At 39.0% G+C, this 51,194-nt stretch carries 41 protein-coding genes and 2 pseudogenes; 41 read left to right on the plus strand and 2 right to left on the minus strand.

The window, feature by feature from the left end; translation table 11 throughout:
• Positions 1-127: 127 nt before the first annotated feature.
• The 10 genes and pseudogenes from ACYQ21_RS03100 to ACYQ21_RS03145 form a co-directional block, all read left to right on the plus strand.
• A pseudogene (locus ACYQ21_RS03100) lies at positions 128-310 on the plus strand (oligo-beta-mannoside permease IIC protein); the annotation flags it as partial.
• A gap of 89 nt (positions 311-399) precedes the next feature.
• A complete protein-coding gene (locus ACYQ21_RS03105; protein WP_460055037.1) occupies positions 400-1,116 on the plus strand; it encodes a GntR family transcriptional regulator in 717 nt (238 codons plus the stop codon).
• Positions 1,117-1,396: 280 nt separating this feature from the next.
• Positions 1,397-2,392: an aldo/keto reductase gene (locus tag ACYQ21_RS03110; RefSeq protein ID WP_460055039.1), complete on the plus strand. Its 996-nt coding sequence runs from the start codon at positions 1,397-1,399 to the stop codon at positions 2,390-2,392.
• A 24-nt stretch (positions 2,393-2,416) separates the two neighbouring features.
• Positions 2,417-3,841, plus strand: coding sequence for a glycoside hydrolase family 1 protein (locus tag ACYQ21_RS03115; RefSeq protein WP_460055042.1), 1,425 nt, complete (start codon positions 2,417-2,419; stop codon positions 3,839-3,841).
• 4 nt (positions 3,842-3,845) lie between these two features.
• Complete coding sequence (locus tag ACYQ21_RS03120) at positions 3,846-4,709, plus strand: ROK family protein (RefSeq protein WP_460055044.1); 864 nt, start codon at positions 3,846-3,848, stop codon at positions 4,707-4,709.
• Between the two features lie 298 nt (positions 4,710-5,007).
• The gene (locus ACYQ21_RS03125; RefSeq protein WP_460055047.1) at positions 5,008-5,709 is read left to right on the plus strand and encodes a methylase; all 702 of its coding nucleotides are present in this window, start codon (positions 5,008-5,010) and stop codon (positions 5,707-5,709) included.
• A gap of 29 nt (positions 5,710-5,738) precedes the next feature.
• On the plus strand, positions 5,739-6,797 hold the full coding sequence (locus ACYQ21_RS03130) for an Eco57I restriction-modification methylase domain-containing protein (protein WP_460055049.1): 1,059 nt from the start codon (positions 5,739-5,741) through the stop codon (positions 6,795-6,797).
• Positions 6,798-7,259, plus strand: coding sequence for a TIR domain-containing protein (locus ACYQ21_RS03135; protein WP_460055051.1), 462 nt, complete (start codon positions 6,798-6,800; stop codon positions 7,257-7,259).
• Positions 7,260-7,263: 4 nt separating this feature from the next.
• The gene (locus ACYQ21_RS03140; RefSeq protein WP_460055053.1) at positions 7,264-7,656 is read left to right on the plus strand and encodes a TIR domain-containing protein; all 393 of its coding nucleotides are present in this window, start codon (positions 7,264-7,266) and stop codon (positions 7,654-7,656) included.
• The gene (locus ACYQ21_RS03145) at positions 7,634-8,131 is read left to right on the plus strand and encodes a RipA family octameric membrane protein (RefSeq protein ID WP_460055056.1); all 498 of its coding nucleotides are present in this window, start codon (positions 7,634-7,636) and stop codon (positions 8,129-8,131) included. The genes ACYQ21_RS03140 and ACYQ21_RS03145 overlap by 23 nt, the downstream gene beginning before the upstream one ends.
• Before the next feature lie 201 nt (positions 8,132-8,332).
• Here ACYQ21_RS03145 and ACYQ21_RS03150 read toward each other — a convergent pair whose 3' ends face one another.
• Complete coding sequence (locus ACYQ21_RS03150) at positions 8,333-8,599, minus strand: type II toxin-antitoxin system RelE family toxin (protein ID WP_460055059.1); 267 nt, start codon at positions 8,597-8,599, stop codon at positions 8,333-8,335.
• Entirely contained in the window at positions 8,589-8,834 is a 246-nt protein-coding gene (relB, locus tag ACYQ21_RS03155) for a type II toxin-antitoxin system RelB family antitoxin (protein ID WP_460055062.1), read from the minus strand. The genes ACYQ21_RS03150 and relB overlap by 11 nt, the downstream gene beginning before the upstream one ends.
• 172 nt (positions 8,835-9,006) lie before the next feature.
• Here relB and ACYQ21_RS03160 point away from each other — a divergent pair, with 172 nt between their 5' ends.
• The 31 genes and pseudogenes from ACYQ21_RS03160 (at position 9,007) to ACYQ21_RS03310 (ending at position 51,174) form a co-directional block, all read left to right on the plus strand.
• Positions 9,007-12,309: a DEAD/DEAH box helicase family protein gene (locus ACYQ21_RS03160; protein ID WP_460055065.1), complete on the plus strand. Its 3,303-nt coding sequence runs from the start codon at positions 9,007-9,009 to the stop codon at positions 12,307-12,309.
• 167 nt (positions 12,310-12,476) lie between these two features.
• Positions 12,477-14,630 (plus strand): type I DNA topoisomerase, encoded by a 2,154-nt coding sequence (topA, locus tag ACYQ21_RS03165; RefSeq protein ID WP_460055068.1) that lies wholly within the window; start codon positions 12,477-12,479, stop codon positions 14,628-14,630.
• Between the two features lie 266 nt (positions 14,631-14,896).
• Positions 14,897-15,214 carry a phospholipase D-like domain-containing protein gene (locus ACYQ21_RS03170; protein ID WP_460055071.1) on the plus strand — a complete coding sequence of 106 codons (318 nt, stop codon included), beginning with the start codon at positions 14,897-14,899 and terminating at the stop codon, positions 15,212-15,214.
• Entirely contained in the window at positions 15,207-15,719 is a 513-nt protein-coding gene (locus tag ACYQ21_RS03175; RefSeq protein WP_460055073.1) for a DUF4391 domain-containing protein, read from the plus strand. Before ACYQ21_RS03170 ends, ACYQ21_RS03175 begins: the two co-directional genes overlap by 8 nt.
• 32 nt (positions 15,720-15,751) lie before the next feature.
• A pseudogene (locus ACYQ21_RS03180) lies at positions 15,752-16,228 on the plus strand (site-specific DNA-methyltransferase); the annotation flags it as partial.
• Positions 16,229-16,455: 227 nt separating this feature from the next.
• Positions 16,456-16,983, plus strand: a complete 528-nt coding sequence (locus tag ACYQ21_RS03185; RefSeq protein ID WP_460055074.1) for a DNA methyltransferase — start codon at positions 16,456-16,458, stop codon at positions 16,981-16,983.
• Positions 16,938-17,819 (plus strand): DNA methyltransferase, encoded by an 882-nt coding sequence (locus ACYQ21_RS03190; protein WP_460055077.1) that lies wholly within the window; start codon positions 16,938-16,940, stop codon positions 17,817-17,819. The genes ACYQ21_RS03185 and ACYQ21_RS03190 overlap by 46 nt, the downstream gene beginning before the upstream one ends.
• Positions 17,816-19,300 carry an ATP-dependent nuclease gene (locus ACYQ21_RS03195; protein ID WP_460055078.1) on the plus strand — a complete coding sequence of 495 codons (1,485 nt, stop codon included), beginning with the start codon at positions 17,816-17,818 and terminating at the stop codon, positions 19,298-19,300. Before ACYQ21_RS03190 ends, ACYQ21_RS03195 begins: the two co-directional genes overlap by 4 nt.
• 248 nt (positions 19,301-19,548) lie before the next feature.
• Positions 19,549-20,754 carry an ATP-binding protein gene (locus ACYQ21_RS03200; protein WP_460055079.1) on the plus strand — a complete coding sequence of 402 codons (1,206 nt, stop codon included), beginning with the start codon at positions 19,549-19,551 and terminating at the stop codon, positions 20,752-20,754.
• A gap of 47 nt (positions 20,755-20,801) precedes the next feature.
• Positions 20,802-20,993, plus strand: a complete 192-nt coding sequence (locus ACYQ21_RS03205) for a hypothetical protein (protein WP_460055081.1) — start codon at positions 20,802-20,804, stop codon at positions 20,991-20,993.
• A gap of 59 nt (positions 20,994-21,052) precedes the next feature.
• Positions 21,053-21,931, plus strand: a complete 879-nt coding sequence (locus tag ACYQ21_RS03210; RefSeq protein ID WP_460055083.1) for a DEAD/DEAH box helicase family protein — start codon at positions 21,053-21,055, stop codon at positions 21,929-21,931.
• Positions 21,932-22,048: 117 nt separating this feature from the next.
• The gene (locus ACYQ21_RS03215) at positions 22,049-22,453 is read left to right on the plus strand and encodes a hypothetical protein (protein WP_460055085.1); all 405 of its coding nucleotides are present in this window, start codon (positions 22,049-22,051) and stop codon (positions 22,451-22,453) included.
• Between the two features lie 259 nt (positions 22,454-22,712).
• On the plus strand, positions 22,713-23,045 hold the full coding sequence (locus tag ACYQ21_RS03220) for a hypothetical protein (RefSeq protein WP_460055088.1): 333 nt from the start codon (positions 22,713-22,715) through the stop codon (positions 23,043-23,045).
• A gap of 446 nt (positions 23,046-23,491) precedes the next feature.
• The gene (gene parE, locus ACYQ21_RS03225) at positions 23,492-25,447 is read left to right on the plus strand and encodes a DNA topoisomerase IV subunit B (protein WP_460055091.1); all 1,956 of its coding nucleotides are present in this window, start codon (positions 23,492-23,494) and stop codon (positions 25,445-25,447) included.
• A 28-nt stretch (positions 25,448-25,475) separates the two neighbouring features.
• Positions 25,476-26,789, plus strand: coding sequence for a TrkH family potassium uptake protein (locus ACYQ21_RS03230; protein WP_460055093.1), 1,314 nt, complete (start codon positions 25,476-25,478; stop codon positions 26,787-26,789).
• A gap of 42 nt (positions 26,790-26,831) precedes the next feature.
• Positions 26,832-27,485: a potassium channel family protein gene (locus ACYQ21_RS03235; RefSeq protein WP_460055096.1), complete on the plus strand. Its 654-nt coding sequence runs from the start codon at positions 26,832-26,834 to the stop codon at positions 27,483-27,485.
• Positions 27,486-27,503: 18 nt separating this feature from the next.
• Entirely contained in the window at positions 27,504-29,951 is a 2,448-nt protein-coding gene (parC, locus tag ACYQ21_RS03240; protein WP_460055098.1) for a DNA topoisomerase IV subunit A, read from the plus strand.
• A 68-nt stretch (positions 29,952-30,019) separates the two neighbouring features.
• Complete coding sequence (gene lspA, locus ACYQ21_RS03245; RefSeq protein WP_460055099.1) at positions 30,020-30,478, plus strand: signal peptidase II; 459 nt, start codon at positions 30,020-30,022, stop codon at positions 30,476-30,478.
• A 6-nt stretch (positions 30,479-30,484) separates the two neighbouring features.
• On the plus strand, positions 30,485-31,384 hold the full coding sequence (locus ACYQ21_RS03250) for an RluA family pseudouridine synthase (RefSeq protein ID WP_460055101.1): 900 nt from the start codon (positions 30,485-30,487) through the stop codon (positions 31,382-31,384).
• A gap of 61 nt (positions 31,385-31,445) precedes the next feature.
• On the plus strand, positions 31,446-31,775 hold the full coding sequence (locus tag ACYQ21_RS03255) for a putative DNA-binding protein (protein ID WP_460055102.1): 330 nt from the start codon (positions 31,446-31,448) through the stop codon (positions 31,773-31,775).
• A 386-nt stretch (positions 31,776-32,161) separates the two neighbouring features.
• Positions 32,162-33,682 carry a signal recognition particle protein gene (gene ffh, locus ACYQ21_RS03260; RefSeq protein WP_460055104.1) on the plus strand — a complete coding sequence of 507 codons (1,521 nt, stop codon included), beginning with the start codon at positions 32,162-32,164 and terminating at the stop codon, positions 33,680-33,682.
• A gap of 77 nt (positions 33,683-33,759) precedes the next feature.
• Positions 33,760-34,242, plus strand: coding sequence for a shikimate kinase (locus ACYQ21_RS03265; RefSeq protein WP_460055107.1), 483 nt, complete (start codon positions 33,760-33,762; stop codon positions 34,240-34,242).
• Positions 34,239-35,069 (plus strand): prephenate dehydratase, encoded by an 831-nt coding sequence (pheA, locus tag ACYQ21_RS03270; RefSeq protein WP_460055110.1) that lies wholly within the window; start codon positions 34,239-34,241, stop codon positions 35,067-35,069. The genes ACYQ21_RS03265 and pheA overlap by 4 nt, the downstream gene beginning before the upstream one ends.
• A gap of 191 nt (positions 35,070-35,260) precedes the next feature.
• Entirely contained in the window at positions 35,261-35,608 is a 348-nt protein-coding gene (locus tag ACYQ21_RS03275; protein WP_460055113.1) for a YxeA family protein, read from the plus strand.
• The gene (locus tag ACYQ21_RS03280) at positions 35,608-36,360 is read left to right on the plus strand and encodes an ABC transporter ATP-binding protein (RefSeq protein ID WP_460055116.1); all 753 of its coding nucleotides are present in this window, start codon (positions 35,608-35,610) and stop codon (positions 36,358-36,360) included. Before ACYQ21_RS03275 ends, ACYQ21_RS03280 begins: the two co-directional genes overlap by 1 nt.
• The gene (locus tag ACYQ21_RS03285) at positions 36,360-38,345 is read left to right on the plus strand and encodes an FtsX-like permease family protein (RefSeq protein WP_460055118.1); all 1,986 of its coding nucleotides are present in this window, start codon (positions 36,360-36,362) and stop codon (positions 38,343-38,345) included. Before ACYQ21_RS03280 ends, ACYQ21_RS03285 begins: the two co-directional genes overlap by 1 nt.
• Before the next feature lie 93 nt (positions 38,346-38,438).
• Positions 38,439-39,095, plus strand: a complete 657-nt coding sequence (locus tag ACYQ21_RS03290) for a response regulator transcription factor (protein ID WP_460055120.1) — start codon at positions 38,439-38,441, stop codon at positions 39,093-39,095.
• Positions 39,092-40,048 carry a sensor histidine kinase gene (locus ACYQ21_RS03295; RefSeq protein ID WP_460055122.1) on the plus strand — a complete coding sequence of 319 codons (957 nt, stop codon included), beginning with the start codon at positions 39,092-39,094 and terminating at the stop codon, positions 40,046-40,048. Before ACYQ21_RS03290 ends, ACYQ21_RS03295 begins: the two co-directional genes overlap by 4 nt.
• A 216-nt stretch (positions 40,049-40,264) precedes the next feature.
• Positions 40,265-50,203: a beta strand repeat-containing protein gene (locus ACYQ21_RS03300; protein WP_460055125.1), complete on the plus strand. Its 9,939-nt coding sequence runs from the start codon at positions 40,265-40,267 to the stop codon at positions 50,201-50,203.
• 348 nt (positions 50,204-50,551) lie between these two features.
• Positions 50,552-50,818, plus strand: a complete 267-nt coding sequence (locus ACYQ21_RS03305; protein WP_460055127.1) for a TIGR04197 family type VII secretion effector — start codon at positions 50,552-50,554, stop codon at positions 50,816-50,818.
• On the plus strand, positions 50,812-51,174 hold the full coding sequence (locus tag ACYQ21_RS03310; protein ID WP_460055129.1) for a hypothetical protein: 363 nt from the start codon (positions 50,812-50,814) through the stop codon (positions 51,172-51,174). The genes ACYQ21_RS03305 and ACYQ21_RS03310 overlap by 7 nt, the downstream gene beginning before the upstream one ends.
• Positions 51,175-51,194 lie beyond the last annotated feature (20 nt).

A 51,194-nucleotide genomic window follows, 5' to 3' on the forward strand; every position in this document is an offset into this window, starting at 1 on the left:
ACGTTTTTCGTTATCAATGACTTTTTCAGATTATTTGGCACAGTTGTTTTCAATGTGAGAGCTGTTATTTTTAAAAACACGCTTCCTATTTTGAGATTGGGAGAGAGAGAGTCATGCGTTTGTCGTGGCTAGTGGTCTTGTCCCATTGACAACGGGTGCACAAGTCCCATGGACAATGCCAGTTCTGATTTCAGGTTTCCTAGCCACCAACTCAATCATGGGCTCTGTATTACAGCTCGTTCAAATGGTTGCTATCGGTATTATCTATTTACCATTCCTTAAAATGCTAGATAATACAGACGACATTTAAAGGCAGAAGAATCTCTAAATCAGGTTTTAGAGATTCTTTTTAAATGTTTTGTGCTGATATAAATAAGGGATTTTTGATATAATGGGATTATGAATAAATATCAAGTGATTTACAATGACTTCCGAAATAAAATCGTAAAGGGTACTTATAAAGCAGGGCAACTTTTACCCAAAGAAACAGAAGTTGGTGAAATTTTTACTGCCAGTAAAATGACAGTCAAGAAGGCTTTTGATATGCTCGTCAATGATGGTTTTATCATCAAGCAACGAGGAAAAGGAACATTTGTTCAGGATATTTCTCCGTCAGAGATGGAAATTTTGGCCGAGGCTAATCAATTTTTGGGAACAAGCGCCCTCAATCCTAAAAAGGATGTCACATCTGAAGTCTATGAATTTGCAACGATTGATGTTCCGAATAAAGTATCTGACAAGCTCAATATGAAACCCGATGGAAAAGTTTATAAAATTGTTCGTGTGCGTCAAATTGATGGTGCACCGACTGTTTTAGAGTATACGTATATGCCGATAGCGGTAATTCCTGATTTGAAACTCAAAAATGTGCAAAGATCTATCTATTACTATATTGAGCATAAACTTGGCTTGAAAATCGCCACAGCACGTCGGACGATTTCTGCTCGAAAAGCAACAGATGATGAAGCTGAAAAATTACAGCTCATAAAAAATGATCCTGTTGTTGAAGTTAAGCAGATTGGTTATTTAGCAGATGGTATTGCTTTTGAGAGTTCAACTAGTATCCATCGTTATGATGCCTATGAATTTGAAGTGATTTTACATCGGAAAAATTGAGAAGTCAAAGAGGCTGGGACAAAAGTCTCAGAAATACGAAAACCGCATGAAATTCGTTTCTAGAAACGTTGATTTCATGCGGTTTTTCAGTTTTAAAATTTGTCAAAAATAAGCAATTTCTGACTTTTGTCCCAGACTCTTTGACTTATTTTTCCAAGTAGCTATCAACGCTTGTTTGTGACCGCTAGAAAATAATACGCATAAATTTGACAAATGTATGTGATTTGTATAAACTAGAGACAATTAAGTATATACTTAATTGTTAATAAAAGGAGACTAAATGCGTAGCCAATACATTCCCAATGAGAAACGTTATGACAAAATGATTTATAACAAAATTCCCAAATCTGGTCTGAAATTACCCGCTATTTCACTTGGATTTTGGCATAATTTTGGCACAGGAACACCGCTTGAAAAACAGCAAGAAATCGTTCGTGGTGCTTTTGACATGGGGATTACCCACTTTGATTTGGCCAATAATTATGGTCCAACTTACGGTGCTGCCGAAGAAAACTTCGGGCGAATTTTTGCTGAAGATTTGAAAGCCTATCGCGATGAGCTTATCATTTCTTCCAAAGCTGGTTATGATATGTGGCAGGGACCTTATGGTGATGGCGGCAGTCTTAAATATTTGGTGTCAAGTTGTGACCAATCTCTACAACGTCTGGGACTTGATTATGTCGATATTTTCTATTCACATCGTCGTGATATGGAAACACCGCTTGAAGAAACAGCCACGGCACTTGATAAGATTTATCGTGATGGAAAAACGCTTTATGTTGGCGTGTCTAATTATTCAGCGCAAGACACTGAAAAAATGGCAGAACTTTTAGCCGATTTAAAAACACCTTTCATCATTCATCAGCCTAATTACAGTATGCTCAATCGTGAAATCGAAGCAGAATTAAAACCAAGTTTGACCAAACTTGGGCTTGGCGGCATTGCCTTTTCACCTTTGGCACAGGGTATTTTGACAAATCGTTATTTGACTGATATTCCTGAGGATTCTCGTGCTAACTCATCAAGTCAATTTTTGAATGAAGAACGTGTGCAACAGAACATTATAAAAGTTCGTAAGCTCAATGAAATTGCAGTACGCCGAGGGCAAACCATAGCTGAATTGGCCATCGCTTGGCTCTTACGTGATGGTGTCATTACCTCAGTTTTGGTCGGCGCAAGTCGCTTATCCCAGCTTCAAGATAACGTTAAGGCACTTGATAATCTCACTTTTTCGACAGCGGAACTTGCAGAAATCGATGCAATTTTGCTAAAATAAAACTATATAGAAAGTATATCAAACATGACAACTTTAAATTTTCCTCAAAACTTCTGGTGGGGTGCCGCAACATCTGGTCCTCAAACTGAAGGGCGTTTTAATAAACCCCACGCTAATATTTTTGACTATGACTTTGAAATCAAGCCTGACAATTATTGGCATGGTATCGGACCTGACACAGCATCAAATTTCTACAATGATTACAAAAATGATATTGCCTTGATGAAAGCAGCGGGTCTAAATTCTGTCAGAACATCCATTCAATGGACACGCTTGATTGACGACTTGGAAACGGGTACACTCAATCCTGATGCAGTCAGATTTTACAACGATGTGATTGATGAATTCATCAAACAAGGCATTCGACCAATCATGAATTTACACCATTTTGATGTGCCTGTTGATTTGATTCACAGATATGGTGGATGGGAATCGAAACATGTTGTTGACTTATTTGTCCAATTTGCTGAAAAATGCTTCGAGCTTTTCAGTGATCGTGTGACGGATTGGTTCACGCATAATGAGCCAATGGTCGTTGTTGAAGGTGGCTATCTTTATCAATTCCATTATCCAGATTTGGTTGATGGTAAAAAAGCGGTACAAGTGGCCTATAATTTGCAGTTGGCATCAGCAAAAGTAATTGCTACCTTTCGCAAACTCAATCAAAATCCTGATGGTAAAATCGGTGTCATTCTGAATTTGACCCCCAACTATCCAGCCAGTGAGTCTGAAGCGGATCAAGCCGCAGCACACTTTGCTGATTTGTGGCAAAATAGTTTGTTCATGGATGCTTCTGTCAAAGGAGAATTTCCAGCCGAACTCGTTGAAGTATTGACCAAAGATGGTGTCATTTGGAACAGTACGCCTGAGGAACTTGACATCATTCGGCAAAACACCATTGACTATCTAGGAGTGAATTTCTATCATCCCAATCGTGCACAAGCACCGAAATATTCGTCAGATTCCCTTGCTGTGGACTGGATGCCTAACAAATACTTTGAAGAATACGAGAAGCGTGGTGTTCGGATGAATGTTGATAAAGGCTGGGAAATCTACCCACGATCGCTCTACGATATTGCTAAAAATATCCAAGAAAACTATGATAATATCCCTTGGTTTGTTTCAGAAAATGGCATAGGTGTAAGCCGTGAAGACCGCTATTATGACCCAGAAACCAATCAAATCAACGATGATTATCGGATTCAATTTATCAAAGAACATCTATATTACGTTCATAAAGGGATTGCGGAAGGCAGTAATTGCTTTGGCTATCACTTGTGGACACCTATCGACTGTTTCAGCTGGCGCAATTCCTATCGTAATCGCTACGGTTTGATTTCAGTCGATATCCATAGACAAGTCAAAACCTTGAAAAAATCAGCTTATTTCTTTAAAGAATTGGCAGAGACTTCAAGTGTTGACCTGAAAGCATCAGAAACGGAGAAGTAACCTAATGGCACTTTTAACAATTGACGTCGGTGGTACAAGCATCAAGTATGCCAGTTTTGATAATGGCGAATTAGCACATAAAGGCACAAAGGACACACCTGCAACCTTAGAGGCGTTTTACCAGACCTTTACAGCGATAAAAGATGAAATCGCTGAACAAGTCGAGCTGACAGGCATTGCCATCAGCTGTCCGGGTGCAGTGAGCAAGGCAGACGGCGAGATTTATGGCGCCTCAGCATTGCCCTATATCCATAATTTTCCAATCAAAGCAGCCTTTGAAGAACTTTTTGGTTTACCAGTTTCAGTGGAAAACGACGCCAATTGTGCAGCGCTTGCAGAAGTTTCTTACGGCGCTGGAAAAGACTATCAAGATTTACTTTTCTTTGTCATCGGGACTGGTATTGGTGGTGCGGTCGTCCTAGATAAAAAAATCCGCCACGGGGCGCATCTCATGGGTGGTGAATTTGGTTTCATGTTGATGAAGGAAAAAACCTTGTCAACGGACTCTAGCCCCGTCCGCATGGCTAAAGATTATAATGAATCGCATGGCACAGACTTTAATGGACAAGAAGTCTTTGCTCTGGCGGAGAAGGGGGATAAAGACGCACAAGAACGCGTTGGCACCTTATTTGATAGCCTAGCTCGTGCTATCTTTAATTTGCAGTATGCCCTAGACCCAGAAATTATCCTTTTGGGTGGCGGTATTTCTCAAGCAGATTTTCTCATTCCAAAACTTCAGGCAGCCTTGCAAGTCGTTTATGACAAAGTCGAAATCTCAACCATCATGCCGAAAATCGCAGTCTGTGAATTTCAAAATGATGCCAATTTGATTGGCGCGGCTGCTGATTTTTTATCTAGTCATCAATGAGGCTGATTTAATTTAAAAAACTCCTGTTTTCTTCGTTGTTGAAAATGGGAATTTTTGTTATGGTCATATCAAAAAACATTTATCAGAAAAATTATGGTTTTTCTGATAAATGTTCTTTTTTTATTCTATTTTAAAGCGTTTTCTAAAGCTAATTATACCATAAATCTAGTTCATTTTTATCCTTTAGTCGTATTAACGCTATGTTTCCCCCTATATATTTCCGGAAAACCATAAATTTCTTGACAAATGTGTGAGGGCAAAATGTTAAAAGTATCTGGAAAGTTGTTTAGGACTGGGCATGACTAAGCAACTTATCAAATCAAAAGAGCGTGTTCAGAAACATGGTGAGGTTTTCACACCTGTTTGGATGGTTGACTTGATGTTAAATCAAGCGGGCATTAAGGAAAAGCTGAGTGATCCATTTGCAACGTTTCTGGAACCAGCGGCTGGTGATGGTAATTTCCTGACGGCCATTTTACAGAAAAAACTGACACATATCAACCAAATGTCTAAAGGGGCTCGATATGATAATCTTAGCCTTTGGGCATTGAGTAGTATCTATGGTATCGAGCTTTTGACGGATAATCTGCTTGATGCGCGTGAAAATATGATGACGGTGTTTTTAGAGCATTATCAAAAAAATCATGACAAAGTGCTCGGGAAAAAGACCAATCTTTACAAGAGTGCGCGCCTGATGATAGAGAAAAATATCCGTCAAGGAAATGCACTGACCCGACAAAATGAGAGTGGGCAGCCGATTACCTTTAGTCATTGGTGGCGGGTCAAAGGCACGAGTAACGACGTGCAGCGTGAACTTTTTACCTACGCCTCACTTTTTGGTGCAGAAAATGTGCCAAGTGATGAGATTGCGGGACAGATGGATTTATTTGATGACTTTGATTTTGGTGTGGATATAGACAAAGGTGTACAGTCAACTGAGTTAATAGCGCCTTATAAAATTGTCAGCATTCAGCAGGTTTGGAAAGAAGAAAAAATCTAAAAAGGATAGGCCTAAAAATGGAGAAGAAAATGAACAAAGAAAATTTTAAGTTTGATGTGGTGATTGGCAATCCCCCTTATCAGGAGGAAAGTGTGGGAGATAGTACACAAGCACCGCCGATTTATCATAAATTTATGGATTCAGCATATCAAGTTGCTGACAAAGTAGAACTGATAACACCTGCTAGATTTTTGTTTAATGCTGGAGCAACAGGTAAGGCATGGAACGAAAAAATGTTGGCAGATGAGCATTTAAAAGTAGTCTATTTCAATCAAAATGCGAATGAAGTTTTTAATAATACGGATATAAAAGGTGGTATAGCAGTTACTTATCGAGACAAAGATAAAAAATTTGGTGCTATCAATACATTCACATCTTTTGAAGAATTAAATACAATTTTACATAAAGTTGCACCTAATATAAAAAATTCATTTAGTGAGATTATTTATGGTCAAAATGCTTATCAATACACTTTTAAACTACATGAAGTATATCCCAAGGCAGTTGAGCTATTGAGTAAAGGGCATGAAAAAGATATTACGACTAATGCTTTTGAAAGATTACCATTTATATACCATGATGATAAACCAAATGATGAATTTGACTATATACAAATTTACGGGCGATTTGAAAATGATAGGGTGTATAAATATGTTAGAAAAGATTTTATAAGTGAACATGAAAATTTGAATAAATACAAAGTTTTTCTTCCAAAGGCGAACGGGAGTGGTGCAATTGGAGAAGTATTAAGCACGCCGTTAATTGGCACGCCGTTAATTGGCACGCCGTTAATTGGAGCTACACAAACGTTTATATCTATTGGCGCTTTTGATACGGAATTTGAAGCTCAAGCAACTTTGAAATACATAAAATCAAAATTCGCTAGAACTATGTTAGGAATTTTGAAATTAACACAAGATAATCCTGCCCCTAAATGGAAATTTGTTCCACTACAAGACTTCACAGCAAACTCAGATATAGACTGGTCACAAAGCATTCCAAATATTGATAAACAACTTTATAAAAAATACGGACTTGATGACAATGAAATTGAATTTATTGAAACGAAAGTTAAGGAGATGAATTAAATGGATTTTTATACAGAATATTTCAAAGGAAAAAATGATAAGATTTACAATGTTTTTATTAGCCATTCTTGGACTTATAACGATTCAGAGTATGAAAAAATTGTAGAGTGGTTAGATGATAGTGATATAGCGTGGAAGGATTATTCAGTACCCCAAAATGACCCTATTCATACAAATGGCTCAGATAAAGAACTTTACGAGGCAATCAAGAATAAAATTAGTCCGAGTACAATTATTTTGATGATGGGAAATGTTGCAAGTTCTTATAGTAAGTGGATTGATAAAGAGATTGAAATTTCAAAAGAAGTTTTTGACAAGAAAATTTTGGGAATTAATTCAAATGGTACACACACAACAGATAAACAGACTTCAAAGAAAGTAGCAGATGCTGCAGATAAAATTGTAGGTTGGACATCAAAGTCAATTATCGACGCAATCAAAGAATTGTGCGAGGAGGAGTAATATTATGGCAAAAAATATTTTTATTAGTCACTCATGGAAATACAGTGACGACTACAACAAGTTAAAACAATTATTAGAAAATAGAGGGAATTTTAATTTTAGTGATTATTCAGTATCTGAGGAAAACCCTTTGCCGACAACTAATGATACGCAATTAAGAACACAGTTAGATAATCGTATTAGAAACGCTAGTATTGTCATTATCTCTGCAGGTGTCTATGCAACAAGTAGCAAATGGATTAACGAAGAAATTAAGATAGCTAAAAAATATGGCAAACCCATTTTAGCAATAAAGCCATATGGAAATATCAATACTTCTCGATTGACAGATGATGCCAATGAAACGGTAAATTGGAATACTGAAAGCATTGTGAATGCGATTAGAAGACTTTGGTAACAATATGGAAGATAAAAAGATAGAAGATAGAAAATTTGAATTGTATAAAATATACTTGAATAGTATAGAAAAAATATCAGATAGACGAGATAATGCGAATAAATATTTTTTACAAATTCAATCTGTGATATTTGTATTATGTGGTTTAATCATTCAACATGGTGGTTCAGAAAAAGAAATGTTTTTATGTGGTATTTCTATATTTGGAATAATCATGTCAATTATATTTTACTTTCTAATCAATTCATACAAGCAGATGAACAGCGGAAAATTTAAAGTACTGCATGAAATGGAAAATGAATTAGATATTGATATGTATAAAAAAGAATGGATTTTTTTAGAAGAAGGGGAAAATCGTAAAGTATATTTTCCATTTTCTCACATTGAAAGATGTATTCCAATTATCTTTGGAATTGCTTATTTATTAGTTATCTTCTTTATTACTCAAAATCATTTAGCTGTTTTATGGAAATAGTTTCAAAATTTGTAGAATATCAGTCTACAAATTTTGAAAATTACATCAAGCAACCAAAATTTAGTCATATATACATTGGAGGATTTGCCATTTTGATTTTTGGTTTGTTGATAAGACTAGCAATTACTTTTTAGGTACAATATAAAAAACGCCTCACAGCGTTTTATCAATCTCCAAATGCAGTTGTTAGTCTTTAATCTTCTAACGATAAACCTCTCGTCTATGGCTAATCTGTACGGCAAGGATAATCAGTTCTTTGTCTTGAATGACAACAACTAACCGATAATCGCCAATGCGATAGCGCCAAAGTCCAACTAAATTTCCGATAAGCTGTGTGCCGTGGTCATGCGGATCATCAGCTTTTAAAATGACATTGTTGATATAGCTCTGGATACGTTTTTGAGTAAATTTATCGAGCTTTCGAAATTGTCGATTGAACTTTGGTGATGGCACAAATTTATAAGCCATCATCAAGCCCCAATTCTGCTTGTAAGTCTTCCCATGATTGGACTGATTTATCTGTCATGATGTACTCTTGGTATTCAGCGATTGAGGTTTCAGCAACTTTCAAGTCATAGTCATTTTCATATTTTTGCAGCATTGTCCGCTTGATACTTTCTGATAGAGAAAGCCCCTCAAATTTTGCCATTGCTTGAAAAAATTGTTTTTCACTATCTTGTACTTTAATCGTAATTGTTGCCATATGAATCTCTCCTTTCTTGGTAACACCATTGTAACACCTTAATAACGAAAAATCAAGAAGTAATACCTAGGTGTTACCTTTTGATGAAGGACAAACTTAAAGATATTCAAATCGCTTTAAATATAATGCAGTCATACTACAACATATCAAAACTTTAAAAGGAATATTTCCCATGACGGATCATACAAAAGTCAACACGCTAACCCCAGTCCATCCTAAAATCTATGCTTGGTCAACGCCAGACGTGCCAAAATATAAAGGCTGGCTAAAAATCGGCTATACTGAAAAACAAACCGTAGAAAAACGAATTAGCCAGCAAGCCAGTCAGATGAAAATTGACAAGAAAATCGAGTGGCATTATGATGCGCGGTTTCAAAATGGCGGCTGGTTTACGGATAAGGCTTTTCATCGTTATCTCAAGAAAAATCAAATTCCAGAAGAAAACGGAACAGAATGGTTTGATTTCCGACCTGAAAAAGCCAAGGAAAAATCAAAGGATTTGTTCCAAAAGTTTGTTTTTCAAGATTATGCTACCGTGCAAAAACTTGAAAAGACTTTAGATTATACCCTGCGTGCCGAGCAAGTCGTAGCAGTCGACAAAACACTTGCTTATCTAAATTCAGGTGTGCCAGACCGTAAATTTCTCTGGAATGCTAAGCCACGTTTTGGCAAAACATTGACTACTTATGACTTTATCCGCAAATCAGACGCTATCAATGTGCTTATCGTGACCAATCGACCAGCCATTGCGAATGCTTGGTATGATGACTTTGAGAAGTTCATCGCTTGGCAGACGGATTATCTCTTTGTGTCAAGTAGCGAAAGCCTCAAAGATAGACCTGCTTTGTCTCGTGAGGAGTATCTAAAAGCAATGTTCGACAATGAAAACACGCGTCAACTTGCCTTCCTTAGCTTACAGGATTTGAAAGGCTCTCAGTATTTTGGCGGTGCTTATGATAAACTGAAGTGGGTCAAAGATACCGACTGGGATTTATTAGTCATAGATGAGGCACATGAAGGTGTAGATACTTCTAAAACAGACACCGCCTTTCGTCAGCTAAAGCGCAATTTTACCTTACACTTATCGGGAACGCCTTTCAAAGCGATTGCAGGTGGCGACTTTTCTGATGCGCAGATTTATAACTGGTCTTACGAGGACGAACAGCGGGCTAAAGCTGATTGGTCAGATGTCGAGACCAACAATCCCTATGAAAATCGACCCAAACTCAACCTTTTTACTTATCAGATGTCGCAGATGATGACGGATGAGATTAACAAGGGCGCAGCGATTTCTGATGATGGTGGAAATGCTGACTATGCTTTTGATTTGAACTTATTTTTTGAAACGAAAGATGATGGTAACTTTGTTCATCAAGACGAAGTGGTCAAATGGCTAGACACTTTAACCAAGGGGGAAAAGTATCCTTTTTCGACACCAGAACTTCGTGAAGAACTCAAACACACTTTTTGGCTTCTCAACCGAGTTGCCTCAGCCAAAGCGCTTGAAAAATTACTGAAAAAACATCCTGTATTTGAAAACTATGAAATTATCTTAGCAGCGGGAGACGGCAAAACGCCCGATGATACAGCTGCAAATTTATCTAGTTTCAATAAAGTGAAACAGGCGGTGAAAAGTCATGATAAGACCATCACTTTATCCGTCGGACAGCTGACAACAGGTGTGACGATTCCAGAATGGACAGCGGTCATGATGTTATCTAACATGAAAAGTCCGTCTCTATACATGCAAGCAGCCTTTCGAGCGCAAAATCCATGGTCTCAGGAAGTAAATGGACAACTTTATCAAAAAGAAAATGCTTATATTTTTGACTTTGCACCAGAAAGAACGCTGATTATTTTTGACGAATTTGCGAATAACTTATCTCGTTCGACAGCAAATGGCGCTGGTACTCATGACAGCCGAGCAGAAAATATCAAAAATCTGCTGAATTTCTTTCCCGTGATTGCCGAAGATTCAGACGGTAAAATGGTTGAACTGGATAGTACGCAAGTCTTAACCATTCCCAAAGCGCTTAAAGCCCAAGAAGTCGTTAAACGTGGTTTTATGAGTAATCTACTTTTTGCTAATATCTCAAATATTTTCCAAAATTTAGCGCCAGTGCGCGATATTCTGGATAAGATGAATACGGCGAAAGATGACTTGAAACCAGTACGCAAAGTCAAAGTTGCTGTTGATGAAAGTGGTGAAATTGCGATTCCCGAAGACATTGTCATCAGTAAAACGGACGCTGTTTTTGGTACTGCGATTTATGAGCAAGCTGATTATCAAGTTGAGCTGGCGGATGATACGCAAACAAGAGACAGTGTCAAAGTTGCTGAAAGTTTTTCTAAACCTGTCATCGAAAATATTTTTACGCCAGAAACTTTAAATACTTTGACCGCTGACCATGATCAGAAAACTATCTCAAAAGCTTTTACGACAAATCTCGTGAAAGAGGCCGAAAAAACGCTGACTAAGGTTCTTGCTGTGGAAATTGAGGATAATCAGATTGAGCAGAAACGTGTTGTCAGCGAGTTCGATGAAAAAATTCAGCAAGCAGTGACATCAGATGAAAAGCATGAGATTGAGCAAACAAAAACTCAGAAATTAACAGATTTAACAACACAGTTACAAGAAACAATCAAAGAAGTTTTGACGGAAAAAGTGCCTGAGCTTGCTCAAAAGGCGGTTGAAAAAGTTGAGACTAAGGTCGAAGAGAAGAAAAAATCTTCTGTTGAAGATGATGTGCGTGACCATTTACGTGGCTTTGCACGGACGATTCCTAGCTTTATCATGGCATATGGAGATGACCATTTAACCCTAGAAAATTTTGAGAACTATACGCCAGATGATGTTTTTCTGGCAGTGACTTCTATTACAGAAACCGAATTTCGCTTTCTACGAGATGGTGGCGATTATACAGATGAAGATGGCGAAACGCAACACTATGCGGGAGGTTTATTTGATGCACAAGTTTTCAATACAGCCATTCAGGAATTTTTGAATAAAAAACGGGAACTCGCTAATTATTTTGATGACAGTTTGACAGAGGATATTTTTGACTATATTCCGCCACAAAAAACGAATCAGATTTTTACACCGAAAGCTGTAGTTAAGCTAATGGTGGATAAACTCGAAGTGGAAAATCCTGACATTTTCAAAGATAGCACTAAAACTTTTGCAGACTTGTATATGAAATCAGGTCTTTATATGACAGAGATTGTGACACGTTTGTATGCTGGTTTGGCAGAAGAAATCCCTGATGATGCTGAGCGTTTGAGACATATTCTTGAAAAACAAGTGTACGGTTTTGCACCAAGCGAAATTATTTACAATATCGCTGTCAATTATATTTTTGGTTTTGCTGGCGATGAGATTTCTAAAACTCATTTTGTTAATTGTGATACGATTCCCTATGTTAAAGCAGGGAAATTAGAAGGATTGCTATTGGATACGTTTGACTTTAATAACTAAAAAGATAACTCATCTATCAGATTTTGGTGGATGAGTTATTAATCTATTTAAATGAAATTTATTCAAAAAAACGTGTTTCTCCTATAAGAAAAACAGTTTTGTCTTGACAATCAGAAAAAAAGCCGTTATGATAGGTGGAGTAATCTGATAGAAAGTTGGCTAACCTCATGGTAACAGCGACAACAAAGCAAGCAGCCGTTAAAAAAACGACGACTAAAAAAGCAACAACGAAGAAAACAACTAAGAAAAAAGCAGCAACAAAAATTAAGAAAAATTTGGTCATTGTCGAATCCCCCGCTAAGGCAAAGACGATTGAAAAATATCTCGGTCGCAATTATAAAGTCGTTGCGTCTGTCGGGCATATTCGTGACTTGAAAAAGTCAACCATGTCTGTCGATATTGAACACGACTATGAGCCGCAATACATTAACATTCGAGGCAAAGGACCATTAATTAACTCCCTTAAAAAAGAGGCTAAGAATGCCAAAGCCGTCTATCTCGCAAGTGACCCGGATAGAGAGGGAGAAGCGATTGCTTGGCATTTGGCGCATATTTTAGGGCTTGATGTTAAGGATAAGAATCGTGTTGTCTTTAATGAAATCACTAAAGATGCCGTTAAAGATGCTTTTAAAGAACCACGTTCAATTGATTTAGACTTGGTAGATGCCCAACAAGCACGTCGTATTTTAGACCGCTTAGTCGGCTATTCCATCTCGCCAATTCTTTGGAAGAAGATTAAAAAAGGCTTGTCCGCTGGTCGTGTGCAATCCATCGCGCTCAAAATTATCATTGACCGTGAAAATGAAATTAATGCCTTTATCCCAGAAGAATACTGGTCAATCGAAGGTAATTTTAAAAAAGGGACTAAGAAATTTCCGGGTAGCTTTTACGGTCTTGACGGCAAGAAGAAGAAGTTGCACAAAAATTCGGATGTTTTAGAAGTCATGGAACGCCTGACATCAGACGAATTTACAGTCGATAAGGTTGATAAAAAGGAACGCCGTCGCAATGCACCACTGCCTTATACAACGTCTTCTCTCCAACAAGATTCGGCCAATAAAATTAACTTTAGAGCGCGTAAGACTATGTCTGTTGCCCAACAATTATATGAAGGGATCACGCTAGGACCAAATGGTCATCAAGGGTTGATTACTTATATGCGTACTGATTCGACACGTATCTCGCCAGTTGCCCAAGCGGCAGCGGCTAGCTATATCGTCGATACTTTTGGCGAAAAATATAGTAAACACGGCAGTAAAGTTAAAAATGTCGCGGGTGCTCAGGATGCCCATGAGGCCATCAGGCCGTCTAACGTTCTCAATACGCCTGAGGCCATTGCCAAGTATCTCGATAAAGACCAGCTCAAACTCTATCGTCTGATTTGGAATCGTTTCGTTGCCAGCCAAATGACGCCTGCTGTTTTTGATACAGTTAAGGTCAATCTCTCGCAAAATGGTGTCATGTTTACGGCAAACGGTTCACAAGTCAAATTTGACGGCTATATGGCGGTTTACAATGATGCGGATAAGAACAAGATGCTACCGGAAATGGCTGAGGGGGATGTTGTCAAGAAAGACAATATCAAGCCAGAACAGCATTTCACGCAGCCGCCTGCGCGTTTTAGTGAAGCCACGCTGATTAAAACGTTAGAAGAAATCGGTGTTGGTCGCCCGTCCACCTATGCACCAACGCTTGAAACAATTCAGCGTCGTTACTACGTCAAACTATCAGCTAAGCGATTTGAGCCGACAGAACTCGGTGAAATCGTTAATAACATGGTCGTCGAGTTCTTCCCGAATATCGTTAATACCGAGTTTACAGCAGATATGGAACACTCTCTTGATAATGTTGAACACGGCTTGCGCCAATGGGTTCAGGTCGTCGATGAGTTCTATCAACCTTTCGCCGTTGAGCTTGAAAAAGCTGAAACGGAGATTGAAAAAATCCAGATAAAAGATGAGTCTGCCGGTTTCGACTGTGAGGTCTGCGGCCATCCGATGGTGATTAAACTTGGCAAATACGGCAAGTTTTACGCTTGTAGTAATTTCCCAGACTGCCGCAATACTATGGCGATTGTCAAGGAAATTGGTGTCGTCTGCCCGACTTGTCATGAAGGTCAAGTCATCGAACGTAAGTCTAAACGCAATCGGATTTTCTACGGTTGTGCCCGCTATCCAGACTGTGAATTCACTTCATGGGATAAACCCATCGGTCGAGAGTGTCCAAAATGTGGTCAATTCTTGGTTGAGAAGAAAGTCCGTGGCGGCGGCAAACAGGTTGTTTGTAGCAATGGGGATTATGAGGAAGAAAAAGTTAAATAATCTAGACCAAATCAAAAAACGCTGTCTCTTGATAGCGTTTTTTGATATGTTTTTGGAAAATTCCATATAACTATATTCAGAAAAATGCTAACATATTAAATAATACTTACTAAATAGTCTATATTTTTGGTAAAATAGATGTATATTTATTTAGCACAGTTAAAGCATTAAAGTAACCTCGCCATATAAAAGACATTAAGTTAGACATTTTTTCGGCGGGTACTTAAATCTAGGAGGAATTTTTATGTTAGAAAGTGGTTGCTTATATGACTATTAATAGTTTTAATAATACGACACAGCGTGTCATTGATGACTTAAAGCAAGAAATTCGTCGTGGTGCCAAACTTAAAATCGCAGCAGCTAGTTTCTCAATATATGCTTACGAGGCTCTAAAAAAAGAACTTGAAAAAATAGATGAATTGCAATTTTTATTCACTAGTAATGTTTTTACCAAAGAAAAAATTTCAAAAGAAGCTCGTGAATTCTATATTCCATGTGCAAATCGCGAACGTAGATACCAAAGATGGGCGACATATGGCAAAATATTCGGACTTATTGACTTTTTGGTGGCTAGTCATGAGTAAACTGTTAAACTTTTTGCCTAAAACAACATACGTCAATCGTGTGGTCGCAAAAGATAGGATTAGTACTCAACTTGCGAAAAATACACAAGTTAAACAAATTCGTTGGTATGCTAAATTAGCTCCTACGACAATTAACTTGCCGAGTAAAAACTTGATTGAAATCGAAATTTTTACGATTGAGATGGCAATACTAGATACAAAAGTCTTAAGTGATATACAAGCAAAAATACCACATAAGATTATTTTCATTGTTAATGATGACTGGATTGGTAGTTTTTACTATAAGCGATTATATGGTCGAAAAATGCTTGAAGCATTGGAGATACGAGGGTTGAGTATTGATGAGATACAAGAAAATTTTCTCAGACAAATTTTAGAGCTAAAACAATCAGGGCAACCATTGGCGGAACAAATCAAGCACTATAATCAAAAACAAGAGATTAAGAAACAAATTGAAACACTAAGCAAGCAAATCAGACGCACCCCCATAGGCGTCACCAGCTAGAGCTAGAATTAGAAAAATTAGGAGATTAAACGATGAGTCAAACACCAGAAAAGGTTCATATTCCAAAGCAAACTGTCGATATAGAATTGTTGAACGAATTACGTGACCTTTTTGCCAGAGCAGAAGATCAAAAAGAACGATATGATTTTACGTGGAATGGTAAAGCTAAGGCTTATTTTGAAGCTGCTACACCGTCAACAAAAACATTGCGCCCACAACCAGAAGAAAGTGTTGATTTTGAAAACAGTGAAAACCTCTTTATCACTGGAGATAATCTTGAAGCCTTGAAACTCTTGCAAGAATCTTATCAAGGCAAGATAGATATGATTTATATTGATCCACCTTACAACACAGGAAAAGATTTTGTTTATCATGATAATTTCAAAAAATCTATCAAAGATGCAGATGAAGCTGAGGGCAATGTCGATGAAGAAGGCACACGTTTAGTTAAAAATGACAAGTCAGCTGGACGATTCCACTCAGATTGGTTGTCAATGATGCACGGCCGTTTCATGAGTTTAATTTTTCTGAAAAATACATAAAAATTAGTGATTTAAATTTTTACGAAAATATTCAAAAAAGGGACAATATTACTGAATATATTGTTTGAATTTTCAAACAATAATTAATCTTATATGCTATTCTTTTTAAAAACTCGATATTCTTTTAAAATATTCAGAAAAATATATTTTAAATTGAATTTATGAAACGGCCGTGGTCAATGATGTATCCACGGTTGAAGTTAGCACGTAATCTACTTTCGGATACTGAGGTAATTTTTGTTTCGATTGATGATAATGAACAGGCTAATTTGAAATTGTTGATGGATGAGGTGTTTGGGGAGGATAATTTTGTAGGGGAATTTATAATAAAATCTACACCTAATGCAAGAGATTATGGAGATATCGGAAAAATGCATGAATTTGTACTCTTTTATTCAAAAGATAATTGTTTGACAGAGACAAATCTATTGCCTGATTTGGAGAAGAAGTTCTCTTATAGTGATGATAAAGGTGGCTTTAATATTCATCCATTATATAATAGTAACGAAGCTTTTCACAAAGGAAATCGTCCGAATTTATACTACCCATTTTACTTAAATCCTAGCTTGATTTCCGACAATGGTTTTTATCAAATATCGTTGGAAAAGAGCGATGATTTTTCTATAGAAATTTTCCCTCCTAAATCTCAGAAGAATCAAATTCCTTTTGTTTGGAGATGGGGAAAGAAAAATCTAATAAATTTATCAATGATGAGATTGTAGGTTATTCAGCAAATGGTGAATATAGAATTGTTCAAAAAATGAGACATAGTGAGAAATTGATTCGTTCGATTATTGACGGGAAAGATTTTACAAGTCGTCGAGGAACTTCAGAAATAGAAGAATTGATGGAAGGGAAAATTTTTAGTTTTCCAAAACCAATAAAGCTAATTGAAAATTTTCTAAAAGTAGCTACAACTAATAATTCTATTATCCTTGACTTCTTTGCAGGCTCTGCCACGACTGCTGACGCCGTTATGCAACTTAATGCTGAGGACGGCGGAAATCGAAAGTATATTTTAGCTACTCTTGATGAAAAAACACCAGAAAACTCTGAAGCCCAAAAAGCAGGTTATAAAACCATTGATCAAATATCCCGAGAACGTATCCGTCGAGCTGCAAAGAAACTTGATGATACATCTGGTTTCCGCGCCTTAAAAGTAGATAATTTAGGTATTCGTGAAGATATTTACAAGACGGCTGATGAAACTGGTCAAGGGGATTTATTAGAATTATCAAATTATCAAAAAGAAGGGCGTACGGATTACGATTTGTTATATGATATTTTGATTGATGGCGCTTTGGAGTATAATCGAAAAGTTTCAAAAGAAACGCTAGAAAACGTTGAAATCATCAAATACGACTATTTCGGTGAATTATCCGGTGTCATTTGTTATTTTGGTGAACAACTTACCGATGAATTAACTCGGTCAATTGCCACCTTAAAACCTCTAAGTGCTGTCTTTAAAGAATCAACATTTAATAAATCATCTGAGAAAGTGAACGTACTAGAACAATTCCGCGTGATTTCTCCAGATACGAAAGTGAAGGTGGTTTGATGTATATTTCTAAAATGAAACTTCATAATTTTAAAAGTTTTGAGGGAGACCATGAGCTGAATTTTAAATCAGGTATTAATTTTTTTGTAGGGGATAATAATTCTGGAAAAACAACTATTTTTAAAGCTATCGAGTTTATACAGGGAGGAAAAATTAAGTCTGATTGGATTACAAAAGGTAAAAAAGATGAAGAAGTTTCGGTAGAGATTTTATTTTCAGGAAATGATATTGAACAGTTAGTTGAGCAAGATTCTTTGAAAAAATATGCGGATTTTGTGTTTGAAGAAAATGGTATAAAGAATCTAAGAATATTACGAGATAGTAAAAAACATGTGTGGATATCTAAGAATGGGAATAAAAATACACCTAAAACAACAAAACAAAAAAATGTTTTAGTGTGGCATCCAACGGAAAAAGAATGGCAGAATCCAACTGGAATTGATTCAACAATTTCAGCGCTGTTTGATGCACAATTTGTTTATTCTGATTTGAAAAATGAAGAATATCAAGATTTTGGAAAAGCAAAAATTGTTGGAAAACTTATTAATGCAGTTACTGCCGATTTTCAGCAATCAAGTGTATATAAAGAGTTACGAGTAGCACATGAAACTGCTTTTGGTGATCAAGGTCTAACAGCAATTCTAAAAGATACTCAAGATAAAATCGAAGAAATTATTTCGGAACAATACGGAAAAACTGGTGTGAAATTTAATTTTGGATTGCCAGAGTTGGATAATTTCTTTAAAACTGGTCAAATTTTACTATCAGATAATGGCATTGAAACTGATGCTAGTGAAAAGGGAACAGGGATGCAACGGGTATTGGCACTTGCATTAATTCAACTCTATGCGGATGTTATAAAATCAGATGCTACAAATGACAAACCAATTTTTTTCTTTATTGATGAACCAGAGACATTTTTACATCCTAAAGCTCAAGATAAGTTGATTAATTCTTTAAAGAAAATCTCAAATTTTTCACAAATCTTTATTACAACACATTCACCATATTTACTTAAACACTTTGAGGAATCAGTGAACCAAATAAATGTTTTTTCTCGAGAGAGGGATAGAATTTCTAATAATAAGGATTTAAACTTGTTTCCTTCCTTCAGTCCTACTTGGGGAGAGATAAATTATGTAGCATTTGATGTTGTGAGTATTGAATTTCATAATGAATTGTATGGTTATTTAGAAAATCACTTCAAAAAAAATAGGGAGGATGTAGATTTTATTACTTGGAAAAATTCCCAGCAACCAACACCGAAGGTTAACTTTGAAACGTGGTTGAACTATAAAGGTTTTTCGAATGATGTAGATTATTTTGATGATAGAAAAGAAAACGGTGACACACCTAAAAAATCATTACCAACATTTGTTAGACATATTATTCATCATCCAGAAAACAACAAAAACTATTATACTCTTCAGCAGTTATCGGACAGTATTTCAAAAATGATTGAGCTCGTTAAAAAAATTTAGTTAACTGATTTTGACAAAGGATAATTAAATAAATAGCATCAATGAAACTCAAATACAAGTAATAAAAACTATTTTCAATAAAACCATATATTAAATATTTTTTATAAAGAGACTCAAAATCTCTTTTTAGATCTGCTCTAGTATCTTTACAGAAACAGGAACTATATTTATACTTTTTACGTTTATTGTAAAAAATGGAACTATACTTCCGTTTATAGTCTAATAAATAAAAGAAAGGGACTACAAGTATGATAATTAGAGAAAAGTATTTAAATTGGATTGTAGAAGCAAAAGGTTCTGAGTTTATTAAGGTTATTAGCGGTGTTCGGCGTTCGGGTAAGTCCTTTTTACTAAAAATGTTTAAAGAACATCTTGAAAATGAAGGAGTAGTACCAGAAAATATCGTCTATCTAAATTTTGAGGATATGACATATGATGATTTGCTGACTGCGACATCATTTTTTGCCTATCTAAAAGAAAACGTTATTGATGGCAACGTCACTTATTTTCTATTTGATGAAATACAACTAGTAGATGGCTGGGAAAAAGTGGTTAATAGTATTCGAGTTTCGTTTAATAGTGACATTTATGTGACGGGCTCAAATAGTAAAATGCTCTCAGGTGAGCTAGCGACATTACTATCAGGAAGAACCATTACAATTGAGATGATGCCATTATCCTTCAACGAATATCTAACCTTTATGTATCAAAATAATGAGTTAACGAGTCAGCGTGAGCGCTATGATGATTATCTTGAATTCGGAGGATTTCCAGCAGTGATTCAGCAAAATACTGATTCGCTTAAAATCAGTGCCCTTCAAGGCATATTTGATACGATTTTGTTAAATGACGTTGCCCAAAGAGGAAATATTAGGGAAATTGATGTCCTAAAACGAATTGTGAAATTTTTGCTGGATAATATTGGGCAGCTAGTGTCAGTCAAAAAAATAGCTGATACATTGATGTCTGCTAACGTACGTATTTCAACTAAAAGTGTAGCTAAGTATCTTGAATTACTCGAAGAAGCTTTTCTGTTTTATAAAGTGGATCGTTATGATATCCGTGGCAAAGAACGTTTGAGAAATGGTGCTAAATATTTTGTCTGTGACCTTGGCTTACGTAATAAAATTTTAGGACAATTTGCTGGTAATCTAGGTGGTCAAATTGAAAATTTGGTTTATCTTGAGCTGCATCGTCTCGGCTATGAAGTATTTGTAGGACGTCTAGGAGATAAAGAAGTTGATTTTGTCATCGCTAAAAATGGCATCACTAAATATGTTCAAGTGGCACTAGAGCTGCCGAAAACAAGTCGTGAGACTGATAATCTAGGGGAAATACCTGATTCATTCCAAAAAATCGTTGTGACTGGAAATCCACTTGATGTTGGAATGGTAGATGGTATTCCGATCATCCATATCATTGATTTAGTGATGAATGGCTTGCCGAAATATTAAGACTTTGAAATACGAACACTATTTATTAAATTTTGAAAGGTGTGACAATGAAGCTCCAATATAAACATCAAAAATTTCAAGAAAACGCAGTTAATGCTGTAACACAAGTCTTCCAAGGACAACCCAAACAAAGTCCTTTTCAATATCTAGTGGATACGGGAAACAGTCAGAAAATTAGTTTATTAGCTGAAACGGGTTTCAAAAACGCCAGATTGCTTTATCTGAAGCAGATATACTAGGGAATATTAAGTCAATTCAAAAAGAAAACGGCATCTTAACGGATACTCAGCTCAACAAAATGTCTATTGGTGGTAAAGATACTAAAACTAAAATTGACAATAAAAGCGAAGCATTAACATTGACCATTGAGATGGAAACTGGGACTGGTAAAACATATACCTACATCAAAACGATGTTTGAGCTTAATAAGCTTTATGGTTGGACAAAGTTTATCGTAGTTGTGCCAAGCATAGCTATTCATGAAGGTGTCGCGAAGACTTTTGATTCAACAGCTGAACATTTTAAACAAGAATACGGTATAAATATTAGATCCTTTATCTATAATTCTAGTCAGTTAGATAAGATTGAAGCGTTTGCAAGCGATGCAGGAATCAATGTTATGATTGTCAATACGCAAGCCTTTAATGCCTCTGGACAAGATGTGCGTCGCATAGATATGGTATTGAATCAATTTCGTGGTCGACGACTGATTGATGTGATTAGCGCTACTAATTCAATTATGATGATTGATGAGTCACAGTCTGTTTTGGGTGTGACAGGTGCCGCATTGAATAAAACGCGTATTGGTTTAGCTAAATTTAATCCTTTGTTTTTCATCAACTACTCTGCGACTCACCGTGAAAATTATAATATGGTCTATCGTTTGGATGCGATTGACGCATATCTAAAGCAGTTAGTTAAGAAAATTAGTGTCAAAGGGATTGAAATTTCTGGTTCAAACGCATCAAGTGGTTATCTTTATATCGAACGTATCCAAGAAAAGCCAGAGTTAAAAGTTCGGATTCAATTTGAAAAAATCACGGCAAAGAGAAAAGTTATCAAAGCATCGAAACTTTTTGAACGTAGCGATAATATTTATACGTATTCTGGCGAAGTCGAAAGTTATCGAAGTGGCTATGTTATTTCTGAAATAAATAGCGTGGATCAATTTGTCTAATTTACCAATGGCATCAGACTCCATGTTGGTGAAGTTATTGGGAACGATAATGATGACGATTTACGTCGGATTCAGATTCGCGAGACAATTTATTCACATCTGGAAAAAGAAGTTCAATTGTATAAACGTGGTATTAAAACTTTATCTCTATTTGTCATTGATGAAGTTGCAAAATATAAAGACTACTCACGCGAGGATACTAAAGGCATATTTGTTCAGATGTTTGAAGAAGAATATGAAACAATCGTACGTGATTATCTAGAAAATACGCTAGATCTTGATTCAGACTATAAAAATTATCTTAGACGAGATATTCAAACACCCGAAAAAGTACATGCAGGCTATTTCTCAGTTGATAAAAAAGGTAAGTCAATCGATAGTAAAATCAAGCGTGGTAGTGAAGCGAGTGATGATATTTCAGCTTATGACCTAATTATGAAAAATAAGGAGCGTTTACTTTCCTTTGTTGAACCCAGTCCGTTTTATTTTTTCACATTCAGCATTAAAAGAGGGCTGGGATAATCCAAACGTTTTTTAAATTGCAACGTTACGACAAAGTTCATCCGACATTAAAAAGCGTCAAGAAATTGGTCGAGGGTTACGTTTATCTGTTGAACAACATGGCGATAGACAGGATGCACAAGTTTTAGGTGAGCAGGAAGTACAACAAATTAATACACTCACAGTCATTGCAAACGAAAGTTATGAAACTTTTGCGCGTGATTTACAATCAGAACTTGCAGAAGCGATTAAAAATCGACCTAAGGCAGTTGAACCGAAGTTGTTTGAAGGTCGTGAGCTAGTAGCCAAGGATACTGCAGGTCAAGTACTTTCAACAATGGTAGTAGATAACGCAGAGGCGGCTGAAATTTGGCTAAGTCTTAAAGCTGCAAAAATTATTACTAAAGAAAAACAAGCCTCTAACGACTTTAAGGAATTGTCTGAAGACGAAAAAAATCAGGCAATTTTTGATGCATTGGATGAAGAGTTTAAGGCTTACAATGAATCAATTAAAATATTGATTGAAAGTGTTTATGATCCAAATGTTCCTTTAATTGATGATGGGCGTAAGCGCATCTCATTGAAGCTTGATAAAGAAAAGTTGATTAGGTAATCACATCAAAACGACCAGTTTTCTTTTCTCTTTTTTCGTACAGTTTCGCAGAAAGAGTACGAGTTGCTCAAGAAATCAACGTTTTTTACCAAATTCGTATTGTTTTGACAAAACAATACGAATTTCACACAGAATCAGCGGTTTTCTTACCAATTCGCTATTGTTTCTAACGATCAAACCTGCTACTTAACCACGCAGTCAAAGTAACACAAAAATAGGGCGATGAACAATTCCGATTAACTTCGAAAATGGTGCATCACCTATTTTTTTAGAGGACTTTTGTCCCAGTCTCTTTGAAAGACTGTCTCCCCACGCAAATTTATACAGAATTTTTTTTGCCAAAATCAAGAAAATAAGGTATTCTATAATATAGAGCATTTTTAAAATCATCTGAACGCCAGTTTGATTAAAAAAAATCTAGACTGTATGTCCAAAGGAAAAGTAAATTGACAATAGATATTAATAATTACAATGATGATGCCATTCAGGTTTTGGAAGGCCTAGATGCGGTCCGTAAACGTCCAGGGATGTATATCGGGTCAACGGATGGGATTGGTCTCCACCATCTGGTCTGGGAGATTGTCGACAATGCTGTTGATGAGGCCTTGTCAGGGTTCGGTGACCAAATCAATGTGACAATCCATCAAGATGGGTCACTAACTGTTTCAGATAGCGGACGTGGCATGCCTGTCGGTACTCACGCAACTGGTATTCCAACAGTTGAAGTTATCTTCACGGTACTTCACGCGGGTGGTAAGTTTGGTCAAGGTGGCTATAAGACCTCAGGTGGTCTTCATGGTGTTGGTTCATCTGTCGTGAATGCTCTTTCAAGTTATCTTGAAGTTGAAATCACGCGTGATGGTGTTGTCTACCGCCAACGTTTTGAAAATGGTGGCAAACCAGTCACAACGCTTGAAAAAATTGGTAAAGCACCAAAGTCTAAAACAGGGACAAAAGTCCACTTTATGCCAGATGCAACGATTTTCTCAACAATAGACTTTAAATATAGCACCATTTTTGACCGTCTTAATGAATCAGCTTTTCTTTTACCTAATGTCACATTGACACTGACAGATGAGCGCAATGAAATTGATGGTCAACCTGAATCAGCAAGTTTCCACTATGAAAATGGTGTGCAGGACTTTGTCGCTTATCTCAATGAAGATAAGGATACCTTAACACCTGTCATGTATTTTGCAGGGGAAGCTGAGAATTTCCAAGTTGAAGTAGCCATTCAGTACAATGACGGCTACTCTGACAATATTCTTAGTTTCGTTAATAATGTCAAAACAAAAGATGGTGGCACACACGAAGCGGGGCTTAAACAAGCTATTACCAAATCCATGAATGAGTATGCTAGAAAAGTTGGCTTGCTCAAGGAGAAGGATAAGAACCTAGAAGGCTCTGACTACCGTGAAGGTCTGACAGCTCTTCTGTCTGTCCTTGTACCAGAAGAGCATCTCCAGTTTGAAGGTCAAACCAAGGATAAATTGGGAAGTCCAAAAGCCCGTCCAATCGTTGATAATATTGTTAGCGATAAATTAGCCTTCTTCCTGATGGAGAATGCAGAATTATCACAAAACTTGATTCGTAAAGCGATTAAAGCGCGTGATGCGCGTGAGGCAGCTCGAAAAGCGCGTGATGATGCGAGAACGGGTAAAAAAGGTAAGAAAGATAAAGGTCTCTTATCGGGGAAACTCACACCTGCTCAGGGTAAAAATCCTGCTAAAAATGAATTGTATCTAGTCGAAGGAGATTCAGCCGGTGGTTCTGCTAAACAAGGCCGTGACCGTAAATTTCAAGCGATTTTACCGCTTAGAGGTAAGGTCATCAATACTGAGAAAGCCAAGATGGCAGATATTCTCAAAAATGAAGAAATCAATACCATGATTTATACCATTGGTGCAGGCGTTGGCGCAGATTTTGATATTTCGGATATTAATTACGATAAAGTCATCATCATGACCGATGCCGATACCGATGGCGCCCATATTCAAACCTTGTTACTGACCTTCTTTTATCGCTACATGAGACCACTCGTTGAAAATGGTCATGTCTACATTGCCCTACCACCGCTTTATAAGATGAGCCAAGGTAAAGGAAAATCTGAAAAACTCGAGTATGCTTGGACTGATGGTGAATTGAACGCTGTGCGCAAGAACTTTGGTAAAGGCGCGATTTTACAGCGTTACAAAGGACTGGGCGAGATGAATGCGGATCAGCTTTGGGAAACGACCATGAATCCTGAGTCGCGAACTTTGATTCAGGTGACCTTGGATGATGTGGCGCAAGCTGAAAAGCGTGTGTCGGTTCTCATGGGTGATAAAGTCGAACCGCGTCGTAAATGGATTGAAAATAATGTCGAATTTACGCTTGAAGAGAAAAGTGAAGTGATGCAATAAGATGCACATACCCCAATTGATAAAACAAATGAAACCGCCACAGATGATTATTTTTGGATTTTTATCTGTCATTCTGATTGGCTCAATTTTTCTAGCCTTACCCATTTCGGATCAAAATGGCCAAGCGACTTCTTACTTGGACAGTCTTTTTATGGCTGTTTCAGCGACTTGTGTGACGGGTCTAGCTGTTGTGAATACTGCCGACCACTGGAATACTTTTGGCCAGGTGATTATTCTCATCATGGTTGAAGTGGGTGGTCTAGGCTTTATGAGTTTCTTAGTGCTCTTGTTAAATATGACAGGGCAACATCCTTCATTCAAATCTAAAATGCTGATTCGTGATGCCTATAATTTTACAAGTTTTGATGGTGGGGATAAGTTGGTTAAGGCCATTGTCAAATTATCCTTAGTGACACAACTCATTGGTGCGATGTTGCTGAGTGTGGATTTTATCCCTAAATTTGGTTGGGGGAAAGGCATTTGGTTTAGTATATTCCATGCGGTTTCGGCTCATTCTAATGCTGGGTTCGATTTATTTGAGACATCCTTGTTTCAATTTAAGGATAATCCTTACGTTCTGATGATTATGAGTCTTCTGATTCTATCGGGGTCCTTTGGCTTTATCGTTTGGTTTGACTTGATTAGTTTTCGGGAAGTGAAGAAAATTACGCTACATTCGAGATTGGCTTTGACGATGACGGCTATTTTAGTCGTCGTTGGTACGATTTTATATAGTTTACTTAATATTAAAAGCTTTGATGGTCATCCGATAACTTATTTAGTTCAAAACTTTTTCCTGAGTATCACACCGCGTTCTGGTGGCTTTACCTTTAGCAATTATAATGCAACAAGCTATGCCAGTCTCTTATTGACTATGGTGTTGATGTTTATCGGAGGGACATCAGGTTCCACAGCAGGTGGGGTCAAGACGACAACTTTTGGTGTTCTGGTGATGAATATTCGCTATATTTTTAGTAATCGTTTCAAAACGATTTACCAAGAAAGACAGATTCCGCGTCGGACGATTCGTCGTGTCTATGAAATCATCTTTATTTATCTAGCGATTATCTTTACTTTTTCTTTTGTCTTATTGATAACGGAAAATTTACCACTAAATAATGGGATTGAATATGTCTTTTTTGAAGTCATTTCAGCACTTGCGACGGTTGGTCTATCATTGGGGTTGACACCAGATTTGACTGCAATTGGTAAACTCTTAATTATGGTACTAATGTTTATTGGGCGAATTGGGATTATGACAGTCATTTACGCCCTCAGTAGTCATGCTAAGATAGATGAAGAATTGATTCAATATCCAGAAGAAGAAATTGTTGTGGGTTAGGGATTGACTTACCTTTCCTAAGACTTAAAGAAAGAATATGAGATGAAAAGTTTTTGTGTGATTGGTTTAGGGCGATTTGGCTCTAGTGTGGTGAGAAGTTTAGTCAAAAATGGTCATGAAGTGGTGGCGATTGATACCGATGCCAAGAAAATTGATGATTACAAGGATATTGCCACGCACGTGATGATTGCGGATGCCACAGATGAACGTGTACTAAAGAATGTCGAAATTGATAAATTCGATGGTGTGGTTGTTGCTATTGGCAAAAATGTGCAAGCTAGTATTTTGACGACGATGATTGTGATTGAGGCAGGCGCTAAAAACGTGGTCACGAAAGCAACGACAGATGTGCAAATCAAAGTTTTGACGAAAATTGGTGCTGATAAAATTATTCAGCCTGAAAGAGATGCGGGCTACCGAGTTGCCGATAATTTAGCACATCCAGATGTCTCTGAATATCTAGATTTGTCGGATGATTATTCCTTTGCTAAGATTGTCGTGAAGAACAGTAAATTTAATGGTCTGACTCTATTTCAAGCTAACCTAACCCAAGATTATCATGTTAATGTCGCTTTCATTAAAAAAGCAGACGGTTCAGCCAATATCGGAAAGCATGACACGAGAATCGCTTTAGGCGATATCCTTTATGTTGTCGGTACCAAAACTGATATCGAAAAATTCTCTGAAATCATATAAAAAGAAAAAGAAGAAACTATGAGCAATGTACAAAAACTCTCTCTAGAAGAGATTATGGGCGACCGCTTTGGTCGTTATTCTAAATATATCATTCAGGAGCGAGCGCTGCCTGATATTCGCGATGGTCTAAAACCCGTTCAACGGCGAATTCTCTATTCAATGAATAAAGATGGTAATACCTTTGACAAAGGCTACCGGAAGTCCGCTAAGTCAGTCGGCAATATCATGGGTAATTATCACCCGCATGGCGATAGTTCGATTTATGATGCCATGGTTCGCCTTTCGCAGGATTGGAAAATGGGGCAAGTCCTCGTCGAAATGCACGGTAATAACGGCTCCATGGATGGGGACCCACCCGCAGCCATGCGTTATACCGAAGCACGCCTATCTGAAATTTCGGCCTACCTCTTGCAAGATATTGACAAAGATACCGTGCCTTTCGCATGGAACTTTGATGATACCGAAAAAGAGCCGACCGTTTTACCCGCCAGTTTTCCAAATCTCTTGGTCAATGGGTCAACAGGGATTTCAGCAGGGTATGCGACGGACATTCCGACGCATAATTTAAGTGAAGTTATTGATGCCACAGTTTATATGATTGACCATCCGAACGCGGGCGTTGATAAACTGATGGAGTTTCTACCTGGTCCAGACTTTCCAACGGGTGCGATTATTCAAGGCAAGTCTGAGATTAAAAAAGCTTATGAAACCGGTAAAGGTAAAGTAGTCGTTCGTTCTCAAACTAAAATAGAAGAACTCAAGGGCGGTAAAAAGGAAATTGTCGTCACTGAAATTCCTTACGAGCTTAACAAAGCTAGCCTAGTTAAAAAAATTGATGATGTTCGTGTGAATGCCAAAGTAGCTGGCATTGCTGAGGTTCGCGATGAATCTGACCGCGACGGCTTACGGATTGCCATTGAGTTGAGAAAAGATGCAGATGCTGAGTTGATTTTAAATTATCTGCTCAAATATACTGATCTACAGGTCAATTATAACTTCAATATGGTTGCGATTGACAATGCAACACCACGTCAAGTCGGGATTGTTCCAATTTTATCAAGCTATATCAGCCATAAACGTGATATTATTCGTTCTCGCTCAATCTTTGACCGAGACAAGGCTGAAAAACGTCTGCATATCGTCGAAGGACTGATTCGTGTCCTGAGCATTTTGGATGAAGTTATTGCCCTTATCCGTGCCAGTGATAATAAAGCGGATGCCAGAGAGAACTTGATGGCATCTTACGACTTTAGCGAACCGCAAGCTGAAGCAATCGTGACTTTACAACTGTATCGTTTGACAAATACGGATGTGGTCACTTTGCAAAGTGAAGAAGCGGAGCTCAAAGAGCGCATCACAACATTGTCAGCCATCATCAATGATGAAAAAACAATGTTTAACGTGATGAAACGTGAGCTTCGAGAAGTTAAGAAGAAATTCGGTCAACCTCGTAAAAGTATTTTGGTTGATGAAGTGGTCGCAGTTGAAGTTGAAGCTGCCTCACTCATCGTTAAAGAAGAAACGATTGTCAGCGTGACGCGTTCTGGCTATGTCAAGCGCACAACGCCACGTAGTTTTTCAGCCTCTAAACTGGAAGAAATTGGCAAACGTGAAGATGATCGTCTCATTTTCCATCAACCGGCCTTAACGACACAGCATCTTCTGATGTTCACGACCTTTGGTAATGTCATCTATCGACCAATTCATGAATTGGATGACGTTAAATGGAAAGATATTGGCACGCACAGCTCTTCTTTGGTCAATAACTTTTCTCAAGAGGAAGAGATACTATTCGTCCAAATATTAGACGATTTTGATACAGAGACTCGTGAGCTGATGGTCGCAACGAAATTTGGTTTAATCAAAAAAGTAGCACTCGCTGACTTTAAGCCTTGGCGGACTTACCGCTCTAAATCTGCGCAATATGCGAAATTTAAACAAGCTGATGACCGTGTTGTTTCAGTTGCCTTCGATAAAAATGCCGACATGATGCTAGTGACACACAATGGTTATGCCTTGAGATTTCCATCTCAGGATGTGCCAGTTGTAGGTGCAAAAGCAGCAGGTGTTAAATCTATTAACTTAAAAGACGATGATTTTGTCGTTGCAAGTTATTTTGCTGATACCGATTCATTCTATATTTTGACGCAGCGTGGGTCTCTGAAACGTGTGAATTTCAATGAAATTCCAGCTAAAAGCCGTGCAGGTCGTGGCTTACAAATACTTCGTGACCTCAAAAAAGCACCACATCAAGTCTTTGCCTCAGGTACAGTGAAAAACGTCTACGGAGGCGATTTATTCTCTGAAACTGACCAAGAATTACAAATGCTACAAGTCCTATCACAAACTGGTAAATTATTTGAAATCAATTTACCAGACTTAAATCTGCTCGACCGGACATCAAACGGTTCCTTTATCTTTGATGAAGCCGTCGAGGGTGGTGTGAAATCGGCAGACTTGAAATAAATGAGGACAGCAATGTATTTTGGCAAATTTAGCAAGCATAGGCTTGCTTTTTTTGTTATAATAGAACGATGAAGTTGAAAAAAATAAGTTTACCGATTGTGATTGTGTTAGGCATTATCCTTGACCAAGTGGTCAAGCTGGCAATCGTCAAAAATATCAAATTATCTGAACAAAAATCAGTGATTAAAGGGCTTTTGTCATTGACCCATCTGCAAAATGACGGTGCAGCTTGGTCGATTTTAGAAGGTCAGCAGTGGTTCTTTGTTTTGACAACAGTGCTTGTCTTGGCAGTGGCTATCTGGTTTTGGCTCAAAAATCTGTCAAAAAATTGGTATGCGATTGGGTTAACCTTGATTATTTCAGGTGCCTTGGGTAACTTTATTGACCGAGTGCGGCAAGGTTATGTTGTTGATATGTTTCAGCTCGACTTTATCAACTTTCCTATTTTTAACGTAGCAGATATCTTGCTATCGATAGGATTCGTGGTACTCTTTATAGGTATTTTGATAGAAAAAGATGAAGGTTAAGATAAATTGGAAATAAAAATTAAAGCCCAGTCCGCAGGATTGCGCCTAGACAAGGCTATCTCAGATAACTCAGAGGTCTCACGAACTCAGGCCAACGACCTGATTAAAGCAGACGCTGTCTTGGTTAATGGGCAAGTCAAAAAAGCCAAGTATAAAGTGCTAGAAAATGACATCGTGTCATTTGACATTCCTGAGCCAGAAGTGCTGTCCTATGAGGCTGAAAATATACCACTAGAAATTGTCTATGAAGATGATGATGTCGCCGTGATTAATAAACCTCAGGGGATGGTTGTTCATCCGTCAGCTGGTCATCAAACAGGGACACTTGTTAATGCTTTGATGTATCACATGACGAATTTGTCTGGCATCAATGGTGTGATTAGACCGGGTATTGTGCACCGTATCGATAAGGATACCAGTGGCTTATTAATGGTCGCAAAAAATGATCAAGCGCATGAATTTCTAGCCGCGCAACTCAAAGAACATACCTCGAAACGTCGTTATCTTGCCATTATCCATGGGAATTTACTGAATGACCGTGGTGTGATTGAGGCGCCGATAGGTCGCAATGCCAAGGAACGGAAAAAGCAAGCTGTGATTTCGGGTGGTAAGCCTGCTTTGACCCATTTTGAAGTGCTAGAGCGCTTCGGCGATTTTACCTTGGTCAGTTTGACGCTTGAGACAGGTCGTACCCATCAAATCCGTGTGCATATGGCCTATATCGGTCATCCTGTGGCAGGTGACCCTTTGTATGGGCCAAAAAATGCACTGAAACCTAATCATGGCCAATTTTTACATGCGCAGATGCTAGGATTTGAGCATCCTATTTCGCATCAGTGGTTAGAGTTCGAACTCGACCCACCGAAACTTTTCCAAGCGACACTAGACAAATTAAGAAAAGACTAACAACTGATACCTTCTGCAATCTAAGCTGAATTTATCTCATTTTTTTTGGTATAATAGAAGAATGGAAATTGAAAAAACCAATCGGATGAATGCATTGTTTGAATTTTATGCGACCTTGCTAACAGAAAAGCAGATGAACTATGTCGAGCTTTATTATGCGGATGATTATTCTCTGGCAGAAATTGCAGAAGAGTATAAAATCAGCCGCCAAGCCGTCTATGATAATATTAAGCGGACAGAGAAGGTCTTGGAAACTTACGAGACCAAGCTGCATATGTATTCAGACTACATTGTTCGCGAGCAAATCTTTGCGGAAATTTTAGCAAAATATGCGGATGATACTTATCTGGTTGAGAAAATCACGATTTTACAAAGTTTAGAAAATGAATAGGAGATAGGGTGTTTTACACTCATTTAAGTAAAGAAAGTGTACAATATTTTTGAGATATTTTTTTGTCAATTTGGTCGACGGCTAAGCGGTAAAACCGCTTAGCCACGTTGCCCATAGCTTTTTCCGTAAGTCGCTAAAGTGACAACTTCAATGCCAGAGGCGACGAGGCGTAGGCATACAGGTGTACGTTAAGACTTTTGTCCCACGCCTAAGTGGTACATAGCTACTTATCTAAGCGCTAAAGCGCAAAGATAGTTGAAAGCAATGCTTTCAATTGACCAATAGAGGCAACCTTAGTTGCCATCAGCCAAACGAAGAAGTGACAGAAAATAGCCAAAAATGTTCGCTTTATTTGCTTAATTGAGTATAATTCATCACAAAAAATTATGGCATTTGAAAATTTAACAGAACGATTACAAGGCGTTTTTAAAAATTTACGCGGTAAGAAAAAAATCACTGAAAATGATGTTTTAGAAATTACCAAAGAAATCCGTGTGGCATTGCTAGAGGCCGATGTCGCACTACCAGTTGTCAAAAAATTCATCAGAAATATCCGAACGCGTGCCATTGGTGTTGAAGTTTCTGAAGCCTTGCAACCGGCGCAACAAGTCATCAAAATCGTTGATGAAGAATTGACAGCGATTTTGGGTGGTGGGGAAGCTGAGCTTGCGAAATCACCCAAAATTCCAACCATCATCATGATGGCGGGGCTCCAAGGGGCTGGTAAAACAACCTTTGTCGGGAAATTAGCCAAACGCCTAAAAGAAACTGAAAACGCACGACCTTTAATGATTGCGGCCGATGTTTACCGGCCTGCGGCAATAGAGCAGTTGAAAACAGTGGGTGCTCAAGTTGATGTGCCGGTTTATGACGAAGGCACTGATGTCAACCCAGTAGAGATTGTGCGTCATGGTTTGACTTTGGCAGCTGAAAAGCGCAATGACTATGTCTTAATTGATACGGCTGGTCGACTTGAAATCGATGAAAAATTGATGAACGAGTTGGTGCAAATTAAAGATTTGGCGCAGCCGACTGAAATTCTATTGGTTGTTGATGCCATGACTGGGCAAGTCGCAGCTGATGTCGCTAAGAAATTCAATGAAACATTGGAAATTACTGGTGTTATCATTACCAAATTGGATGGTGACACGCGTGGCGGTGCTGCATTATCTATCCGAGAAATCACTGGTAAACCAATTAAGTTTGTCGGGACGGGCGAGAAGTTAACCGACTTAGAAGTTTTCTACCCTGAACGGATGAGCTCACGCATTCTCGGCATGGGCGATATGCTGACTTTAATCGAAAAGGCGCAAAGCCAATACGATGAAGCGCAATCTGCTAAAATGGCAGAAAAAATGCGTGAAAACACCTTTGATTTTAACGACTTTATCGAACAGTTAGACCAAGTTCAATCCATGGGACCATTAGACGAAATCATGAAAATGATTCCGGGAATGTCTGAAATTCCGGGCGCTGCCAATATCAAGGTGGATGAAAAGGAGATTGCCAGAAAACGTGCGGCAGTCTTATCTATGACACCTGAAGAACGTGCCAATCCTGATATTTTAACACCATCACGCCGCCGTCGTATCGCTGCAGGTTCGGGCAATACTTTTATTGAAGTGAATAAACTCATCAAGCAATTTAACGAGTCCAAAAAGATGATGAGTGGCCTGATGAATGGCGATATGGGCGCCATGCTCGGTGGCATGGGCAGTCAAATGTCCAATATGCCCGGCGGAATGCCAGATATGAGTGCGCTCGGTGATATGGGCGGTGCAGGCATGCCGGATATGAGCGCCATGTTTGGTGGCGGTCTCAAAGGTAAAGTTGGGAAAATGGCCATGACTGCTGCTATGAAACGTGCTCAGAAGAAAATGAAAAAAGGCAAGAAGAAGAAAAAATAGGTGACTCCTAAAATGATGCTATGATATACATGGTAGAAAATAGGAGGATCGCCAGAACAGAACGGAAATAGAGAGAGATGACGACATTTTTGATAGGTTTTATGGGGTCGGGTAAGACGACCATTGCCCAATTATTAACTGAAGATTTTATTGATATGGATCAGGTGATCGTTGCGCGTATCGGTATGCCGATTTCGACTTTTTTTGCTGAGGCGGGCGAAGCTACTTTTCGAGAAATCGAATCAGAAATTCTAGAAATCTTATCGAAAACTGGCGGCATCATTTCAACAGGTGGTGGTGTGGTTATGTCTGAAGAAAATCGTCGTATTCTACGCGAGTCAAAATCCGAAGTGATTTACCTTAAATCAGATTTTGATGCTCTGTATCAAAGGATTACTGTTGACTCAACAAATATTAGACCGCTCTTTATCAATAACTCACGCGCTGAATTACAAGCTATATTTGAATCGCGTGCGCCCTTATATGAAAGTGTCGCAACCCGAATCATCACCGTTTCAGACAAAACACCTGAGGAAATTATAAAGGAAATTCGACGATGAGAATTGGTTTTTTGGGTCCGAAAGCGTCCTTTACTTATGCGGCAGCTCACGCAGCTTTTCCAGATGACAGGCATCAGCTCGTCGCCTTTGACTCAATTACTGAGGTTATCAGAAGTTATGAACAAAGGGGGGTCGACTATGCCATTGTCCCTGTCGAAAATTCGATTGAGGGTAGTGTCCATCAGACTGTCGACTATCTCTTTTTGCAGGCGGATAATATCCGAGCTCAGGCTGAAATCATCCAGCCGATTAAACAGCAACTCATGGCGACACACTCTGATAAAAAGATTGAGAAAATTTTTTCTCATCCCCAAGCGATTGCCCAATCGCTGAAATACGTCCAGCACCATTTTCCTGACGCCAAAATTGAGAGTACTGACAGCACGGCTTATGCAGCGAAATTCGTCTCGGAACATCCCGAGAAAAATTTTGCAGCTATCGCGCCAGTTGCCAGTAGCTTAGAGTATGGTTTGACGATTATCGCTCAGGATATTCAGGAAATTGATGAAAATTTCACACGGTTCTGGTTATTGGGCGAGACGACACCACAAATTCCATTGCCAGTTGAAACAGAGAAGATGACTTTAGCCTTGACTTTATCTGATAATTTACCGGGTGCCTTGTATAAAGCCTTACAAATTTTTGCAGACTTCGGGATTAATTTAACCAAGATAGAGTCTCGTCCGTTAAAAACTTTCCTAGGAGAGTATTTCTTTCTCATTGATGCCCAGTTTTCTGAAAACTATCTTTATTTGATTCACGCGCTTGAAAAACTTGGCATTACAGTTAAGCGTTTGGGGAAATATAAGGTCTATAAGATGTCATAACAAACATATAAACCAACAGAGCTTTCATTATCTGTTGGTTTTTTTAATAGCAACGACTAAAAATCCCTTGACTTACATTTTCGTAAGAAAGAAATAGTGAGGTGTAAGTCATGCGATGATGAGGTGTGCGATAATAAGAGTGTCAAGAAGAAAATAAATGAGTTTTAATAACTTAACACAAAGGAGATACAATGAAAAAATTACTTTCAGTAGTTGCTGTGCTTGTCGTTCTCGCTGGTGGACTTTACATGGTTTACCAAAAAAATTATGGGGGCGATATCTACTATGTGAAGATTACGCAAGATGGGATGCCTAGACAGAGTAGAGATGATAGCGGCAGGATATATACGGATTACAACTATGAATTACCTGCTGTAAATAAACGTAACGTTAAGAAAGCAACTAAGTTTACGGCAGACCACAATCTTAGAAAAGGTGCCTACTTAGAATTAACGGTTAATAAAACTAAAGGTGTGACCGGTTATAAAGAAGTCAAAAAATCAGAAATCAAAGCTAGTATCTTAAAGGAGATAAACTAATGTTCTTAGAAGTCAATCATTTAGAAAAAACATTCCAAACACGTTTCTCAAAGGAAAAAACGCAAGCCTTACGCGATGTGAATTTTATTGCTGAAGAAGGTGAATTCATCGCTATCATGGGTGAAAGTGGTAGTGGTAAAACAACACTGTTGAATATTTTAGCTACTTTAGAAAAACCAAGTAGTGGTGAAGTGGTTTTAGAAGGTAAAAAAATTAGCACGATTAAGGAACAGCAATTAGCAGAGTTCCGTCGTGACCATTTGGGATTTGTTTTCCAAGATTTCAACTTGCTTGATACGCTGAGCGTGCGTGATAATATTTTCTTACCACTTGTTTTGGGTCGTTATAAATACGATGAAATGACTAAACGTTTGGAAGTTTTAGCACCTAAGCTCAACATTTCGGATTTACTAGATAAACAACCTTTTGAGTTGTCTGGTGGTCAAAAACAACGTGTTGCTGTCGCGCGTGCTTTGATTACAAATCCAAAATTGATTTTAGCGGATGAGCCGACAGCGGCACTTGACTCTAAAAATTCGGATGGCTTGCTTGAATTGTTTGAGCAAATCAACGCTGAAGGTCAAACAATTCTCATGGTAACGCACTCAAGTCTGGCTGCTAGTCATGCTAGTCGTGTTCTATTTATTAAAGATGGTCAAATCTTCCACCAACTCTACCGGGCTGGTAAATCTAATAATGAGTTTAACCGGGACATTACGACAGCGATTACGAGTCTGTTAGGAGGTGAATAATGTTCTATCTCAAACTAGCTTTTCAAAATATTCGGAAGTCCTTATCTAATTTTTCACCGTTTTTACTTGCAACGACTTCTATGTTTGCGATTACTTTAATTCTGTCAAACATTGCTTTTTCAAAAAGTTTGGACCAGTTAAAAGGTGCTGATGCTGTCAGAACATTGATGAAATTTGGCCTTGTCATTATTGTCTTGTTCTCAGTCATCATCGTTAGTTATAGTTATCGTTTCTTACTCAAACAACGGACGAGAGAATTTGGCCTTTATAATATTTTAGGTCTAAATAAACGCAATATCGCGACGATTTCATTCTGGGAATTATTAATGACCTTTGTCGTAACAGCGATTGCGGGTACTGCTTTTGGTTTGATTTTTTCAGAGTTTCTCTATCTGATTTTTGTTCATCTTATCGGTGGCAACTACTTTAACTTAAAAGTATCATTTCAAGCCATTTTGTTAACATTGCTTGTCTTTGCAGCTACTTTTGCCTTGCTCATGCTCTTTGCGATGATGACTATTAAACGCAATTCAGCTATCAGTTTACTGAAAGATAACACACGTAGTGAGCGTGAACCGCGTGGGCGTTTGATTATGTCTATCCTCAGCATTGGAATGTTAGCTGTTGCTTATTATCTAGCCCTTAGCGTTCAAGGACCAATTGAAGCCTTGATGAAATTTTTCATTGCGGTTATACTGGTTATTATAGGTACTTATCTGCTCTATATTGGCGTAACCATCTTCGTCTTGAAACGTCAGAAAGCCAATAAAAACTATTATTACAAACCTGAACATTTCATTACGACTAGTAGTATGCTTTACCGTATGAAAACAAATGCAGTTGGTCTTGCTAACATCACGATTCTCGTGACCATGACGTTTGTCACACTTGCGACGTCTGTTGCGCTCTATGTCGGTGTTCAAAAAGTCGTGGCAGATCAGTTTCCTAAAAATACAAATATTAGTATTACTGGAAAAAATATCGACGAGAATAAAGCAAGCTTGAACAATTTCATTCAACAAAATGGGGTTGATACTTCAAAAACTGCCTCTTATTCAACCTTTATGGTGATGGATAATTTCAGTGTCAATGCTGATAAACAAGTCGCGTTTCCAGTTCAAAAAGCGAAATTGAACGATTATGCTGCTTTAAGATTTGTGACACGTGATGACATGGTTAAACTTGGTAATGACTTACCTGAGTTAGCGCCAAATCAAGTTGTGCTTTATAAGGCATTTGGTGATAAAGATGTCAAATCAGTTGATTGGTTTGGCGAAAAATTGCAAATTGTCAAAGAAGTATCGTCACTTAAAAATTTACCTAAGTTCCCGGGTGTCTTTGATGTCTTTGTCTTCGTTGTTTCTGATGAACAGACATTGACGAAAATCAATGACTTTTACAATCAAGATACGATTGAAAAAAATTCAGACAATCCCAATGCTCTTGAATTAACAACACCAATTAGTACAGAAATTCTCGTCAATTTACCTGCTAAGCAAGGTGAAACACTCAGTAAAAAATTCTCTAATGAGAATAATCTACCTAACCAAGTAGGTGTCGCAACTGAGAAAGAAAATAAAGAAGGCATTATGGGCTTCACGGGTGGTTTTCTCTTCATCGGCTTTATGCTTGGGATTACCTTTATTCTAGGTGCTGCCTTAATCATCTACTACAAACAAATCTCTGAGGGGGCTGAGGATAAACGTAGCTATCGGATTCTACAAGAAGTTGGTTTGACGAAAAAAGAAGTTAAAAAATCAATTGACTCACAAGTTTCTATCGTCTTCTTCATGCCAATCATTGTCAGCATCATCCACTTTGCAGCAGCCTTTGTGATGATTTCTAAATTGATTAACATCTTTGGTATTACGGATATCGGCATGATTGCTAGTGTCAGCGGCATTACGATTCTAGTTATCTCAGTGATCTATTATCTGATTTATCGTAAAACATCGAAAATTTATTATCGCATCGTTGAAAGATGAGTTGCTACCATTGACACCCCTGATTTTGGGGTGTTTTTGTTTGTCTTTCAGTTTAAATTGCCACAAGTCTCGCATTTTTGGTAGAATAAGGATATGAAAAATAAAATCTTTATCGTTGAAGATGATGAAACGATTGTTAAGCTCTTGCGTCAGAAACTTCAAGAAGAATTTCAGGTCACGAGTGTCATGAATTTTCGGGCGGTAGCAGCTGAGATTGCTGAATACCAGCCCGATTTGGTCTTGATGGATATTACCCTGCCTTATTTTAATGGCTTTTATTGGACAACTGAAATTCGGAAAACCAATGACTTGCCCATTGTTTTCATCTCCTCGGCATCTGATGAGATGAATGCTGTTATGGCAATGAATATGGGCGCAGATGATTTCGTTAGCAAACCTTTTTCTGTCGAGGTGTTAATTGCTAAAATTAACGCGCTTTTAAGGCGGACAAAAACACAAGTGAACCATTTAAGTTTTGAGCATTTCACGCTAGATTTAGACGGTAATTTTTCGGACGGACAAGAAAAGGTCAGCTTGACCAAGACAGAAACGATTATCTTGAAAGCCTTACTTGAACAGGCGGGGAATATCGTCGACAAACACGACCTCCTCAAAAAACTCTGGGAAGGTGATGATTTTATTGATGATAATACTCTTAACGTTAATATGAGTCGCCTACGTAAAAAACTATTGCAAGTTAAGTTCGACCATATTCATACTGTTCGTGGCGTGGGGTACGTTATTAAATGATGACTTATTTACGGCTTATTGTCCGTTTTTGTCAGGAGAAATCGAGTGAAATTGCGATATTTTTACTCACAGAGGGCATGATTGCGCTTGTTTTATTTTTACAAGAAATAGATTTAACCGCCTTTAAAGTCGCTTTTTTCTTGCCTGCCTTGATTTTTGTAATCTATCAAAGCTTTGCCTGTTATCGCTTTATCCAGCTTCATCAGTTTCTAACCAGAACTAGCGTTGAAAATCTGCCAAGAATTCCTGATTCGACCTTGATTGGCGAAGATTATCAGCAGTTGCTGGCTGATCTTGTTCAATGGCATCAGGAGAAGTATCAAGAACTGTTGAAATTCGACAAGGACTTACTTGATTTAACCAAGCTTTGGACGCATCAGATGAAAGTGCCGTTGGCGGCGCTTGATTTGATGGCGCAGACAAACCATCTGACAAAATCTGATGTACAGCACCAACTATTGGAGCTGGATAACTACCTCAATATTTTATTGAGTTATCTGCGTTTGCAGAATACATCAACTGATTTTCGCTTTGAAACCTTTGATGTGGCAGACATCACGCGCAACATCATCAAAAAATATGCCAATCAGTTTATCATGAAAAATCTATCAGTCAGCATCACTGGCGCTTGGCAAATTACGAGTGACCGCAAATGGTTATCTGTTGCGATTGAGCAGCTCATCAATAATGCAGTTAAGTACACTAAAACAGGCAGTGTCACGATTCAATTCGCTGACAACATGACGATTATAGATACAGGGATTGGTATTTTACCTGAGGATTTGCCTCGTCTCTTTGAACATGGCTTCACCGGTTACAATGGGCGTCATAATCAGAAGTCAACAGGACTTGGTCTTTATCTGACCAAAGGCATTTTAGACAAACTTGAGTTGACAGCAACCATTACCAGCCAAGTGGAGAAAGGGACAGAAGTCCGCATCACTAAAAATTAGCCGATGAGGATATTTTTTGATGTCTGATTTTCTATTAAATTTGTGATTTTTAAATAATCTTTAGGTCTGTCATTTATTAATAAAAAATCGAATTGAATAATAGAGATATATCAGCTTTTATGCTAAAATAAGGAGTGAGAAAGTAGTAAAAAAATACTATTTAATGAATGAAAATACAAATTAAATAGAAAGTTATTTTGGGATTCAATGAGAGATATGAAGAAAGAGGAAGTCATCATGCAGAGAGGGTCATTACAAAAAACTGAGACCGACTATAAAAAACGTTTTGTGCTTAAAAAAGTCAAAAAAAGATGGGTTGTAACCGGCATTGTTTTTGCGACACTTGTTTCGGGGCTGTCTTTTGTTGAAAGAGATGTGTTTGCTGACGATAGCGTGACTAGGTCAAATTTTCCAACGCTGTATGATAAGGCACTCACGACATCTCAAACTGCAAAACCAGCCTTGGGTATCGTTCCTTTTGCTGCGGTAACAACACCAACGATTGATAATGTGACAGATACGATGCAGGTGGGCGAAAGTCATTCAGCGACTTATGATAATAGTAATTATCAAAAATCTTTTACAGTAAGTAGTGCAGGTACTGCCAATCTTGCTTATAATACAAATATTGGTGGCACAAATTATACTGTTTTGACCCCGACAGCTAGTGATACTAATCCGAAAACAGGGTCAGTCGCTTTCAATCAGCAGATTGATATGACAAAAAACTGGACCTTTAATTTTAATCTTGATTTAACGCGACTTACATCAGGGGGGTTTGCTACTGGTTACTACGTTGGTGACTTTATCGGACTTGTTATCTCGCCAACAGCCCCTAAACAGTTAGCAAGTGCTGGGGGGAGTATTCAATATGGCGGTGGTCTTGGCATTAACGGATTACCAAACTCATTAAACTGGGGCATTGACTTTTATAATAATAGTGCGTCTCAAGATTCCCTTTCGTCTAATTATACACCTGTAGGCTTTGGAGACTCTTCGCTTGGGGTTAATTCGGGTGCTCTTTACAAAATGGGTAATCAGGTCATGGGATGGCGCAGTACTGGAAATAACGGTCTTTTGAATACTGCCAATTCAACGACAGACCAACAGCAAGCGATTAGTACCTTGAATAATGTCACAACAGGTTCAGGAAAAGATGCCAATAAATGGGGAGGCTCAGGTGGTGCTCCTGACCTTACAGCACCGGTTGCAGTCAACTATGTCTATAATGGTGATAATACAGGAACGATAACTGTTCAAGTCACCACAAGTTCACCACAGACTTTTACAAGAACCATTAATTTGACAAGCACATCAATGTCTTTAGGTGTTGCAGCAAGTTATGCAGGCGGATACACTCAAATGGGAACGCACATCACTAACTTTACACTAGAGTTGGGTACTGGGACAACGACCGTTAACTATCTTGATCAAAACGATAAACCGTTACGAGCTGCCACATCGTTTATTGCTAACACAACGGATACGATTGGGATTACTGGTGGCTCAGCTAATGCGGTAACGGATACATATGCTTTTACGGCCCCAAGTTTCCAAGGTTATTCGCTTGTGCCTAACGGGACGACAGATATCACGGTGGGGTCTGATACGATCAATAATGGGACAACGGTGCCTGGTAATACCTTGGACATTCAGTATCAAGGTGATTATCAGTCAGCTCCGCTTACTGCCGTTTCCAAAACATCTCCTGTGCCTGTTCCGATTAGCATAGATAGTGCGGATACGACTAATTCTGGTGCGACAAATCAACCGATTACTTTCAAGACGACAGATAAAGACTTGACTGCACCTGGCTATACCTATACGGTAACAGGTCCAGATAATCAGTCGTATGATACGTTAGCGGACGCGCTCGTGGCTAATCCTAATTATAATGATGATGCGAATGGTTATGGTGCGATGACAGATGCGATGCCTCAACCTTTTGTTGTGAATTATACTGCGGATGATGTGATGATTAACTATGGCACGGTAACGACCGCTGGGAATGTGGATACGACGCAGGCGAGTGTGCTTAAATCAAGTGACAGTTTGACGCCTAGCCAGCCAACGATAGGTCAAGCGTTGACATCAAGTCTTGCAACAGGTGTCACAATGACGCCTGATGCGGAAACGTCTAAACTACAAACAAGTGGTGTCATACCTGATGGCTACCACTTAACTGGTAAAGTTTATTGGAGTAAAGATGGAAGTGCAACGACAACGCCTTTGCCAGCAGGTGCGCTTTCGGCTGATGATGTTAGCAGTGAAAGTAAGGGGAATGATAAAGCAACCCTACTTTTTGAGATTGCTAAAGACTATCAAGCAGCCAATGTCACGCTGAATTATGATAACAATGCTAAGGCACCAACAACCTTGACGCAAACAGGTCTGACGGGGGATAGTTATAGTTTTGACTTACTCGGATTACCTGCGCAAGGTTATCATCTAATCAGTGCGATAGACCCTAATGGTGCTAGTTTAGCTTTACCTTTAGCGGCTATTTCAGGTAATTTTGATGATACTAATAACTTGCAGGCGACAAGTGATGGAACGCCGCAAAATTATAGCTTAACAGCGACGGCAGATGTCCAACAATTGAATGTCAAGTATCTTTTCCCGGGAGGACATAATCTCACTAGTCAGTTGACTAGTGCTGATATAATGCGTCTTGGTACAACTGATACGATTTTCAGTGATCTTACAGTCCCAACGATTGACGGGTATACGGCTGTCATTACCTATCCTGATGGTTCGATAAAGTCGAGCAACACCATCACAGGAATTGTCGCAGATAATACAAGTAATGGTACGAGTCAAATTGACAATGCGCCACAAACGGCAACCGTGAACTATGTCGCTGATGTGCAAACCATCACAGTTACCTATACCAATCCTAATGGTGATAAATTAACTAATATTATTTCGGGTAAAACCGATGGTAGCTATGATGCCATACCAATCACACAAATTTCAGGATACTCTTCTAATGTGTCAATCAATAGTGGCACCTCACAAGTCATGACGACTGTTCCTGCGGGCTCATTTGGTGCAACACCAATTGTGATTGATGTAACTTATTCTGGTTGGCAAGCCCAAGTCAACTATTATTCGCAACAAGTCGATAGTAGCGGTAGCCCAATCGGGGCTTTGACTGCGCTATCAGGCAGTTTTGCCAATCAAACAGGTGGTAGAAACGAGGCAAATCAAGAAGGCTTTGGTTTTTACGCTTTATTTGGCAACACACTCAGTGGTGTGACGACAGAGCAACAAACCTCTGATTTGCAAACAATTGCCGCTATTCCAGCAGGTTATCATGTGTCAAGTTACTATTGGAGTAATAGACCAGATGGAACCACCCAAGATAAAAATCCGCCTTATACAACAAACTGGACTTGGGATAACATGACCAACACGTCAAGCGGTCTCGTCCCAAGTTATCAAGCTGCGATTGTCTACCAATATACTAAAGATGTCCAACAAGCTGACATTACAGTTACAAATGCACCAAGTGGTCAGGGTGTGACGAACGGTAAAAATACTTTAGCGGGTATGAACAACGCGCCTTACACTGGCGTAACAGGCGGTACTCAAGTCGTTAGTGTGCCTCAGATTAACGGTTATGTCGCAACGGTCACAGGCCCTGACGGTAATGTCGTCAGTCTCTCAAATAGTCAATTTACTATCATCTATGATAAGACGAATAATGGTGCAGCAACAACTGATAGCACACCGCAAGATTATACGATTGATTATGCGCCAAGAAAAGCTAGTGTTTTGGTTAACTATACCTATGCGACGGACACGCATACCGATGTTGCATCTAGTACATCAGTAGACACGGTCGCATACACAGCACCTAGTCTACCAAAGAGTGTCACCATTGATACTAAGACAGACGGAACTTACTCGCTATCTGTTCCAGATGTTTCAGGCTACACTTGGACTATCACTGACAGCAACGGTAAGAGTTACACAAGTAGCACCTTGCCTTCTAGCTTTACAAGTGATGGCGCTAACATCACCTATACCGTAACTTACGCTGCAAGCAACGCCACGCACGCTATCCATTTTAACGAGGCAACCTATGATGCGACTGGCAAGTACACCTTCACAACCAATCCTGTTCCAGGTCTAGCTACCCAAACCGTAACTGGTGCAATCGGTAGCATACAAACTTTCGGTGTAACGGCAAGTAATATCAATGTGCCAAGTGGTTGGAGTCTTGACCCAATGGGGGCATCCCTAGCTAGTTTGACGGATGACAATGATTTGTTAAATGGTGGCGACACCGCAAAACGCTTGACCTTTGTGCCGGGAACAACGGATTATATCGTGTATTTGGCGCGTGATATTCAAAGTGTCCAAGTCAACTTCGTTCATGATCCGAAAAGCACATCGACCCTCTACCAAGATGGTCGAACAACTGAGACTTATAGCGTCCCAACGGATAGTTTCGCACGATCTGGCTATGATTACACTATCACTGACCCAAGTGGTAAGGTTGTAAGCGACATTACTGGCACTTATGATAGCACCAGCAATAAAAATGCCAGCAGCCCGATTTATAACACGGGAGATGGCGATACAGCACCGCAAGTCTATACTGTGACCTATACACCACAGACACAAGAAGCAGTTCTGAAAACAGATAGCTCAGACCCTGCCAATGCAGGTGGTAAAACCTATCAAGAGGCAACAGGACCGACAGCTAGTCAGATTAAGTTTGACCAAAGCGATACTGATTTGGTCAGATCCGGCTACAATTACAATGTGACCGTCAGCTACACCAATGCGAATGGGGACAAGGTCTCTGCAAGTTATCCGACATTGGCGCAAGCCTTGTCAGCCAACGCCACTTACAATAACAACACGGTGGCTAGCGGTCAGCCTGATAGCAGTCCGCAGGTCTTTACGGTCAGTTACACGGCAAGTAGCCAGACGGCTATCTTGCAAACGGATGCGACAGACCCGGCGGGTGCGCAAACGGTGGATACTAGGGATGGTTTGACGGCGCAAGCGATTACTTTCCTCAAAACAGATAGCAATCTCGCACGAGCGGGCTATACCTATCAAGTCAAAGCCCCTAACGGCACGAACTATCCGACACTAGCTGCTGCACTGGCTGCAGATGGCACCTATGACAATACGCCAAATGGGACCATCACCTCAGATAGTGAACCACAGACTTTCTTGGTCAGCTATACGGCAAACCCGCTAACGGTTAATATCCAATACGTCTATGGGGAGCCTAAAAACACCTCAGTGCCGTCTACTGACTTCGGATCGCAAGACGTGCCAAGACAGGCGATTGGTGTCTCTGCTGGGACAACTTATCACACGGATGTTGCCCCAGCAGAGACACCGATTACAACAGGCATTACTGTCCCAACCATACTGGGCTACACGCCAAACGTGACAACGGTTATGCCGAAATTCACGGTGGACAGCAATGGCAATCCGACTGAACCGCAGATTACGGTGACTTATAACCCAAGTCCAGATTCAGCGACGATTGCTTATGTTGATGAGGACGGTAACTCTCTCTCGCCTTATATCGGCAGTAATCCAACCAGTCAGAATGGCTACACGGATAGCGTCATCATGACGACCGGTCCAAGTGTGTCAGGCTATACCCTCAAAGGGTTCAAGTATAATGGCGGCAATTTGAATACGAATCTCGCTGATTTAAGTCAGGCACTTTACACGACAGGAGCAGACGACATTCAATTTGTTTATACGCCAAATGAGCAAGTCGTCAATATCCACTACCTCTATAGTAGTGATGATAAGTCTCCGAAAGATGGCGAAGTGCCAGTAGCTGATTTTGGTGGAGGAACACCGCAAGATTCTGCAACTGGTAAGTCTAATACAATAAGTGCGCCGATTAATGTGCCAACGATTCCAGGTTATACAGCTAGTGTGTCACAGGTGAAACCGGATTTTGCCATTAAGGCAGATGATACAGTAAATGGTCAATTGGTCACACCGGATATAGACGTGACTTACACAGCCAATAATCAAAACGCTGAGATTTCCTATCTCATTGCTAGTCGAGATAGTAGTGGTAATCCTGATTTAACTCAACTTGTGACAGCTACCTCAAGTCAAACACGTGGCGCAGCGACGACTGCTGTTGGTGTGACAGACCAACCGATTGGTGTTTCTGCACCGATTATTCCAGGTTATTCTATCTATTCTCGAACTGCTAATGGTCAATTGGTTTCTGATATTAGTCTAGTGCCTTTTGATGCGACAGCTGACCCTGATAAGTTAGAAGTGATTTATGTGCCTGATGTGCAGACTGCTAATATTCACTACGTTTTCCAGTTGCCAGCTGGTTATGATGGTGCTTATAATGGCACACCGATAACAGATGCTGATAATAATGGTAAAGAAGTGACAGATTTGCCAGTGAAAACTGTAGCCAGCTACAGTAATGCGCCAAGTACGCCTGATGCGTTACCAAGTGTTCCAAATGGTTGGGAAATCAATCCAGCCCCTCAAACGATTGATTGGACAACAGGGACTGATGGTAACCTGACGAAAGCAGATTATTATTACTACGTAGCACCAGATACAAATGAAATTGATATTCAGTATTTGACGACTGCTAATGAGAATTTAATCGACCTCATCCACGCTAATCATATTAATCCGATCTTAACAAATGAAGTTTCAACAGGTTCAGCCTTTACTTATAGTGGTGCTTTCGATATCCCGGGTTATGGGTTTGAACACTATACTTATGCGGGTGCGAGTTCAACAGCACGACCATCTGAAACGACTACAACCATGCCTTATGTTACAAATGCTAATGCACTTGATCTCTACTATCAACCTTCTGTGCAAAGCGTAGCCATCAACTATGTTTATGACCCAAATGATGGTTCATCTAAAAATGGTCCAGTAGCAACAAGTGACTTTATAGCTGGCTCACTAGTCGTGACAGTGGCGAATGGCGTAACCAATGGGACAACCTATGCAACCAATCTGAGTACAACACCAATTGATGTGACAACGCCAATTACAGTGCCAACTCTTCAAGGCTACACACCAAATGTGACAAGTGTTAATCCAAGCTTTGCCATTAACACAGATGGTACACTGATTAATTCAAGCATTACCGTCACCTATACTGCCAATCAAGATAATGTCGCAACCGTGGCTTATGTTGATGACAGTGGTAAGGATATTTCACAATACGCTAGCACACCGGTTTCTCTAAATGCAAGTGGCACGACAGACCAGCCGATTCCAACTAGCGGCGCAGTTGAAATCCCCGGCTATACGCTTAAGGAAATTGATTTTGCACCAGTTAATGGTAGTCCGCTATCTAATACGACAGTGGATAAATTGATTTTTAGCGGTGGTGGTACAACGCCTGATCAGGTTAAGTTTGTTTATACAGCTGATAATCAATCCGTCAATGTACATTATCGCTATTCAGGTGGTGGCTTTAATGGTCAAGAGATTCCAATGTCTCTTTTACCGCCATTAACACCGGGACAAATTTCAGGTAAGAGCAATCAAGCTACAACAACTGCCATTGCACCAGACGCACCACAAGGCTACGACTTAGTTAAGGCTGGTTTAGACAACACCAACAGCCAACCAGTCATGTGGACAACGGTTAATGGTCATCTGGTAACCCCAGACATCTATTTCTACTATCAAGCACAAGCAACCCAAGCAACGGTTAATTATGCAACAACTGCCAATGGTAATGACCTTAACGCTGCAGTCCCTACAGGAACAGTAACAGGTATCATTAACGGTCAAACGGATGCGAAAATTCCAGTAAGTGGCGCTGTCCCAATTGATGGCTACACCTTCAAGAGCATGACAGTCAATGCTACTGAAACGGCAACAACAGTCGCAGACGCGAATGCGGTAACGTCTGTCTTTACACCCAATGCAACAGAAAAGGCTAAGACAGCAATCGAGTACCTCTACACACCTGATGTTCAAAAAGCAATCGTCAAATTTGTGGATGCCTCTGGTAATCCGATTGTCGATGATAAGGGGATTGCCATTCCTGACGTACCCCTGACCGGCACATCAGGCAGTGTGATTGATTATAAAGGCTTAACAGATAACTATTCAGGTTATACCCTAAAGACAGACGGTCGAACAGGTACGACAAATTATGATAGTAGCGATAACGTTAATCAAATCGTCTATATGGTTTATCAACCACTTGAAGAAAAAGTTGAAGTTATCTATCAAGATGATAAGGGCAAGAGTTTAAAAGTGCCGACAGAATTAACCGGTACTTCAAATGGTATCATTGACTATGCGTCAATTGTTCCCAATATCCCCGGCTATACGCTGATAACTGATGGTAGAAATTCTGCCGAACGTTATGACACCGATACAGGGAAAGTACAACAGGTTGTCCTAACCTATCAAGCCAACCCGCAACAAGTCATTGTCGATTTCAAAATCAGCCATGACGGTGGTAAAACATGGACAAACTTAGCCAATCCTGCAACGCTTGCGGGTGTCTCAGATGCGACAGTTGACTATTCAGCCTTGCAAACTGCTTATCCCGGCTATAAGCTGATTGACACCTCACAAGAAACAAGAACAACAACTTTTGATACTGCAGACGGTGTGAACCAGCATGTCAACTTGTATTATGCCCCACTCAAACAAGTCGCTGTCCTTCAGACGGATGCGACTGATCCAGATACGGCGGGTGGTAAACCGATAACGACGACAACTGATGGCTATTCTTTTGGCTCTCTGCACTTCACAGCTAATAGTGAACAAAACTTAGCAAGAAAAGGATTCACCTACAAGATTTATGGGCCGGACGGCGTCTGGTATGACACCTTAGCTAATGCAATCGCTGCTAATGCCTCATATGACGGAACACCGACCAATAATGATGTAGTTGATACGGTAATACCTTCAGCGCAACCTCTAAAATTAAGCACTCGGTCAGGATTAACCAAAAGCGTTGTACCGACTAACCCAGGTATTGACCCAAGCAATCCGGGTCTTATCGCAGGAGATGATGTGCCACAAGTCTTTACGGCAAGTTATACACCAATGCCTGAAAGTATGGTTGTCCATACGCTCAATGACCCAGCAGGCAACAAGGTTTATCCAACGGCAACAGGTGTGACTGGTTTAGATGATAACGACCAGCCAATTCCAAGTAACTCTAAGCTTTATCAAGCTAGTATGCAGTTATCACTGGTACCAAATGTCTCAAGTTTCTATAATCTCAATGTTGTAGATACGCAGTTGCAAACGGCGGCATCAGGCTTACAAAATCTGACAAGAAACGGTTATAGCTATGTTGTCAAAGCGCCAGATGGTAATGAATATCCGACTTTGGAGGCGGCGACAAATGCTGTTCATGTCTTTGACAATGATCCAAGTAGCAATCAGGTCTTTAGTGTCGTCTACACCGCACAACTTCAAACTGTCAATTTGGTGAGCGACAGTAGTGACCCTAAAGGTGCCCAAACGATGGAAATCGCACATGGTCCGAGTGATTCAAATATTTCGCTCAATTCAAATGATTCAAATCTGAAACGAAGTGGCTATACTTATCAGGTTACGGGTCCGAATGGTCAACCTTATGCTACCTTAGCAGACGCCTTGAAAGAAAATGTCACTTATGACCATAACGCAATTCCAACATCAACAGGTATTGACCCAACACCGCAAAACTTTACCGTCAGTTACACACCAGTCAAACAGACTGCTAATTTAATCGTTGATGGCAAAACGTTTGAAACAGTAACGGGTGATAGCGACTCGAAGTTGATGTTTAAAACGACGGATAATGACTTGTATAAAAATGGTTATACCTACAAGGTGACGGCATCAAATGGTAAAGTTTATAACTCATTAGCTGAGGCGCTCAAAGCAGTCTCAACTTATGACCATAATGATTTGACCAATGGTCTAGATGCGACACCGCAAAACTTCACTGTTGTCTACACAAAAAATAAAGACAAAGAAAGTCCGTCAATCCCACATGATAAAGGTCAGCAAGACTCTAACAAACATGTGAGCGGACAAAAAATCGGAAGTTTTGGTGAGAGAATCGAGCAGTATGGTCTTCTCGGCGCTATCCTTTTAGCGATACCAGCTCTGATTTTCTTAGGTTTAAAAAAACTAAAGAAAAAAGCTTAAACTAAACACATAGAGGAATTACTTCTAATGACTGTATCGTAACGGAACGTTGATATAAAGGGATTTAGAAAAGTATAAAAGTAGAAAAACTGTTTAAAAAAGTGGCTGTTGGTTGCAAAATGTTTGCACTCAACAGCCACTTTTTTTGCTTCTTCTTTTTTTATGTATAGATGAAAATTAACATTTGATACGATTGTATATTTCTTGATTTTGAATAGCCCTATTTATTAAAAATGAGTGAGTTCATTTCAAAAATAAAAAATATTCGTAAAATTTTGATAAAATGGCATAAATTATATATAATAAAAGAAAGTCATTGAAATTAAATTTAGAAAATAGGAGAGAAAAATGCCCAAAATATCCAGTAGTGTTGATTTAGCTGAATCCGCAGTTAAAGAATTAGTTGGTATTGACACTCATCACAAAAAGAATGAACAATTTCAGGCTAGTTATTCAAGTGGTATTTTTGCCATGACTCATGCGCAAACGATTTGTAATCAGCTATTTTCAGAGACAACAGACTTATGTCAGGTTGTTCTAACACAAGCCAATAAATTCCCTGAATTAGCTCGTTTGATTGAGCAAAGAGACAGCGAGGATGCTAGAAAATGGTAAATAGAGATAAAAGTGCTGATGAACGTTTTGAGTACAATACAAAAATTCGACATCATGAATATCAAATGGATGAATTTTCACATACTTTTCGCCGTTACCTAGAAAATCTTGAGAGAACACGTGAGAATTTACGTAGGAATTTTGAAGCTGAACGCTCGCTTAGGGAGCAAAGTCGAGATAATCTTTCAAGAAATGATAGCGCTTTAGAAGAAATGCAATATAAATTTAGAGATCGTATGAGATTATTTGATGAACAAGTAGAGACTGGCGAGGGATTTCGTAGAAAGACTATTCAAAAGTTAGATGATGAACGAGAACAGCTAATCAGAGAGAGGAATGCGTTACCATGGGAGTAAAATATAGTCAAAGTGAATCT

The sequence above is a fragment of the Pseudolactococcus yaeyamensis genome, from assembly GCF_054658615.1.

Coding starts and splice junctions, on each gene's coding strand:
- ACYQ21_RS03105 (WP_460055037.1), top strand. CDS start 400: ATGAATAAATATCAAGTGATTTACAATGACTTCCGAAATAAAATCGTA.
- ACYQ21_RS03110 (WP_460055039.1), top strand. CDS start 1,397: ATGCGTAGCCAATACATTCCCAATGAGAAACGTTATGACAAAATGATT.
- ACYQ21_RS03115 (WP_460055042.1), top strand. CDS start 2,417: ATGACAACTTTAAATTTTCCTCAAAACTTCTGGTGGGGTGCCGCAACA.
- ACYQ21_RS03120 (WP_460055044.1), top strand. CDS start 3,846: ATGGCACTTTTAACAATTGACGTCGGTGGTACAAGCATCAAGTATGCC.
- ACYQ21_RS03125 (WP_460055047.1), top strand. CDS start 5,008: ATGACTAAGCAACTTATCAAATCAAAAGAGCGTGTTCAGAAACATGGT.
- ACYQ21_RS03130 (WP_460055049.1), top strand. CDS start 5,739: ATGAACAAAGAAAATTTTAAGTTTGATGTGGTGATTGGCAATCCCCCT.
- ACYQ21_RS03135 (WP_460055051.1), top strand. CDS start 6,798: ATGGATTTTTATACAGAATATTTCAAAGGAAAAAATGATAAGATTTAC.
- ACYQ21_RS03140 (WP_460055053.1), top strand. CDS start 7,264: ATGGCAAAAAATATTTTTATTAGTCACTCATGGAAATACAGTGACGAC.
- ACYQ21_RS03145 (WP_460055056.1), top strand. CDS start 7,634: ATGCGATTAGAAGACTTTGGTAACAATATGGAAGATAAAAAGATAGAA.
- ACYQ21_RS03150 (WP_460055059.1), bottom strand. CDS start 8,599: ATGGCTTATAAATTTGTGCCATCACCAAAGTTCAATCGACAATTTCGA.
- relB (WP_460055062.1), bottom strand. CDS start 8,834: ATGGCAACAATTACGATTAAAGTACAAGATAGTGAAAAACAATTTTTT.
- ACYQ21_RS03160 (WP_460055065.1), top strand. CDS start 9,007: ATGACGGATCATACAAAAGTCAACACGCTAACCCCAGTCCATCCTAAA.
- topA (WP_460055068.1), top strand. CDS start 12,477: ATGGTAACAGCGACAACAAAGCAAGCAGCCGTTAAAAAAACGACGACT.
- ACYQ21_RS03170 (WP_460055071.1), top strand. CDS start 14,897: ATGACTATTAATAGTTTTAATAATACGACACAGCGTGTCATTGATGAC.
- ACYQ21_RS03175 (WP_460055073.1), top strand. CDS start 15,207: ATGAGTAAACTGTTAAACTTTTTGCCTAAAACAACATACGTCAATCGT.
- ACYQ21_RS03190 (WP_460055077.1), top strand. CDS start 16,938: ATGGGGAAAGAAAAATCTAATAAATTTATCAATGATGAGATTGTAGGT.
- ACYQ21_RS03200 (WP_460055079.1), top strand. CDS start 19,549: ATGATAATTAGAGAAAAGTATTTAAATTGGATTGTAGAAGCAAAAGGT.
- ACYQ21_RS03205 (WP_460055081.1), top strand. CDS start 20,802: ATGAAGCTCCAATATAAACATCAAAAATTTCAAGAAAACGCAGTTAAT.
- ACYQ21_RS03210 (WP_460055083.1), top strand. CDS start 21,053: ATGTCTATTGGTGGTAAAGATACTAAAACTAAAATTGACAATAAAAGC.
- ACYQ21_RS03230 (WP_460055093.1), top strand. CDS start 25,476: ATGAAACCGCCACAGATGATTATTTTTGGATTTTTATCTGTCATTCTG.
- ACYQ21_RS03235 (WP_460055096.1), top strand. CDS start 26,832: ATGAAAAGTTTTTGTGTGATTGGTTTAGGGCGATTTGGCTCTAGTGTG.
- parC (WP_460055098.1), top strand. CDS start 27,504: ATGAGCAATGTACAAAAACTCTCTCTAGAAGAGATTATGGGCGACCGC.
- lspA (WP_460055099.1), top strand. CDS start 30,020: ATGAAGTTGAAAAAAATAAGTTTACCGATTGTGATTGTGTTAGGCATT.
- ACYQ21_RS03255 (WP_460055102.1), top strand. CDS start 31,446: ATGGAAATTGAAAAAACCAATCGGATGAATGCATTGTTTGAATTTTAT.
- ffh (WP_460055104.1), top strand. CDS start 32,162: ATGGCATTTGAAAATTTAACAGAACGATTACAAGGCGTTTTTAAAAAT.
- ACYQ21_RS03265 (WP_460055107.1), top strand. CDS start 33,760: ATGACGACATTTTTGATAGGTTTTATGGGGTCGGGTAAGACGACCATT.
- pheA (WP_460055110.1), top strand. CDS start 34,239: ATGAGAATTGGTTTTTTGGGTCCGAAAGCGTCCTTTACTTATGCGGCA.
- ACYQ21_RS03275 (WP_460055113.1), top strand. CDS start 35,261: ATGAAAAAATTACTTTCAGTAGTTGCTGTGCTTGTCGTTCTCGCTGGT.
- ACYQ21_RS03280 (WP_460055116.1), top strand. CDS start 35,608: ATGTTCTTAGAAGTCAATCATTTAGAAAAAACATTCCAAACACGTTTC.
- ACYQ21_RS03285 (WP_460055118.1), top strand. CDS start 36,360: ATGTTCTATCTCAAACTAGCTTTTCAAAATATTCGGAAGTCCTTATCT.
- ACYQ21_RS03290 (WP_460055120.1), top strand. CDS start 38,439: ATGAAAAATAAAATCTTTATCGTTGAAGATGATGAAACGATTGTTAAG.
- ACYQ21_RS03295 (WP_460055122.1), top strand. CDS start 39,092: ATGATGACTTATTTACGGCTTATTGTCCGTTTTTGTCAGGAGAAATCG.
- ACYQ21_RS03300 (WP_460055125.1), top strand. CDS start 40,265: ATGAAGAAAGAGGAAGTCATCATGCAGAGAGGGTCATTACAAAAAACT.
- ACYQ21_RS03305 (WP_460055127.1), top strand. CDS start 50,552: ATGCCCAAAATATCCAGTAGTGTTGATTTAGCTGAATCCGCAGTTAAA.
- ACYQ21_RS03310 (WP_460055129.1), top strand. CDS start 50,812: ATGGTAAATAGAGATAAAAGTGCTGATGAACGTTTTGAGTACAATACA.